The organism is Empedobacter sp. R750 (genome assembly GCF_030324345.1).
Classification (GTDB): domain Bacteria; phylum Bacteroidota; class Bacteroidia; order Flavobacteriales; family Weeksellaceae; genus Empedobacter; species Empedobacter falsenii_C.
Genome location: NZ_JACAGF010000009.1, coordinates 115,343 through 156,992 on the forward strand (window position 1 = coordinate 115,343; position 41,650 = coordinate 156,992).

The 41,650-nt window shown below is 31.1% G+C and carries 38 protein-coding genes and 1 riboswitch (1 of these 39 only partly in view); of the genes, 28 read left to right on the forward strand and 10 right to left on the reverse strand.

Going from position 1 to position 41,650, the window contains the following annotated elements:
* The 3 genes in view from HXZ74_RS10715 to HXZ74_RS10725 are tightly spaced (at most 60 nt apart) and all read right to left on the reverse strand, a layout consistent with a single transcriptional unit that may run on beyond the window.
* Positions 1 to 600 carry the 5' portion of a succinate dehydrogenase/fumarate reductase iron-sulfur subunit gene (locus tag HXZ74_RS10715; RefSeq protein ID WP_038337216.1) on the reverse strand. Its footprint begins 171 nt before the window's first position, so only the first 600 of its 771 coding nucleotides appear in the window; the start codon lies at positions 598 to 600; the stop codon falls past the left edge of the window.
* 60 nt (positions 601 to 660) lie between these two features.
* Positions 661 to 2,673 (reverse strand): fumarate reductase/succinate dehydrogenase flavoprotein subunit, encoded by a 2,013-nt coding sequence (locus HXZ74_RS10720; RefSeq protein ID WP_286475320.1) that lies wholly within the window; start codon positions 2,671 to 2,673, stop codon positions 661 to 663.
* A 17-nt stretch (positions 2,674 to 2,690) separates the two neighbouring features.
* Complete coding sequence (locus tag HXZ74_RS10725; RefSeq protein WP_280062652.1) at positions 2,691 to 3,383, reverse strand: succinate dehydrogenase cytochrome b subunit; 693 nt, start codon at positions 3,381 to 3,383, stop codon at positions 2,691 to 2,693.
* 325 nt (positions 3,384 to 3,708) lie between these two features.
* Between HXZ74_RS10725 and HXZ74_RS10730 the strand changes: the two genes are divergently transcribed.
* The 8 genes from HXZ74_RS10730 to HXZ74_RS10765 all read left to right on the forward strand — a co-directional run bounded on the left by HXZ74_RS10730 (position 3,709) and on the right by HXZ74_RS10765 (position 10,142).
* Positions 3,709 to 4,209, forward strand: a complete 501-nt coding sequence (locus tag HXZ74_RS10730; protein WP_180904711.1) for an RNA polymerase sigma factor — start codon at positions 3,709 to 3,711, stop codon at positions 4,207 to 4,209.
* Positions 4,209 to 4,850, forward strand: a complete 642-nt coding sequence (locus tag HXZ74_RS10735; RefSeq protein WP_180904712.1) for a DUF8845 family protein — start codon at positions 4,209 to 4,211, stop codon at positions 4,848 to 4,850. Before HXZ74_RS10730 ends, HXZ74_RS10735 begins: the two co-directional genes overlap by 1 nt.
* 66 nt (positions 4,851 to 4,916) lie before the next feature.
* Complete coding sequence (locus HXZ74_RS10740) at positions 4,917 to 5,183, forward strand: hypothetical protein (protein ID WP_286475322.1); 267 nt, start codon at positions 4,917 to 4,919, stop codon at positions 5,181 to 5,183.
* Positions 5,184 to 5,234: 51 nt separating this feature from the next.
* Positions 5,235 to 7,619 carry a TonB-dependent receptor gene (locus HXZ74_RS10745; RefSeq protein ID WP_286475324.1) on the forward strand — a complete coding sequence of 795 codons (2,385 nt, stop codon included), beginning with the start codon at positions 5,235 to 5,237 and terminating at the stop codon, positions 7,617 to 7,619.
* Positions 7,620 to 7,626: 7 nt separating this feature from the next.
* Positions 7,627 to 7,947 carry a hypothetical protein gene (locus HXZ74_RS10750; protein ID WP_286475327.1) on the forward strand — a complete coding sequence of 107 codons (321 nt, stop codon included), beginning with the start codon at positions 7,627 to 7,629 and terminating at the stop codon, positions 7,945 to 7,947.
* A gap of 49 nt (positions 7,948 to 7,996) precedes the next feature.
* Positions 7,997 to 8,479: a DUF4625 domain-containing protein gene (locus HXZ74_RS10755; protein ID WP_180904716.1), complete on the forward strand. Its 483-nt coding sequence runs from the start codon at positions 7,997 to 7,999 to the stop codon at positions 8,477 to 8,479.
* Positions 8,480 to 8,580: 101 nt separating this feature from the next.
* Positions 8,581 to 9,435, forward strand: coding sequence for a BadF/BadG/BcrA/BcrD ATPase family protein (locus tag HXZ74_RS10760; RefSeq protein WP_286475330.1), 855 nt, complete (start codon positions 8,581 to 8,583; stop codon positions 9,433 to 9,435).
* Positions 9,436 to 9,437: 2 nt separating this feature from the next.
* Positions 9,438 to 10,142 (forward strand): formyltransferase family protein, encoded by a 705-nt coding sequence (locus HXZ74_RS10765; RefSeq protein WP_286475332.1) that lies wholly within the window; start codon positions 9,438 to 9,440, stop codon positions 10,140 to 10,142.
* A gap of 74 nt (positions 10,143 to 10,216) precedes the next feature.
* Here the strand turns inward: HXZ74_RS10765 and HXZ74_RS10770 are convergent, their stop codons facing one another.
* Entirely contained in the window at positions 10,217 to 10,822 is a 606-nt protein-coding gene (locus tag HXZ74_RS10770; RefSeq protein WP_286475334.1) for a DUF4126 domain-containing protein, read from the reverse strand.
* Positions 10,823 to 11,161: 339 nt separating this feature from the next.
* On the opposite strand from HXZ74_RS10770, the gene udk reads away from it, so the two are divergent.
* From udk to HXZ74_RS10840, 14 genes are all read left to right on the forward strand, one after another.
* Positions 11,162 to 11,830 (forward strand): uridine kinase, encoded by a 669-nt coding sequence (gene udk, locus HXZ74_RS10775; protein WP_491047428.1) that lies wholly within the window; start codon positions 11,162 to 11,164, stop codon positions 11,828 to 11,830.
* On the forward strand, positions 11,830 to 12,219 hold the full coding sequence (locus HXZ74_RS10780) for an FtsB family cell division protein (RefSeq protein WP_286475336.1): 390 nt from the start codon (positions 11,830 to 11,832) through the stop codon (positions 12,217 to 12,219). Before udk ends, HXZ74_RS10780 begins: the two co-directional genes overlap by 1 nt.
* The gene (locus tag HXZ74_RS10785) at positions 12,212 to 13,486 is read left to right on the forward strand and encodes a methylmalonyl-CoA mutase family protein (protein WP_286475338.1); all 1,275 of its coding nucleotides are present in this window, start codon (positions 12,212 to 12,214) and stop codon (positions 13,484 to 13,486) included. Before HXZ74_RS10780 ends, HXZ74_RS10785 begins: the two co-directional genes overlap by 8 nt.
* Before the next feature lie 7 nt (positions 13,487 to 13,493).
* Positions 13,494 to 13,811 (forward strand): hypothetical protein, encoded by a 318-nt coding sequence (locus tag HXZ74_RS10790; protein ID WP_286475341.1) that lies wholly within the window; start codon positions 13,494 to 13,496, stop codon positions 13,809 to 13,811.
* The gene (locus HXZ74_RS10795) at positions 13,801 to 14,214 is read left to right on the forward strand and encodes an RDD family protein (protein WP_286475343.1); all 414 of its coding nucleotides are present in this window, start codon (positions 13,801 to 13,803) and stop codon (positions 14,212 to 14,214) included. Before HXZ74_RS10790 ends, HXZ74_RS10795 begins: the two co-directional genes overlap by 11 nt.
* A 4-nt stretch (positions 14,215 to 14,218) precedes the next feature.
* Complete coding sequence (locus HXZ74_RS10800; protein WP_286475345.1) at positions 14,219 to 15,385, forward strand: THUMP-like domain-containing protein; 1,167 nt, start codon at positions 14,219 to 14,221, stop codon at positions 15,383 to 15,385.
* Positions 15,386 to 15,447: 62 nt separating this feature from the next.
* Complete coding sequence (locus HXZ74_RS10805) at positions 15,448 to 17,625, forward strand: FUSC family membrane protein (protein ID WP_286475347.1); 2,178 nt, start codon at positions 15,448 to 15,450, stop codon at positions 17,623 to 17,625.
* Positions 17,626 to 17,628: 3 nt separating this feature from the next.
* Positions 17,629 to 19,428, forward strand: a complete 1,800-nt coding sequence (locus tag HXZ74_RS10810) for an ABC transporter ATP-binding protein (protein ID WP_286475349.1) — start codon at positions 17,629 to 17,631, stop codon at positions 19,426 to 19,428.
* Positions 19,429 to 19,488: 60 nt separating this feature from the next.
* Positions 19,489 to 20,163, forward strand: coding sequence for a hypothetical protein (locus HXZ74_RS10815; RefSeq protein WP_286475351.1), 675 nt, complete (start codon positions 19,489 to 19,491; stop codon positions 20,161 to 20,163).
* Between the two features lie 146 nt (positions 20,164 to 20,309).
* On the forward strand, positions 20,310 to 21,692 hold the full coding sequence (locus tag HXZ74_RS10820; RefSeq protein WP_286475353.1) for a TolC family protein: 1,383 nt from the start codon (positions 20,310 to 20,312) through the stop codon (positions 21,690 to 21,692).
* Between the two features lie 4 nt (positions 21,693 to 21,696).
* Complete coding sequence (locus HXZ74_RS10825) at positions 21,697 to 22,689, forward strand: HlyD family secretion protein (RefSeq protein WP_286475354.1); 993 nt, start codon at positions 21,697 to 21,699, stop codon at positions 22,687 to 22,689.
* A 6-nt stretch (positions 22,690 to 22,695) separates the two neighbouring features.
* Entirely contained in the window at positions 22,696 to 23,877 is a 1,182-nt protein-coding gene (locus tag HXZ74_RS10830; RefSeq protein ID WP_180904727.1) for an ABC transporter permease, read from the forward strand.
* 34 nt (positions 23,878 to 23,911) lie between these two features.
* A complete protein-coding gene (locus HXZ74_RS10835; protein WP_280062675.1) occupies positions 23,912 to 25,801 on the forward strand; it encodes an ABC-F family ATP-binding cassette domain-containing protein in 1,890 nt (629 codons plus the stop codon).
* Between the two features lie 69 nt (positions 25,802 to 25,870).
* Positions 25,871 to 25,970: riboswitch (SAM-I-IV-variant riboswitch) on the forward strand.
* A gap of 43 nt (positions 25,971 to 26,013) precedes the next feature.
* Positions 26,014 to 26,259 carry a hypothetical protein gene (locus HXZ74_RS10840; RefSeq protein ID WP_286475356.1) on the forward strand — a complete coding sequence of 82 codons (246 nt, stop codon included), beginning with the start codon at positions 26,014 to 26,016 and terminating at the stop codon, positions 26,257 to 26,259.
* Positions 26,260 to 26,313: 54 nt separating this feature from the next.
* On the opposite strand, the gene HXZ74_RS10845 is transcribed toward HXZ74_RS10840, so the two are convergent.
* Complete coding sequence (locus HXZ74_RS10845; RefSeq protein WP_038337038.1) at positions 26,314 to 27,801, reverse strand: helix-turn-helix domain-containing protein; 1,488 nt, start codon at positions 27,799 to 27,801, stop codon at positions 26,314 to 26,316.
* 117 nt (positions 27,802 to 27,918) lie between these two features.
* On the opposite strand from HXZ74_RS10845, the gene aceB reads away from it, so the two are divergent.
* The 3 genes from aceB (at position 27,919) to HXZ74_RS10860 (ending at position 31,499) form a co-directional block, all read left to right on the forward strand.
* Positions 27,919 to 29,505, forward strand: coding sequence for a malate synthase A (aceB, locus tag HXZ74_RS10850; RefSeq protein ID WP_286475358.1), 1,587 nt, complete (start codon positions 27,919 to 27,921; stop codon positions 29,503 to 29,505).
* Between the two features lie 77 nt (positions 29,506 to 29,582).
* The gene (gene aceA / locus HXZ74_RS10855) at positions 29,583 to 30,860 is read left to right on the forward strand and encodes an isocitrate lyase (protein WP_306490354.1); all 1,278 of its coding nucleotides are present in this window, start codon (positions 29,583 to 29,585) and stop codon (positions 30,858 to 30,860) included.
* A gap of 102 nt (positions 30,861 to 30,962) precedes the next feature.
* Complete coding sequence (locus HXZ74_RS10860) at positions 30,963 to 31,499, forward strand: hypothetical protein (protein WP_280062679.1); 537 nt, start codon at positions 30,963 to 30,965, stop codon at positions 31,497 to 31,499.
* Between the two features lie 8 nt (positions 31,500 to 31,507).
* On the opposite strand, the gene HXZ74_RS10865 is transcribed toward HXZ74_RS10860, so the two are convergent.
* On the reverse strand, positions 31,508 to 31,945 hold the full coding sequence (locus HXZ74_RS10865; protein WP_286475360.1) for a hypothetical protein: 438 nt from the start codon (positions 31,943 to 31,945) through the stop codon (positions 31,508 to 31,510).
* A 9-nt stretch (positions 31,946 to 31,954) separates the two neighbouring features.
* The gene (locus HXZ74_RS10870) at positions 31,955 to 33,145 is read right to left on the reverse strand and encodes an MFS transporter (RefSeq protein ID WP_286475362.1); all 1,191 of its coding nucleotides are present in this window, start codon (positions 33,143 to 33,145) and stop codon (positions 31,955 to 31,957) included.
* A 294-nt stretch (positions 33,146 to 33,439) separates the two neighbouring features.
* Here HXZ74_RS10870 and HXZ74_RS10875 point away from each other — a divergent pair, with 294 nt between their 5' ends.
* On the forward strand, positions 33,440 to 34,315 hold the full coding sequence (locus tag HXZ74_RS10875) for an AraC family transcriptional regulator (protein ID WP_286475365.1): 876 nt from the start codon (positions 33,440 to 33,442) through the stop codon (positions 34,313 to 34,315).
* A 93-nt stretch (positions 34,316 to 34,408) separates the two neighbouring features.
* Positions 34,409 to 36,358: an oleate hydratase gene (locus tag HXZ74_RS10880; protein WP_286475367.1), complete on the forward strand. Its 1,950-nt coding sequence runs from the start codon at positions 34,409 to 34,411 to the stop codon at positions 36,356 to 36,358.
* 142 nt (positions 36,359 to 36,500) lie between these two features.
* Here HXZ74_RS10880 and HXZ74_RS10885 read toward each other — a convergent pair whose 3' ends face one another.
* From HXZ74_RS10885 to HXZ74_RS10895, 3 genes are all read right to left on the reverse strand, one after another.
* Positions 36,501 to 36,950 (reverse strand): hypothetical protein, encoded by a 450-nt coding sequence (locus HXZ74_RS10885; protein WP_286475370.1) that lies wholly within the window; start codon positions 36,948 to 36,950, stop codon positions 36,501 to 36,503.
* Between the two features lie 146 nt (positions 36,951 to 37,096).
* Positions 37,097 to 37,351 (reverse strand): helix-turn-helix domain-containing protein, encoded by a 255-nt coding sequence (locus HXZ74_RS10890; RefSeq protein WP_314543829.1) that lies wholly within the window; start codon positions 37,349 to 37,351, stop codon positions 37,097 to 37,099.
* A gap of 509 nt (positions 37,352 to 37,860) precedes the next feature.
* Positions 37,861 to 38,502, reverse strand: a complete 642-nt coding sequence (locus tag HXZ74_RS10895; RefSeq protein WP_286475373.1) for a DUF6266 family protein — start codon at positions 38,500 to 38,502, stop codon at positions 37,861 to 37,863.
* Between the two features lie 582 nt (positions 38,503 to 39,084).
* On the opposite strand from HXZ74_RS10895, the gene HXZ74_RS10900 reads away from it, so the two are divergent.
* Entirely contained in the window at positions 39,085 to 41,556 is a 2,472-nt protein-coding gene (locus HXZ74_RS10900) for a TIR domain-containing protein (protein WP_286475375.1), read from the forward strand.
* The last annotated feature ends 94 nt before the right edge of the window (positions 41,557 to 41,650 follow it).

Genomic DNA, 41,650 nt, shown 5'->3' on the forward strand with positions numbered 1-41,650 from the left:
TACTTGTCCTTGTGGTAACAATGCGAATTGAGAAACTTTAGCTCCTACGAATAACATTGCAGATCCATTTTTACAAGTTGCAACACAAGCTCCACAACCAATACATGTTGCAGCATCAAACGCTTCATCTGCATGCATTTTGTTTACTGGAATGTTGTTTGCATCTACTGTACGTCCTGATGTGTTTACAGAAATGTAACCACCAGCTTGTTGGATACGGTCGAAAGATGAACGGTCTACAATTAAATCTTTGATTACTGGGAATGCAGCAGATCTCCATGGTTCGATGTAAATCGTTTCACCATCTTTGAACATACGCATATGTAATTGACAAGTTGTAACACCTCTATCTGGTCCGTGTGCTTCACCATTGATGAATAAAGAACACATACCACAAATACCTTCACGACAGTCGTGGTCGAATGCAACTGGCTCTTTTCCTTCCTCTATTAATTGCTCGTTTAATAAATCAAGCATTTCTAAGAAAGAAGAATCAGTAGAAACATCTTTTAAGGAATATGTTTCCATTTTTCCTTGAGCATTAGCGTTTTTTTGACGCCAAATTTTCAGCGTGATGCTGATTGTTTTTGATGATGCCATAATTCTATATGATATTTTGACATTTTGCTTGAAGGTTTGTTATCAAGCAAAATGATTTTATTATTTATAACTACGAGTTTTAAGCTCGATATATTTGTAATTTAATTCCTCTTTGTGTAAAACCTCTGTGTTGATGTCATCACCTTTATATTCCCAAGCGGCAACATAAGTATAGTTTGCATCATCACGCATTGCTTCACCTTCTTCTGTTTGGTACTCCTCACGGAAGTGACCACCACAAGACTCATTACGGTTAAGTGCATCAATTGCCATTAACTGTCCTAATTCTAAGAAGTCAGCTACACGTCCAGCTTTTTCTAACTCAGTATTCATTTCGTTAGCATCACCAGGAACTTTTACATCGCGGTAGAATTCTTCACGTAAAGCAGCAATTTCAGCAATCGCTTCTTTTAAACCTTCAGCGTTACGAGCCATACCTACTTTATTCCACATAATGATTCCTAAACGTTTGTGGAAACTATCTACAGTTTTAGTTCCTTTATTACTTAAGAAATGTTGAATTTGATCTTTAACAGCTTTTTCAGCTTCGTCAAATTCTGGAGTATTTGTAGGAATTTTACCTGTACGAATATCTGCTGATAAATAATCTGCAATTGTATAAGGCAATACGAAATAACCATCTGCTAAACCTTGCATTAATGCAGAAGCTCCTAAACGGTTAGCTCCGTGATCAGAGAAGTTAGCTTCTCCAGCTACGAAACATCCTGGAATTGTTGATTGTAAGTTGTAATCAACCCAAACACCACCCATTGTGTAGTGAATTGCAGGATAGATACGCATTGGATTTTCATATGGATTCTCATCTGTAATTTTCCAATACATTTGGAACAAGTTTCCATATTTCTCCTCAATCCATTTTTTACCTAATTTCTCGATTTCAGCATCTGATGGATTTTGATCTCCGTTTGCGAAAGCAACCTCACGACCTTTTTTCTTGATCTCATCTGTAAAATCTAAGTAAACTCCTTCTCCAGTTTCGTTAGCTTCAATACCATAACCAGAGTCACAACGCTCTTTTGCAGCACGAGATGCAACGTCACGAGGAACTAAGTTACCGAATGCAGGATAACGTCTTTCTAAGTAGTAATCTCTGTCTTCTTCTTTGATATCAACAGCTTTTTTCTTACCAGCACGGATTGCTTCAGCGTCTTCTTTCTTTTTAGGAACCCAAATACGACCAGAGTTACGTAAAGATTCAGACATTAAAGTCAATTTAGATTGATTTGTTCCGTGAATTGGAATACAAGTTGGGTGAATTTGTACATAACAAGGGTTAGCAAAATAAGCACCTTTTTTGTGAATTTTCCATGCAGAAGTTACGTTAGAACCCATTGCATTAGAAGATAAGAAATATACGTTTCCGTAACCACCAGTAGCAATAACTACTGCGTGAGCAGAATGTCTTTCGATTTCACCTGTAATTAAATTACGAGCGATAATACCACGAGCTTTACCATCTACAAGTACAATGTCTAACATTTCGTGACGATTGTACATTTGGATGTGCCCTAAGTGGATTTGCTGATTCATTGCTGAATAAGCTCCTAATAATAATTGTTGTCCTGTTTGACCTTTCGCATAGAAAGTACGAGATACTTGTACCCCACCAAAAGAACGGTTATCTAATAACCCACCGTAATCACGTGCAAAAGGAACCCCTTGCATTACACATTGGTCGATAATATTACCAGAAACCTCTGCTAAACGATAAACGTTAGACTCACGAGCGCGGTAATCACCACCTTTGATTGTATCGTAAAATAAACGGTAGATAGAGTCGTTATCTCCTTTATAATTTTTAGCAGCATTAATCCCCCCTTGTGCAGCAATAGAGTGCGCACGACGTGGTGAATCTTGGTAACAGAAAGCTTTTACTTTGTATCCTAACTCTGCTAAAGTAGCAGCTGCAGAACCACCAGCTAAACCAGTACCTACAACAATAACATCAATTTTATCACGGTTATTTGGAGCCACTAAGTTTAAGTGTGCTTTGTGTTCGCTCCATTGTTGTGCGATATCTCCTTGTGGAGATTTTGAATCTAATATACTCATTTCTTGATATTATTTAATTATTTAACAAAAAAATGGTAAACAGCGATGATAATGAAACCTGCTGGAATTAAAATTGAATACCATTTCCCGAAAGCAACAATTACTGGAGTGTATTTGTTGTGTCTTGCACCAATAGATTGGAATGCAGATGCAAATCCATGTTGTAAGTGTAATGATAAAAATACAAATGCAACAATGTAAATTACTAATCTTACAAAACCTAAAGCACCTTCTAATGTGAAAACGTGGTTTAAGTGATCCATAAAGTAATTTCCTTGAGCAAACTCAGGATTTGGAGCAATGTAGTGATCAGTAATTGTAGGAACCCAAAAGTCATACAAGTGTAATAATAAGAAAACTAAAATTACAGATCCAGAAACTAACATGTTTCTTGACATCCAAGAAGCATTTGCAGCACCATTATACTTTTGATAAGCAACTGGTCCACGCGCTTTCTTGTTTTGCGCTTCTAATACAAACCCCATTACAAAGTGGTATACAACACCAATTAATAAAATAGGTTGCATTAAATATTGGATAAAAGGGTTATCACTCATGAAAGCCGAAACTTCATTGAACCCATTCGGATTAATAACAGATAATGCATTAATCACGAAATGTTGTAACAAGAACACGATCAAAAATAACGCTGAAAGCGCCATCGCGAACTTCTTACCAATCGACGATTTTAGTAATGATTCATTTGCCATAAAGCAATTCGTTTAATTTTTTAGATATTTCCACAAATTTAATCATCCCGTTGCTCTAATCACAATGAATTATATCATTTCATTAACAGATTTTGATAGTTTAGAATCATTCTTAGTTATTTAAGACATTTTTAACAAATTTTCTAAATTTTTATTGCTTAATAAATATTTAATTTCTATACTTGCAATAGAAAAGTAGAACAACTTTTCATAGGTTTAAGTTAGTTAGGTTAATCCTCTTATAGTAATATAAGAGGGTTTTTTATTTTTTAGGTGTAACATTATTCTTTTTTTTACTACAAATAGAGAGCAACAGAATAATAGTTTGAATAATAAAGCAAAAATATTTACCGAATTAGTCGAGAAAAATCAGGGAATTATCCACAAGGTTTGTCGTATATATACGGACGACAAGGATTCTCATGACGATTTATTTCAGGAAATTGTTTTGCAATTATGGCGCTCTTACGATTCCTTCAAAGGAGATTCAAAATTTAGTACATGGATGTATCGTGTTAGCTTGAACACAGCGATTACATTAATCAGAAAAAAAACAAAATCGAGTGAAACTGATTTTAATGAAGCTCAATTTTTAAATTTAAAATCAGAAGATAAAGACGAATTTTTAGAGGAACGCATCACACTTTTATATGCTGCAATTAGATTATTAAATGACGTAGAACGTGCATTGGTACTGCTATTTTTAGAAGACTTACCTTACAAAGACATTGCCGAAACTTTAGGAATTTCTGAAGTAAATGCACGCGTTAAGATGAACAGAGTGAAGATAAAATTGAAAGAGATAATGTCTAAAATGGAACAGTAATGGAGTTAGATGACTTAAAATCAATTTGGGGTTCCATAAAGGAAGAAGAAAAGTTTGATCAAAATCAAATTTTTCAAATGTTGAAGAAAAAATCGTCAACGACAATAAAATGGTTATTTATATTCACTTTTTGCGAATTTATCCTTTTTCTTGTCTACAATTTATATGTTTTAATTTCAGGAAAAAACTTCTTTAATAATGAAGTCAAAACATTAGTCGAAGAAAAAACGATTAATAATTACGAAATCGCTTCCGTTTTTAGTATTGTGATTACGTTTGGATTTTTGGTAATGGCTTATCGTTATTTCAAGAAAATAGATCTTAATCAATCTGTTGTCGATTTGATGAAAAACATTATTTCATTTCGTCGATTGGTGAACTTGTTTATTCTTTTCACCGTTTTGAGTTTAATTGTTTCCTCTGCCCCATTCTATTACGAATTAGGTCAATCTATTTATTTAGCAAAACATGCCAATGATATACAACCAATTGCGAATAATGCTGCTGTTTATGGTTGGATTGCAATAATAACTGCTGTTGCTTTTATTGTGATTATAGGAACGGTTTATTATGGAATTATTTATTTTTTATTTTTAAGAAAACTTCAACAAAACATGAAAGAGTTGAAAGAAATGAAATAAAATCTTATTTTTGTAACCGAAATGAAAAAATTTATCCAATATATTATGCTTACAATTTCACTGTTTATGACAGTGTATCAGTCTGCGCATATATTGGATCATGCTCTAAGTAAAGAGCATAAAGAGTTGAAAGATAAATTCTCTAACGTACATGATCACAGCTGTACAATTTGTCATTTCAATCAACATTTTATCGAAAATGATTCAGAAATCGAGTTATTCGAATGGTCTCAATCATTTATCCAAAAAGATAAAACGCTTTACACAACTCGTGTAAAACAAGCAGTATTACTTACTCAAAAAAGTCTTCGAGCACCACCCTACGCAATTTAATTTCAAGAAAAAACCACCTTATTTTTTTAACGTTATTAAATTATTGTATTTATGTCAATCAACATAAAATGGAGCATTGCTGCTACATTATTGTGCGGAACTGTGTTTGCACAAAACATTTTCGAAGGTCAAATTATAGATAAAAATCAAAAACCAATTCCTTTCGCAACTGTATATTTCAACAACGAAGAATATCACACAAATGCCGAAGGAAAATTTAGAATCGAAAACTTAAACAAAGGAAATTATCAAATTCAAATTGATGAGCAAGGTTACGAACCTTTTTCTCAAAATATTACGTTTGATTCACAACAAAAATTTGTTTTTACACTTACTTTTCACAAATCGTACAATTTAGATGAAGTTACTGTTTTAGGCCATCATCACGATTTTTCAACAGCTAATGTAGAACGTGTCGATCAATCTTATATTCAAGAAAATTATGCAGGATCGTTAGCAAAATCGCTCGAAAATATTGCAGGTGTCAATGCTTCAGGAATTGGATCATCAGCTTCAAAACCAATTATTCGTGGACTTGGTTTCAATCGATTAATTGTTGCTGAAAATGGTGTAAAACAAGAAGGACAACAATGGGGAGCCGATCATGGCTTGGAGATTGATGCACTAAATGTTGAAGATATTGAAGTGATAAAAGGCCCTGCGGCTTTGGAGTACGGAAATGAGGCTATTGCTGGAGTTATCAAGATTAACAATAACAATTTACCAGCAAAACATTCACTTTCTGGAGAAGCAAAAGCTTTGTATCAATCGATTAATGATAATTACGGAATTGGATTTAATTTAAAATCTCGAAACGATCATTTTTTCTATAAAATAAAAGGTTCGTATTCTGATTATGCCGACTACAGAACGACTACAGATCGCATTTATTATCTGAATCGTTATTTGCCAATTTACAATAAACGTGTTAAAAATACGGCTGGACAAGATTTGAATGCTGAAATACAAACAGGTTATATTGGCGAAAAATTTCGTTCAATTTTAACGGTTTCTAATGTTAATCAAAAAATTGGTTTTTTTCCTGGTTCTCACGGAATTCCTTCTGTAGATAGGCTTCAAGATGATGGAAATTATAGAAATATCGAATTTCCTTATCAAAAAGTTAATCATTTTAAAGTGATTTCCGAAAATGAATTTCGTTTAAATTCAAAAGATGTTTTAAAATTTTTGGCAAGTTATCAAAACAATCGTCGCCAAGAAGTTAGTTCGTTTCACACTCATTATGCGAATCAACCCGCTCCAACAAAAAATCCTGATTTAGAATTAGATTTTAATCTTTCTACTTATGATTCTCAATTAAAATTTGAACATAATCATAGCAAAAATTTCAAAACAATTATCGGTGCACAAGCACAATTGCAAGCCAATAATATTGCGGGTTACAATTATTTATTGCCAAAATATGATCGAAATATTTTTAGTGGATTTTTGATTGAAGAATTCAAAAAAGGAAATAAGTGGAAAGTTACAGCTGGTTTACGTTACGATTATTCAACGTTCAAATCAGAAGGTTATTTTGATGATTTTCTGTACAATTATTTGATTGAAAAAGGAAATTCTGAAGGAATTGCAGATTATTATGCAAATCGTAGCAAATCTATTGATCGTAATTTCAGTAATTTAAACGGAATGATTGGTGCAACTTTTCAACCAAATGATTTATGGGATTTCAATTTAAATGTTGGAACAAACTTCCGTTTACCAACCGCTATAGAATTGGGTTCTAACGGAATTCATCACGGTAGTTTTAGACATGAACGAGGTGACGAAAATCTTGATGTAGAAAAAGGAATTGCAGTAGATTTCAAATCTGTTTTTCACAAAAATGATTGGGATATTTCGCTAAGTCCTTATTTATATTATTTCAGCAATTATATTTTCTTGAAACCTTCGGGACAATTTTCGATTCTTCCTCATGGTGGACAAATTTATCAATATACGCAAAGCAAAGCGTTGTTGACTGGTTTTGAATTTGAAGTTCGTAAGAAAATCAACGAAAATTTTGATGCAAATCTTGTTTACGAATATTTATATAATCGCCAAATCACGGAAAATAAAAAATTCGGAAATTATCTTCCTTTCACGCCTGCAAATAATTTATTTGGACAAATTAATTATAAAATCAATCAAAATATTGGATTTTTAGAAGGTTTGAGCTTTTTTGCAAATGGAAAATATACATTTGAGCAAGATAAAATTGCACAAAACGAAGATATTACACCAAGTTATTTCTTGGTTGGAATTGGAGGAAAAACGAAACTTAAATTCAATAATTTTAGTGCAAATTTAAGTGTTCAGGTTTCTAATTTATTCAATAAAAACTATTACAACCACACCAGTTTTTATCGTGCATTGCAATTACCAGAACAAGCTCGAAACATACAAGTTATGTTAGGAATTCCGTTCGGAAAATAGTTGATACATGAAAAAGAGACATCCTATTTTTGGACTTTTCTTTAGTATTATTCTTTTTTCGATTCCAATTTTTAATCAATTACATTTTTCTTTAATCGATCATTCACAAGATTTTTCGAATCAAAAGAAAGATATTATTCATCATCAATGTAATCACTTTACATTCTATTCTGTCTTTATTGACACGCATGATGATCCAAAAATTGAAGGAAAACAAAACGAAGAATTTTACAGAAAAGAAAGTTTTGAACAAGTAGAAAAAATTAAACTTTCTACAATTGAATATCATTTTACACGTGGTCCGCCACAAGATTTTGTTTATTCATAAATCAATCAAAATCTTAAAAAATAATATTCAATTCAAAAAAAAATAAACAATGAAAAATTCAATTTTAAAATATTCATTTATAACATTATCAGCATTATTTATTACATCTTGCTCATCAGATGATTCTTCATTAGATACAACAAAACCAGAAATTAATTTAATTTCACCAAAAGATGAAGCTCACCTACATTTAGGTGACGAGATTAATATTGAAGCTATCTTGAAAGATAATATTGAGTTGGGAGCTGTAAAAATTGATATTCATTATGCAGGAGATGGACATACTCATAACCATCGTTCTGCTAGTGTACAAGAAGCTTCAAGTTCTACAAATACTCAATGGGAATTTACCAAAGAAGAAGCAATTCCTTCAGGTAAAAAGGAATATGCATACAATTATAAAGTTGCAATTCCTCAAGAAGGTATTGTAGATGGTGCATATCATTTAGGATTAATTCTAATTGATAAAGCAGGAAATCAATCCGAAACATACATCGAAATCGATATAGTTGACCATAGCCACGATCATTAATTATTTTTTTATATAAAAAGCCTGAAATTTCAGGCTTTTTTTTATGCGCATTGTTAAAAGAATGTTATTTTAGCACTCCTCAATTATATCAAAACAAAAAAATGATTGCAATAGCAGATAGCGGTTCTACTAAAACGGATTGGGTAATTTTAGATAGCGACCTTAATGAAGTTTTTAGAACAAGTACAATCGGATTTAATCCGTATTTTGTAACATCAGAAGATATTACGACTGAATTACAAAAAAATGAAGATTTTGCACCTGTTGCAAATGATTTTACAAAAGTCTTTTTTTATGGTGCAGGAACTTCCAGCGAAGCAATGCATGCTGTTGTTAAAGAAGGTTTAGAGAATTTCTTTACAAATGCAGAATTTGTCGTAGACCATGATTTATTAGCTGCTTGTTACGCAACTTATATGGGAAAACCTGCAATGGTTTGTATCTTAGGAACAGGGTCTAATTCTTGTTATTTCGATGGAACAACAATGCGCGAAGAAACAAAATCTTTAGCTTATATCTTAGGTGACGAAGGTTCTGGAAATGACTTAGGAAAACGTGTATTACGCGCTTTTTACACAAAAAAAATGCCTCCACATTTAGCCAAAGCTTTTGATGATTATTATAAATTATCAGTAGATGAGTTAAATAAAAATGTGTACCAAAATAAATTTGCAAACACATATTTAGCATCTTTCAATAAATTTGTTGTCGAACATAAAAATGATCCATTTATTCAGAAAATTATTTATGATGCAATGTCTTCTTTTGTCGAATATCAAATTATGCCTTACGAAGAAGCTCGTCATTCTGAATTAAATTTCATTGGCTCAATTGCTCATATTTACGAAGATGTTATTCGTTCGGTTGCGGCAGAATATCACTTGACAGTTGGTCATATTATTAGAAAACCAATTGATAATGTTGTTGATTATCACAAAAAATATTTGATTAAATAATCATGGCAACTCAACCAAAAATAGCGGTAATCTCTTACAATACTCCTCATCGCAAAACACAAGATGTTTTACACGGATTAAAAGCTAAAGGTTACCAAAATGTAAAAATATTTGCATTGCCTTTTATACAAAGGGAAAATCCGTTCAAACCAATTTATCAACATCGTCCAAGTAAGGCGATTCAAGTAAATTTAGATGATTACTGTAATAATTTTGGTTATGATTTTGATTTGACAACTGCTGAAACGTTGAACAATCAATTAAACGATTATAAAGCTGAATATGTGATTATTGCAGGAGCAGGATTATTACCAGATGAATTGGTTGAAAATCATAAAATTATCAATACGCATCCAGGTTTTTTACCTTTGACGAGAGGTTTAGATTCATTAAAATGGGCAATCACAAAAGGAGTCGAAATTGGTGTTACAACTCATTTTGTAGACACAGAAGCTGACGCTGGCTTTTTGATTGAACAACAATATGTTCCTGTTTATGGGAATGATACGTTTCATTCATTGGCTAATCGTCAATATGAAACAGAAATTGAAATGTTAGTTAATTCGATTGAATTGATTCCAACACTTTCAGAATTCAAATCACTTTCATCAAATGAATTTGAGGCTACGCGCAGAATGCCAAAAGCTATCGAAGAAAATTTGATGCAAGCATTTGAAACATACAAAGAAAAATATAAAAGGGATTAAATATTTTTAGATAAAAAAACAAAAAAGCTAACCAATTGGTTAGCTTTTTTTTTAAATATAATCCTTCACTCTTTTCACAATTCTTCCGCCAATAGCTGATCACCTTTTTTTCTAACACTTTTATATGCTCTATAACACACATATAAAATAACCAGTACAAAAATAAATGCCAAAGGAGCCAATACAATTGCCGTAATACTTAATACAATAGAACTAAACGTTTCTCCTGTATTAACCAAAAAATTTCCCGCTCCCGCAGTTGTCGTGGTCGAAACAGCTCTTGCAGCAGCAGTTGTACCGCTAATCGCAGCCGCAGTTCCTCCTCCGGCTATAATCGCCAAAGCCCAAGTTGCGACTTCGTTCATTTCTGGCATCGTAATTCCAACCGCTATTGTTCCTGCAATTCCAGCTAAGGGAACCGCAATCGTATCCAACAAATTATCAATAATTGGAATATAATAAGCTCCAATTTCTACTAACATCGCTACACCAAGTGTTATAAGAGCCGGTGTACTCCCAACCCACATCCAACTTTCGTCGAGATTAATAAAACTTCCTCCAAATTTGACAGCTAAACTTAATACAAATAAGGGAAGAAAAATCCGAAAACCAGCAGCAGCGGCTAATCCTATTCCGAGAAATAACGAAAAAATAGTAGACATTGAGATTAAATCGTTCATAGTTTAGTATTTTATAATAGTTCTGATTTTATAAATATAATGATAAAAAAGATAAAGTTTTTATAATTTTTTCTTTCCTTTGCATCCGATTAAGAGAAACCAAGTACTGCAAAGTACTTTTTTTGTGTAAATAAACCTAAATGTTTGAGCTACATCTAAATAATCGAATAATAAATCAATCATTTTTTAAATGCATTGATAATTATTTCTTTTCTCAAAATCAATCAACCAAAACTTCTTCACGACAACATTTAAAATTTTGCAAGAATCAATTTCTTTTTATTTTAATTTCTGATAGGAAAATTTTATCTTTAAGGAAATTTTACGAGAACTCTTGCAATGGAAACATCAAACGAAATTAAAAAAATTAATAAAACAAAAATGCTGGTAATAGGAATTGCAGGAGGAACAGGTTCGGGAAAAACAACTGTTGTAAATAATATTTTAAGAGATCTTAATGCGGAAAGCGTTATCGTTATTTCTCAAGATAATTATTATAAAGATCATCCTGAATTATCTTTTGATGAACGTTCTAAAATCAATTTTGATCATCCAAGATCAATTGATTTCGAATTACTAAAAGAACATGTCGCTTTATTGAAAAATGGCGTATCAATCGAACAACCTGTCTACTCGTTTATTACGCATAGTCGCAAGGAAGAAACGATTTTAACGCATCCACAATCGGTTATTATTGTAGAAGGAATTTTAGTATTGACTGATGCAGATTTACGCGATTTATTTGATGTAAAAATCTTTGTTCATGCCGATTCTGATGAGCGTTTAATTCGTCGTGTGCGCCGTGATATCCAAGAACGTGGACGCGATTTGGATGAAGTTTTAACACGTTACCAAAAAACGTTAAAACCTATGCATCAGCAATTTATAGAACCATCTAAAAATTACGCAGACATTATTATTCCGAATATGAAAAAGAAAAATTCTGTCGCAATCAAAGTTTTATCAACTGTAATTAAAGAAAAACTCAACTCGAAAACTACTGTATAATGAAAGAAAAATCGGAAGAAATCTTTGACGAAGAACTTACACCAGAAGTACCGAAAAGAAAAATTAAGGATACACGTGTATTCAAATTTGTTTGGAATCGTTACTTTGTTCTAACGGTTGCGTTTGCTGTTTGGATGATTTTTTTCGATCAAAATTCTTTTTTCGTACATCGCGAGTTGGATAAACAAATCAAATTATTAGAAGTTGATGAACAATATTACCAAGAACACTTGGATACTGAATCTGAAAAATTAAATCAACTAAATAGTAATCCTGCTGAAATTGAAAGAATTGCAAGAGAAAAGCATTTCTTGAAAAAAGATGATGAAGATATTTTTATCATTCAGCAAGAAAAAGTTACGAAGCCACAAAATAAAGAAAATGAGTAAGTTATTTGAAAATTTTGATTCTATTTCTGAAAAAGAATGGAAAAATAAAGTTCAAGTCGAGCTAAAAGGTTTAGAATATAATGAAACCTTGGTTTGGGGAACGAACGATCAAATAAATGTAAAACCATTATATACAAAGGATGACGTCGATTATTCGGCTGTGCAACCTTTGCCAAAATCGTCAAAAGATTGGAAAATTATTTCGAAATATACAGGAAATAAAAACCAAGATTACAGCTTTTTGTATGGATATTTGATTGATCAAAATCAAGTTAATCCTTCATTAGAACTTCCTAATTATTTGGATTTATTCATTAAATATGATGGAACTTCTGATTTAAAATCGCTTGAAAATCTTCCAAATCTGAAATATTTAGATTTAGATATTTATGGATATTTGGCTCAGAATGGACTTTGGCAAAATGATTCAGAAAAAGCATCAAAAGAATTGGTGAAAGAAGCATTAGAGTTGAAAAATTTTGAGAAAGTAATTTCAATTCAAGGAGATATTTATCAAAATGCTGGTGCAAATCATGTTCAACAAATTGCAATTACACTTGCGCATGCTGTAGAATATTTAGAAAATTTTGGAGCTGATATTGCAGATAAAATCTATTTTAAATTCGCTGTAGGAAGTAATTATTTCTTCGAAGTAGCGAAATTAAGAGCGTTCCGTTTCTTATGGAAAATGATTTTGGAGCAGTATAATAAAGAAAGTGAAGCATTTATTTTCACTTCAACATCAGATCGAAATAAATCTAAATTAGATATTTACAACAACGTTATTCGTTCTACAATAGAGGCTTCTTCGGCTATCTTTGGATCAAGTGATGCTGTTTTTGTTGGATCATATGACGAAGTAAATAAAGAGTCTGATTTTGGATTAGAATTAGCCGCAAAACAACAATTATTGTTGCAAAAAGAATCTTATTTAAACCAATTTGCTGATCCTGCTGCTGGTTCTTTCTACATCGAAAGTTTGACAAATCAAATGGCTGAAAATGCGTTAGAATTGTTCAAAACAATACAAAATGTTGGTGGTTTTGTGAATGCTTTACAAAATGAAACTATTCAAGATTTTGTTTACACAAGCGCGAAAAAAGAGCAAAAAGATTTCGATGAGCAAACCATTAAATTAATTGGTGTAAACAAGTTTAGAAATCCTGCGGATGTGATTGAAAAATCGCCAAAAGAAAAAGTGGTAAAACAAGCACTTTTTGTTCCAATTGTTCCAACTCGTTTGGCAGAAAAAGAAGAAAAAAAATAGTTTTTACATGAATTGGATACCAATTTCATTAAAAGAACTCGACAATATAATCGAAACTTCAGTAACTGTGATGGATGCTGAAGTTTTGTGTTTTTGGAATTCTATAAAAATAGTTCCAGAAAAAAGACTAGTTCCTTCTTATAGTAATGAAGATTATTTTTGGATTGTAGGAAAAATCAAAAATTATATTATTTATTACAACGATATTGAAGAAGGTTTTAATATTTCTTTAGAAAATAATTTATCGTATATCGAAGTGATTTCTGCTGAACAAGATGAGCTTCATTTCGCATTGATGAAACTTCTTAAAAACTATGAAATCTAATAAATACATTTTTCAACGACTTATAGCCGGATTTATTGATTATGCAGTATTTATAATCATTGCAGCGCTTTATATTTATAATTTTGGAACTTTAGCGAGTGATGGAAGTTATAATGTAAACGGAATAAATGCTTTACCTATTTTTATCTTTTGGTTCATTTATTTTGTTATGATTGAAGTTATTTTTCATGGAACTTTAGGTCATTTAATCCTAAATTTGCAACCTGTAAATGCTAAAACAGAAAAACCAATTAGTTTTTCGCAATCTTTTATTCGTCATCTTTTCGATCCTATAGATTATTTTATTTTCAGTGGATTAATTGGAATTTTAATTATAAATAACTCAAAAGAAAGTCAACGTTTAGGCGATATTGTAGCAAATACTAAAATGATTAAAAAATAACAATTTGAATCCAACTATTTTAACAAAAGAATTTCAAGAATATCTAAAAACAATCGAACATGAAGACATCAAATCTATAGGTTTGAAAAAATCGTTATTTGATGAAATTTCTTCTGCTGAAATCGCTCAACAATTGAAAGGAATTCAAGTTTCAAAACATAAATTTCCAACACTTTATTCGACAGAAAATATTTATTTTCCGCCTTCAATTAATTTGGAACAAGCAAGTTCAGAAGCCACAGCAAATTATAAATCAACTTTAGTTAAAGGAAAAAATTTGATTGATTTAACCGCAGGTTTTGGAATTGATACCATGGCTTTTGCAAAGAATTTTGACAAAGTATATCACATCGAACAAAATCCTGAATTGAGTGAGATTGTACAACATAATGCTAAAATTTTAGCGCCAAATTTAGAAACCTATACAGGAACTTTTCAGTCTTTTTTTGAAGAAAATCCTACATTAAAATTTGATGTTATTTATCTCGATCCAGCAAGAAGAAATTCGAGCGGAAGAAAATTTATTTTGGAAGATTTAGAGCCAAATATTTTAGAATGGATTCCAACTTTTTCCGAAAAAACAGAGAAAATTATCATCAAGCTTTCGCCTTTATTAGACATCACTTCTACCCTACAACAAATTGATTCAATTTTTGAAATACACATTGTTGCATTAAAAAATGAAGTGAAAGATTTTCTAATCATTTTAGATAAAAATTCTTCAACAAAAAACCCTTTGATAAAAGCTGTTAATTTAGAAAATAATCAATCCGAATTTTCTTTTCATTTTGAAGAAGAATATAGTGCGAATGCAAGTTTTGGAGGAATTCAACGTTATATTTACGAACCAAATGTTGCGATTCTAAAAACTGGTGCTTTCAAATTATTGAGCGAAAAATTCAATCTTCATAAACTTCATCAGAATACTCATTTGTATACTTCGAATGAACTTTTAGAGAATTTTCCTGGAAAAATTTACTTGATTGAAGAAGAAATTAAAAATCAAAAAAAAGAAATTCTAAAAACAAAAGCGAATTTATTAGTCAAAAATTACAATCAGCCAATAGACGTTATCAAGAAAAAATTCAAAATTATTGATGGTGGTACAACAACTTTAATTTTTACTCAAAGCATTGATGGTTTTCATATTCTAAAAACTTCACGAGTTTAGTTGGGTTTCGAAAAAAGTTGTGTTAATTTTATACAACAATTTTCAACCTTAAAAAATTACACTTGAAAATCATCAATAAAATTGAAAACTTTATCTACGGAGAAGCGCTTTCAGATGGCTTAAAAACTTCTTTAGCGATTATCATTCCGCCTATCGTAGCCAGCTTGTTTGGCGATTTATATGCCGGTGTAACGATAAGTCTTGGTGCAGTTTTAGCACACATGACGGATACACCTGGTCCATTTAAAGAACGCCGAAACCTGATGTGGCTTTCCGTGCTCTTGATTTTCCTTGTTTCATATTTCACCAAAACGATTAACAGTTACCCAATATTTCTAGGTATTTGTTTAACACTTATCGTATTCTTTTCTAACATGTTAACCGTTTGGGGACAACGTACAAGTGCGCTTGGAATGGTCATTATGATGTCAATGGTAATGAATATGAATGATTTACGACATGAGTTAAGTCCTCTTCATATTGCACTTTTTGTGACTGCTGGAGCAGCTTGGTACACTATTTTTAGCCTAGCTATTAGTACCTTTCGTCCTTATCGTATGGCGCAGCAAAACTTAGCTGATACAATGATTCATATTTCTGAATACATTCGAATCAAGGCTTCTATGTTTGATAAAGACTCTAATTACGATGATATTATCAAAAAATTAATCGATGAACATGTTGTAATTAACGAAAAACAAAGTTTAGTTCGTGAATTAGTTTTTTCGAACAAAAAATTGGTAAAAGACCTGACACCAATTGGGCGTTCGATTGTGTTTATTTTTTCTGATTTGGTGGATATATTTGAAAATGTAACAGCAAATCAATACGATTATGTGAAAATTCGAGAAGTTTACGGTGATACAAAAGCAATGCGCAAAATCTATAATTTAATGAATAAATTAGCGCATGAGCTTAAAATGATTGCTTATCATATTAACTCGAACAAACGTCCTAAACAACCTACTTTTGACTTTGAAGTTGAGTTGAAAAAGATTGATGATGCTATCAAAGAATTATATGCAGAAGGACAAAAACCAATCGTTTTATCTAAAATTTACATCAATTTAAAGCAAATTGTTTATAAAATAGAGTTTATCCATAAATTTTTCTATGATGATTCATTCACAGAAAAAAAGAAAAATCCACTGGATCATGCCGAACATTTTGAACCTACAGTTGATTATTCTTTACGAAAATTAAAAGATCATCTGAATCTAAAATCTTCAATTTTTAGACATGCAATTCGTGCATCAATTGTAATGTTATTAGCTTATGGTGTCACGTTTATTATTCCGATGACTTACCATAGTTACTGGATTTTGATGACAGTTTTAGTGATTTTAAAACCTGGTTTTAGCGTAACAAAAAAGCGAAACTTTCAGCGTTTGAAAGGAACAATTGGCGGTGGATTAGTTGGGGTTTTAATATTATTGATTATTCCTCAACACAGTATCCGATTTGCTTTAATGCTTATTTTCATGTTGATGGCTTACACTTTTATTCGTCATAAATATGCAATTGGTACATTTTATTTAACCGCATATATTCTTATTTCGTTTAGTTTTTATTCGCAAAAAGATTCATTGTATATTATTCAAGAACGTTTTATTGACACACTTGTTGGAGGATTTATGGCGTTTATTTCGAGTTACTTGATTTTACCAACTTGGGAAAAAAATAATATGAACGAATATATTCAAAAAGCATTGATTGCAAATTATGAGTTTATTTATTTGGTTTTTAAAAAATTAGCAGACAACGAAGTTTCTACAACTGATTATAAGTTAGCTAGAAAAGATGTTTTTATTGCAATGGCAAATATTAATTCAGTTTTTCAACGTGTAATTTCTGAACCGAAAGGAAAACAAGAAAATGCTAACGTACTGAATAAATTCACCATTTTCAACCAGTCATTTGTTTCATATTCAGTTGGTTTAGTTAAAATTTTAAAGAAAAATAATTCTGTTATTTTAACTTCAGAACACATTCGATTGATGAAGAAAATTTTGCAATTATTGTTACAAAACATTCGGCTTTATGGCGAATATGAAACAGAAAATTTACCTAAAACAATAGAATTTGGAGAAAAAACTGTTGCATATACTGAAATTGAAACAGAGGCTTTGCAAAATGATTCTGAACTGATTGAAGATCTATTAGAGTATTTATACGAGATTGCTTACGATTTCACAAAAGTTGGTCACGTTTTTGTGAAAGAACAACCGTTAAAAGAATAATAAATGACAATCATTCAACTGTTTAAAAATCTACGTCCATTTGTAAAACCTTATCGTTCTTTGGTTGTCGCAACTTTGCTCCTAACCTTAGTTGGATCTTTTACGTCACAGGTAAACGCCCTTATTTTACAGTATACCGTAGATTCTATAAATGGTTTGGTTGAAGCTGGAAAAGGATTAAAAGAAGGTCTGAAAATCATTTCGTTTATTTCAATTGTTTTGATGACAAAAGAAATCTTGAATGCTTTTATCACATTTGGTCAAAAATATTATGGTGAAAAGCTTAGAATCTTAGTTTCACAAGATTTAGCACAAACCATTATCGAAAAGATTTTGACGTATAGAATGGCATTTTATACAAATCAAGATAATCAAGCAGGAAAACTTCAAACCCGTATTGACAGAGGAATTGAAAGTTTGACACGTTTAGTTCAAAACTTTTTTATCGATATTCTTCCACTTTTTGCCAATTCAATTGTTGCTTTAATTTTAATGTTCAATGCTAATTTTTATGTTGGATTGGTTGGACTTTGTATCGTTCCGATTTATTTCATTATCACGCAACAGCAAGCGAAAAAGCTGAGTGGTTGGCGACGAAACTTAAGAGGTTATCGTGAACAAAAATCACAAGGAATTATCAGCATAATTGATTCAATTACAGTAATTAAATCATTTAACCGAGAAGATATAGAAGGTAAAAAACAACTTGATTTGCAAAAAGAATTGACGAATAATCAAATGCAAACACGCAAAACAAGCTTCTTTTTTGATGGTTTAAAATCTTTTATCGAGCAGTTTGGCGTAGTGATTATCATTATTTTAACTTCGTATTTGGTTCTTGACGGACAAATGACAATTGGTGCAATTATGTTTCATATTTTGTTGTTTAACAACGTTTCTGCGCCTATTCGTCAACTGCATCGTATTTACGATGAAATGAATGATGCTATGATTTATTCCGAAAGTTTCTTTGGAATTTTGAAAGCAGACAATGAAAAAGAATCATCTGGGAATTATCTTCCAACAAATCTAAAAGGAAAATTCGAAATCCAAAATGTTGACTTTTCTTATCCAAATGGTTACAAAGCCTTGAAAAATATCAACATGACAATTCAACCCAATAAAATTACTGCTTTAGTTGGTTTGTCTGGTGCTGGAAAAAGTACAGTGATTAATTTGTTAGATAAATTTTATCAACCTGATTCTGGAAAAATTCTACTTGATGGAATTGATTTAGAAGAATATGACACGCAATTTTTACGTGATAATATTGGGTTGGTTTTACAAAAAAATCACATTTTTAATGGAACAATTGAAGAAAATATTCGTTATGGAAATGTAAACGCAACTTTCGGAGAAATAGAAGATGCTGCAAAACGCGCTTATATTCATGAACAAATTATGGACTTGCCAGAAGCTTATCAATCCAAAGCCTTATTGTTATCTGGCGGTCAACAACAACGCATCGCCATAGCACGTATGTTTCTCAAAAATCCACCAATTATTTTTCTAGACGAACCTACTGCAAGTTTGGATGCAATTGCGACAGAACAGATTAAAAATAGTTTGGATGCCATCAAAAAAGATCGAACAGTTATCATTATTTCGCATAGTATTTCTCAAATTATCGATGCCGATTATACATACGTGATGAAACAAGGCGAAGTTGTAGAACACGGGATTCATGAAGATGTCTACAAAATGAACGGCACTTATAAAGAGATTTTTGATGCGATGGCAAAAAGCTTAAACATTGAAAAAATTGCCAAAACTTTTGACGATGAAGAAGAAGAAAATTATTAGCAATAATTTTATTATAAAACATTATAAATCACTACCTTTAAAGAGGTAATAGGATAGTGTATGAAAAAATTAGTTTATTTTATTGTTGGGGTATTGTTTTTTACCCAATCTTGCGAGCAAAAAAAAGAAGCTCCAAAAGAATTAGCACTTAATACGGTAACTTACGAAAATGCTTTAGACGTTCCTGTAAACAAAGTTGGTGTTCTCATTAACATAGATTCTCTTGGTTTTTTTGATCATAATTCTCAAAATTTAGATCAAAACATTGATTCAAAATCAATTGAAAATCAGCTTAAACAAATAAATTCTAAATTTGATATTGTAAAAATAATTCGTGATAAATCTGAGAAAATATTAAACGATAACAAGTATACTTATCAAATGATTGATAAATTTGATAAAAAACTAATTCCGAATGAATTAATCACAAAGGAAAATGTAAATCAAGTTAAATTTAATGATTTAAAAAAAGCGATTAATCAAGATGATTTAGTTTTGATTAATGTAAAATCGGGTCTTGATTATGATCCTGCCAACAAACAGAAATACATCGCAAAAACATATGTCTATATTAATATTTTAGACCTTAAAAATAATGCTTTAAAATATAGCGAAACAATTGGTGGAACTAAATATATAGACGAAACAATCAATAAAAGTACGACGGATTATTTAGAGAAAATGATGAAAGAATCATTAAACGAAACGTTGGATATTATTGATAATAAATATTAAATACATTGAACTATGCGCCATTTTTTTGGCAACTTTTGGAAGTCCTGAACCCTTAAAAAGTTTCAGGATTTTTATTTTTAATGACATTCTAATATTGACTTTTATTCATGGTATATTTTTTGTTAATTTTATGCTAAAATTATAGGATGCCTATTATACGATATTTATCTTTTATTCCATTATTGACTTCTATTTCGGGATTTGCACAACAATTGATTGATCCGCAACTTCGATTGCCTGTTGAAAAAGCGATTGAGTCGAGTTACGAATTAAAAAATAAACAATTGGAAGTCGAGAAAAACAATTACCAATATAACGAAGTAAAAGGTAAACAACAACCAAGTTTATCTGCAATTGCGCTGGGTGGTTATCTAAACTCGAACGGAATTATCGATATTCCAACCAAATCAATCGATATTTTGTCCACAGAATTGTTTTCGGGTAATCAAAAATTCAATACCTCTGCAGGATTATTTACTGTTGGAGTTAACGCCACTCAAATTATATTTTCGGGATTACAAATTCCAAATGCGTTGAATGCTATTCAGGAAAAAAGTACTGCTTTAGATTATTTGAAAGAAGCCGAAAAAGAAACTATAACCAAAGATATTTTACAAACTTATGATCAATTGATGTTATTGGTCAAAGTAGAAGAATTAATTTCAAATTCTGCAAAACGATTGGATAAAGAACATCTTAAAGTGCAGAAAGCAATTCAAAATGGTTTAGCTATTCCATACGATCGGGAAAAAATAAAATTAGCAATTCTAGAGTTAGAAGCCCGACAAGTAGAATTGAACGGTAATCGACAATTGCTATACAAAAAATTAGAAATGTTGACGCATCTATCTGAACAAGATCTTCAACAAATTCAATACGAACTTACACCTATTGATATTCTTGCTTCAAGCTATACTTTAGAAAATAAAAAAGAATTGAAAGCACTTGAACACTCTGTAAAAGCTTACGAATTTCTGTATCAAAAGGAAAAAGGTTCACATTTACCGCAAGTTTTTGCATTCGCGAATACCAATTACACCTCAATTTTTGGAAGTCATTTCAAATTAAAAGATGGTGATGTATTAGGTGATGTTAATTTAAAAATGAACCAATTTTCGATGTTCCCTAATATTTTGATTGGTATTGGCGCAAAGTGGGAATTGTTGGATGGCGGACAACACAAAAATAAATTAGTACAAGCGAAAACTGACATTTTAATAAATGAAAACAAGTTGAAAGATTCCCAAGAAAAACTGAATTTATTATTAAGTAAAAACAAAATTGATTACGAAACTTCTACTGAAAAATTGAAAGTAAATAATCAACAAAATACCATTGCAACAAATAATTTAGAAATTGCTTCAAGACGATTTCAAGAAGGATTAATAGATGTAACCGAGCGTTTGGCTGCTGAAAATGATTATTACAAAGCCAATCTAGGTTATTATGCTCAAATCTTAGATCAACGCTCTAAAACCTACGAATTACTTCAAACATCTGGAGAATTATTTAATCAATTATCAAATTAGAATCATGAAAAATACATTATCCTATATTTTTGCTTTAAGCGGATTAATTCTTTTTACAAATTGTAAATCATCTAACAAAGAAAATAAAAAAGAAGAGCAAACTATTTTTCAAGGTAAAATTGAGCGCGATCAAATTAGTGTTGTAACAAAAATCCCAGGAAAAATAGATCAAATATTAGTTCACGAAGGCGATGAAGTAAAAAAAGGACAAACGCTTTTTGTTTTACAATTACCAGAAGTTGACGCGAAGAAAAGTCAAGCTGAAGGCGCAGTAAATTCTGCCGAAGCTCAATATGAAATGGCTAAAAAAGGTGCAACAGATAATCAATTGAAACAATTGCGTGCAAAAGTTGCTGGCTTGAAAGAACAATTAGATTATGCAGAAAAATCAAATCATAGATTAAAAAATATGCTTCGAGATAGTCTTGTTCCGCAACAAAGTTATGATGAAGTTTATGCTAAATATCAAGGTGCTAAAAATCAATATTTAGCTGCAAAAGCGGAATTAGCTGATGCCGAAAATGGAGCGCGTGTAGAACAACAACAAATGGCTTTGGGACAAAAAGAGCGTGCTTTGGGAGCTTTGCAAGAAGTAGATGTTGCTGAGGCGGAAAGACACATCAAAGCACCACAAGACATGACGGTTGAAACAATTAATCTAAAAGTTGGAGAATTAGCTTTGGCTGGATATTCTATTGCAAACGGAATTTTGGAAGAAACTACATTTTTTAGATTTACAATTCCTGAGAATAAAATCGGGCAATTGCAAAAAAATCAAATCGTCAATTTAAAAGTTCCTTATAAAAATAATATGGTTTTGAAAGGTAAAATTGTTTCGATAAAAGTTCTTAATTCGTATGCAAATATTTCGACTGCTTATCCTGATATCGATCAACAACAATCGCAATATGAAGTGAAAGTTGTTCCTGTTGACTATAAACAAGCTGCTCAACTATTGACAAAAGCAAATGTAGTTTTAGATCTTAATGCTAAATAAATTCTGATGAAAACGATTTTTCATTTAATTATACGAGAATTCAAACTTTTCTTCAAGAATCCTGTTTTACCTATTTTATTCTTGGGAGCACCTATTATGTATGGTGTTCTGATCGGAAATGTTTATAAAAAAGGGAATGTAACCGATTTACCAATTATTGTTGTAGATGAAGATCATACAACGACAAGTCAGAAAATTATTCAGATGTTAGATGAAAATGAATCGGTTAAAGTTGCTGAAGTTTTACCTTCAACATTTGATTCTAAGAATAAAGCTTTAGCAATCGGAGCTGAAGTTGTGGTTGTTATTCCTCGAAACTTTCAATCTGATGTACAACAAAAAAAATTACCCGAAATCGCTTATTTTGTAGATGCTTCAAACACGTTAACTTCTAATACAGCAGCAATCGCAATTACGACAGTTTTAACAACAATGAAAGCTGGAATTTCGATAGAAACAGCTCGAAAACAAGGCGTTCCTGAATATATTGCAACACAAAGCTACGAACCATTCAAATCAACGATGATTCGCCAAAATATCAGAAGTGGAAACTACTTATATTTTATGCTTCCAGGTGTTTTATTAACCGTATTACAACAAGTTTTATTATTAGGTTTAGCACTTTCATTTGCTTCAGAATTTGAGAATAGAACATTTAATGAATTGATCTCAAAATCATCCAATCCGTTTACCATTTTATTCGTAAAAACTTTCCCTTATTTATTTATGTCAGTATTTATATATATGCTGTATTATTGGTTCGGAATGTTTTATGACATGAAATTAGAAACCGAATTTTGGCCATTCTTCACTTCTTCTCTTGCATTTATTTTAGCCGTTTGCTTTTTAGGATTTTTAGTCAGCATTCTCCTTCCAAGCCAACTAAAAGCAACCGAAGTTTTGATGGTTGTTGCAACACCAAGTTTCATTTTAAGTGGATTTACATGGCCTTTAAGTCAAATGCCAAAATGGATTCAAGCAATTGCAGATTGCATTCCGTTAACACATTATTTGAAAATATTCCGAATACTTTTCATCGAAAAAGGCGATCCTGCGTTAATTCAACCACATTTAAATAATCTAATTGTAATAGGAAGTATTTGCTTTGTCTTATCTTTGGCCATTCTAATCGTTAAAATAAGAAAAGCTAAACAATCGATGAAACAAATCGAAACAGAAAAGATTTAGCATCTTTTTTAACTTACAAAACAGATAATAAACTATGAATTTTCTTACAGTTGAAAATCTAACCAAATCATATGGAATCCGAACTTTATTTGAAGATGTAAATTTTCATGTAAATGAAGGAGACCAAATCGCATTCGTAGCAAAAAATGGAAGTGGAAAATCTACTTTACTTAAAATTTTAGCTGGATTAGAAACGGCCGATTCTGGCGAAGTTCGTCCAAATAAAGGTGTTAAAATCTTAATGTTGGATCAAAGTGATGATTTTGACGAAAATTTGAAAAGTGAAGAATATATTTTCAATCATTCGAATGAAGTTTTAGATGTTGTTCGACAATATGAAAACATGATCGAAAATGATCCAACAAATCCTGATTTAATTGATTTAATGGGAAAAATGGATGTTTTAGATGCATGGAAAGTTGAACCAACAATCAAGGAAATTTTATCAAAATTGAAAATTGATTTCTTGGATCAAAAAATTGGAAAACTTTCTGGTGGTCAGCGCAAACGTATTTCTTTAGCAAAATTTTTGATTGATTTAAGTTTCGAAACTGGATATGTTCTTTTAATTTTAGATGAGCCTACCAACCATTTGGATATCGAAATGGTAGAATGGCTTGAATATTTCTTGAACAAAGAAAACAAAACATTGATTTTGGTTACGCACGATCGTTATTTCTTAGATGCAATTTGTACCAAAATTCTCGAAATGGAGGACAAAACATTGTATGTACATTCGGGAAATTACGAAACTTATATTACGAATAAAGCATTGCGTATCGAAAATCAAAATGCGACAATTGACAAAGCGAAAAACCTTTATCGTAAAGAGATTGAATGGATGCGTCGTCAACCGCAAGCGCGTACAACAAAGTCTAAATCTCGTATTGATGCGTTTTATGATACTGAAAAAGTGGCTAAACATAAAATTGTCGATCAACAAGTAAAATTAGAAATGGTGATGACGCGTTTGGGTCAAAAAATCATTGAGATGGAACATGTTTCGAAAGCATTTGGTCAAAAGAAAATTTTAGATGATTTCTCTTATATCTTCGCTCGTGGTGGAAAAATTGGTTTAGTCGGAAAAAATGGTGTTGGAAAAACCACTTTCTTGAAAATGTTAGAAGGAATTGAAACGATGGATTCTGGAACAATTGAACGTGGAGAAACCTTAAATATTGGACACTTTAAACAAGATGGAATAGAATTTAAAGGCGACGAACGTGTCATTGAGTTTGTGAAAGATATTGCAGATTTTTTCCCTCTTTCTAATGGAAAAGAAATGCGTGCAGAACAGTTCTTAGAAATGTTTTTATTTACACCAGAACAACAACATACTTTTATCTCAAAGTTGAGTGGTGGAGAGAAAAAACGTCTGCAATTATTAGCAATTTTGTACAAAAATCCTAACTTTTTGATTCTTGATGAGCCAACAAACGATTTAGATTTACCTACTTTAACGGTTCTTGAAAGTTTCTTAGAAGAATATCAAGGTTGTTTATTAGTTGTTTCCCACGATAGATATTTTATGGATAAAGTGGTCGATGAATTGATGATTTTTGAAGGCGAAGGAAAAATTTCTCGTTATATGGGAACATATACAGAATATCACATCGAGAATAAAAACAAGCCTGTAACTGACGATAAAAAGGTTGAAAAAGAAATCGTTATTCAGGAAAAAGTTGAATCGAAAGAGAAGATTGTAGAGACAAAACCAAAAAAATTATCGTTTAAAGAACAACGAGAATTAGAAGAAATTAATAAATCTTTACCAATTCTTGAAGCCAAAAAAGAAGAATTAACGAATTTACTTTCCGACCCAAATTTAGGTTATGACAAAATCGCAACTATTGGAGATGAACTACAAAAAATTGTAGACGAATTAGAAGAAAAAGAATTTCGTTGGTTAGAATTAAGCGAATAAAAATATTGAAAAGGAACTTTTTTTGAGTTCCTTTTTTTTGTTTTAAAAATTTATTTCTATATTTACTCTATCAATCATCAGGAGTTTCTGAAAAATCAGAACACCAACCGAGCCAAAACCGCGCTACGGTGGTATAGAATGAGGGCAAACGCCAAAATAAAAGGTTATTCTCCACTCTATCCTGTTGTTTTTATCATTAAAAAATTAAAACAATGGAAAATCTAAAAAATGAATTTGTCGTATTATTCCGTGAATTAACTGACAACGAATTAGTCGATCGCTTTAATCAAAATGTAGGAAACAGTTCCTGGAATTCTGCAAGAAGATGTTATGTCAAAACATTATTTGACGAATTACAATACCGTAATTTTGATTGCACAACCATAGAAAGAGGAAACACATTTTCGCTTCAACATTATGTAGTATTAATTGAAAATAGATTAGAATATTTAGATTAAACATAAAAAAAGGAAAACTTGAAACAAGTTTTCCTTTTTTTATGGTAGACAATATTACTTACTCTGCTCTTTTATAAAATCATTAATCGTAACATTTAATCGTTTATTTCGGATATCTTTTTCAAAACGAATTGGTTCTGCAACACGTTCTGCACAATCTTTCATGCCGCAATTTTCGCACGTAACTGCAACTTCTTTTACAGGAATTGATGGGTCATTCATAAATTTAACTTTACGTTGTGCTGATTTATACAACACACCTATCGTTACGCTTCTTAAATAATTTGGATTGAATGGATCTTTCGTTGCTGAAGAAATCACATAATATTTTTGATTATTATTGAACGGATACAATGAAATTTGTGCAGAAATCTCATGATGATCATCTTGATGTTTTTCCAATTCTTTCAAAACATTTAACGAAACCCAACGACGACAATAATGCTCATCCGTTTCATTTGCTTGTGGCGATTGTTGTTGATTAAGGTGAAGTTCTTTCGTTAATTTATATGAATTTGAGCCAACTTTTGCTGACAAACGCAAGAAAAACAAATCACGAATATTAAAATGTTTGGGTAACAAATTTGTCATTCGTTGATAAACCGTCTCAGGAGATTCGGTATATTTTCCAAGAATTTCTTGAAATTTAGACAAATCATGATGCTCTATAGCAAACAAATTCTGCATATCCTTTAACAATTTTTCTTCTGGTAACAACAACGCTCCAGCAAAATAAGATGCATAAAAATTGTTTAACAATTGATCAAAATTATCAAAACTTGCCCACGAAAATGTATACAAACGTTCCTTCAAATCAAGGTAATTATAGCCTAATTCTTTCGCTAAAATAAATCGTTTTTGATCATTGTCAGAATTGATATTGATATACAACAATTTTTTTTCTTTGATAAAAATAGAACGCAATTTCGCTAAATCCTTCCCTCCTAAAGAAGTGAAATCTTCATAAAGAATGGTATAATTATATTCTTCTTTCAGAATTTCTTCCATCGTTTCATTTTTTACAAAATCTTCTGATTCAATCAAATATTCTTGTAAAAAACTTTTTGCTGATTTTTCAATTTCAGGAAAATAATTATCATTTGCTTCCTGAAAAGACCTCAACGAAGCCAAGAAAAAACTTTCGCGTGTAAGATTATAATTATTACCTATTTCAATCAACGTAGAAATAAACGCATTTACCTTCATTGGTGCGTTAGAAATGATCTCAATTAAATCTCTTTCTTCAATTCCGAAGAGTTCCAAAGGAATTTCTTGCAATAAATTTGATTGTAGAATCTCAGCGACTGGTGCTAAATTTTTATCCAATTTTAGTGAAACTATCTCATCGTAAGGAATTTCCAACGCTTCGGCAAGAGCAACAATTTTATCAGTTTTTGGATATTTTTTACCTTTTTCGATCTCATTCAAATACGATTTCGAAAGTCCAGTTAACTTAGATAACTTAAACAATGACAAATCCTTAGCTGTTCTTACTTGTTTTAGTTTCAACCCAAAAATTAATTTAATGTATTCTTCTTGCATAATTTTTTCAAAAATATTTGGTAAATGTAAACGAATTTTTATAATTTAGCGAACGTTCGCTGGAAGTAAAATTCCGCTCGAATAATCAAAACCAAAATTACAACAAAAACACAAAAAATGGATACTATTACAAGTGAATTAAAATTATCGCAGAATAAGCTGGATAGTTATCCAGATGTTTTGACAACCGAAGCGGTTAATTTTTTAACAGCTTTACACAAAAATTTCAACGAAAGACGTTTAGAACTTTTGGCGAATCGACAAGAAAGACAAATCTTTTTTGATTTGGGTAATTTTCCAACTTTTTTGTCAGAAACAAAAGAAATCAGAAATGGGGATTGGACAGCAGCTCCTATTCCAGCTGATTTACAAGACAGACGCGTTGAAATAACTGGTCCAGTTGACCGTAAAATGGTAATTAACGCGTTAAATTCTAGCGCTAAAACATTTATGGCCGATTTTGAAGATAGTAATTCTCCAACGTGGGATAACAATCTTCAAGGACAACAAAATTTAAGAGATGCAGTAAATGGTACTATTTCATTCGAAAATAATGGAAAAAAGTATCAATTAAACGAAAAAACTGCTGTCTTGCTTGTAAGACCGAGAGGTTTACATTTGAATGAAAAGAATATCATAATAGATAAACAAGAAATATCAGGCTCACTATTTGACTTTGGTTTATATTTTTTCCATAATGCACACACGTTACTTTCCAAGCAAAGTGGGCCTTATTTCTACCTTCCTAAATTAGAACATCACCTAGAAGCACGCTGGTGGAACGATGTTTTTGTTTTTGCGCAAAATTATTTAAACATTCCGCAAGCTACGATTAAAGCTACAGTTTTGATCGAAACTATAACAGCTTCTTTTCAGTTAGATGAAATTATTTACGAATTAAAAGACCACATCGCAGGCCTTAACTGCGGTCGTTGGGATTATATATTTTCTTATATCAAAAAATTTAAGAAACACCCAAATTTTATTGTTCCAGATCGTTCACAAGTTACGATGACTTCGCCTTTTATGGCTGCATATTCACAAGCAGTTATTCAACGTTGTCATAAACGAAACATACATGCAATTGGTGGAATGGCTGCTCAAATTCCGATTAAGAATGATGAAAAAGCCAATGAAATTGCCTTTGAAAAAGTGAAGAATGATAAACTTCGCGAAGTAAAAAATGGACACGATGGAACGTGGGTTGCGCATCCTGCTTTGGTAAAAGTCGCAAAAGATATTTTTGACGAATATATGCCACAAGCTAATCAAATTGACAATAAGCGAGAAGATGTTGTAACAACTGCCGAGGCTTTGTTAGAATTGCCAAAAGGAACAGTTACAGAACAAGGAATTCGAGACAATATTAATGTCGGAATTTTATACATCGAAAGTTGGTTATCTGGAAAAGGAGCCGCAGCTTTATATAACTTAATGGAAGACGCAGCAACAGCAGAAATCTCTCGTACGCAGGTTTGGCAATGGTTAAGCCAGTCGATTACGTTAGAAAACGGATGCGAATTTAACAGTGACAAATACAAAAAATTAAGAGCCGAAGAGGTTCAAAAAATAAAAAAATTAGTTGGTGAGGAAAACTATTTGAACGGAAGATTTGAAGAAGCCATTTCAATCTTTGACGAATTAGTTTTATCGCACAAGTTTACCGAATTTTTAACATTAGAAGCCTATAAGTATATTGATTAAGCCCTTATAACCAGACACACACAAAAAGAAATACACACACAACACACATTCATAAACAAAACACAAAAAACACAATTATGAGCAATCAAGAAAGAATTCAGAAGATTCGGCAGGATTGGGAAACTAATCCACGCTGGACAGACATTGTTCGTCCTTATTCAGCAGAAGATGTAATTCGATTAAGAGGTTCTTTGGACATCGATTACACTTTAGCAAGATTAGGTGCTAAGAAACTTTGGGAAGGCTTAAATTCGAAGCCATTTATGGCGGGTTTAGGCGCTTTGAATGGTAATCAAGCCATACAAGAAGTACAAGCTGGTTTGGATGCAATTTATCTTTCGGGATGGCAAGTTGCTGCAGATGCAAATCTTTCGGCAGAAATGTACCCAGATCAATCATTGTATCCAGCCAATTCGGTTCCGATGGTTATAAAACGTATTAACAATGCGTTGCGTCGTCGCGATGAAATACAATCTGTTACCGAACAGGGAAACATTGATTATATGGTACCGATTGTTGCCGATGCAGAAGCTGGATTTGGAGGAAACTTGAATGCTTATGAATTGATGAAACAAATGATAGAAGCTGGTGCTGCTGGCGTTCATTTCGAAGATCAATTGTCATCAGCCAAAAAATGTGGTCATCTTGGAGGAAAAGTTTTAGTTCCGACACAAGAAGCAATTAACAAATTGGTTGCAGCTCGTTTAGCAGCAGATGTTTGCGGCGTTCCTACTCTATTGGTTGCAAGAACTGACGCAGAAGCTGCGAATTTGATTACTTCGGATATTGATGAAAGAGATCAACCTTTTATTATACAAGGAAGTAGAACTTCTGAAGGTTTTTACAACGTGAGAAATGGCTTGGAACAAGGAATTAATCGAGGTTTAAGCTATGCGCCTTATGCTGATTTAATTTGGATGGAAACATCTAATCCAGATCTTGGAATGGCAAGAGAATTTGCACAAGCGATTCGAGAAAAATATCCAAATCAGATGTTAGCTTATAATTGTTCGCCTTCATTTAATTGGGCAAAACATTTAACAGAAGCTCAAATGGAAACATTTCGCGAAGATTTAGCTGAAATGGGGTACAAATTCCAATTCATCACTTTAGCAGGTTTCCATGCGATGAATACCTCTATGTTCGAGTTATCGAGAGCTTACAAAGCAAAAGGAATGGCGGGATACTCGGCATTACAAGAAAGAGAGTTTGCGTTACAAGAAGAAGGTTTTGCAGCTGTAAAACACCAATCTTTTGTAGGAACACAATATTTCGATTACGTACAAAACACAGTGCAACAAGGCATTTCGTCTACTACGGCTATGGCCGAAAGTACAGAAGCCGCACAATTCTAATACATACTTTTCAATTAAAAAAAGGACGTACCGCAACTACGTCCTTTTTTCGTTTTATGTATATTAAAAATAATAATTATATTCGTTCATTATAACACTACAATGAAGTATATCTATTATTTTTTATTATTAATATTACCTATTTCAATCTATTCTCAGCGTACTGAAAAAATTACCATTCCAGATGGTATAAAATACAAATATGCTGATCAAGAAATTATTGAAAAAACTAAGGATATGATTCTTTCTAATCTAAAGGATTCTTTAAACTATTCAATGATTGATAAAAAAGTTTTTGTAGGTCCTCATTTATGGTATAAAATTCAAGATAAAAAAGGTTTCAAAAACATTCAAGATGGTAACGTTTACTTAATCATCAATAACAAGCCTTACTTAGGTAAATTATTGCAAAGAGAAAGAGATAGTAAAAAAATGCTTAATCTTTTAAAATCTGAGAGTAAAAATAACACAATTACTATTCGAAAACTTAATGAAATAGAGTTAAAATACTTTTGGGCTACAATTTCAACAGAGATCACAGAACCTATTCTACTAGTAGAAATTGCTAATAAAAAGTATATAATGCATTTCTCTGAAAAGGATAATAAATTAATTTGGATTGATCAATTTCCTTATTAAGCCAAGCTTTATCTTATTTTCGTAATCTGAAACGACTTTCCATTCATTTCGAACGTATCTTTTTCCGATTTTCCAACCAAGATTTTAGCCAAAGGGGTTTGAGTTGATAGAACAAAAATCTTTTTATTCTCGAAAATAATTTCACCAAAACTACACGCCATACAGAAATTCCCCATCGTAGTTTCAACATAACTTCCTAAACCAATGGTTTTGTTTTCCACAATTTTTATTTTAGAAAAGATGTCTTGCTTAATCAAAACTTCATTCAATTGGTTTTGAATTCGAGTAATTTCTTGTTGCATCATTTCGCGCGATGTTTCATATTTATCGCCCATACTACTTTTGGTATCGTTGTTAGAGGCGCGTAAATCGTCAATCAAACCATTCAAATACGCTATTTTATCGTCGATTTGTTGTGCTATAAATTGATATAATTCTGCTTTCATTTCTTTCAATTAAATTGTTTGAGGCTTATTCTTAAATTTCAGCATGTAAATGGTTCCCAAAAGACAGATAAATGCCGAAACATAAATCACCATCGGAATGCGATCCAAATAATCCTGAAAATACCAACCCGCACACAATGCTCCAAGCCCTATCCCCGCTTCCATCGCAATATACATCGTTGCCATTGCCTTTCCACGCTCATCAGGTTTACTAAAATCTATCGTCCAAGCATTTAGTGCAGGTGAAAGAATTCCGGTTGAAATTCCATACATCAAACCACCTAAAATCAATCCTATTTTTGCATCAATAGAAGCTAAAAGGACCAATGCAACAATCAATAAAACCAATCCTAATTTTATCACCAACACACGCCCTTTTTGGTCAGATATCTTACCTGCAAAGAAACGAACCATCATCGATGATATTGTAAATACAATAAAGAAAACGCCTTTATTTTGAAAACCTAAATGTTCGGTCCAATCTGGAATTAACGTCAATATAGAACCATAAGCGACATAAGAAAGAAACGTAATCAACGCCGCTGGTAAAGCTTCTTTTGCAAAAACATCTTGTTTCGAAATCTTTAGTAATCCGAACGAAAACTTCTGTTTATTTCGTAAGGTTTCTTTCATATTGAATAAAATCAATATTGACAATAATGCAAAAAACGAAGAAGTAAAAAACATCACATTAATCGATGAATATAATGTAATTGTACTTCCCAATGCAGGTCCAATTGCCATTCCGATACTGAAACAAATTCCGTGCAAGCCCAATGCTTCGCCCCAACGTTCGCGCGGAATAATATCTGCAATGTAAGCTGCTGTTGCAGTAGGTTTGAAACCTGTCGAAAAGCCGTGTACCAATCTCAAAAATAAAAAGCCTGAAACGGTTGTTAAAACAGGATACAAAATTCCGCATACAAAACAGACAATAGAACCAACTGCCATAATAGGTACACGCCCCACTTTATCTGTTAATTTCCCACTAAAAGGTCTCGAAATTCCCGCAGTCAGTGTAAATAATGCAATAATAAATCCTTTGTATTCTGCCCCTCCCATGCTGCTTAAATAAGCTGGTAACTCGGGAATCATCATATTGAAACTCGCTGAAAACAACAACGAACTCAAACACATTAAAATAAAATGGAGATTATAAACGGGATCTGAATTTAATTTTTTCTTGATGGCAGAAAACATAACGGATTTTTTGCAAAGGTAATTTATCTCAACCGAAACAAACTACACAATCCAAAAAGTATTACTTGTTACAAAAAAACGCTTACATCATTCAACATTGTTAGTCGATATTTCACTGATTATATTAATGAAATTTCTTATTTAAGAGTTACTTAGTTGATGTGAAAATAACTTCTACATTAGAATACAGTTAAAATACCTTATTGTATTTAATTACTTACTAAACAATTCATATTTTAGCTTTATCAATTCTACTACCCTAAAAAACGATCTAACCAACTATTATTTTCAAGCATGAAAAACTATGAAAATCTAAAAGAGACCTTGTCTTTTTATGGCGTAAATTGTAATAAACTATATTATATCTCATCAGGAAATCCAATTTTTGCGTTTCCTGAAAGATCATTTCGAATCGACTTTTATGCATTTTGTATTTGTTTATCTGGCTCAATAGAAGTTGAGATAGATTCTCAGAAATATTGTATTACTCAAAATGAATTCTTAATTTCTGCTCCTTCTACTGTTTTGAAAATTCTAGATACCAGCTCTAATTTCAGAATGAAATTGTTATTTTTTGAGAAAAATTTTCTCCTTAAAAACATTTCTAATCCTTTCTTTATTGATAAACTTAATTTGTTTACACATCAAAACTTTACAGTTTGTAAGGCAAATAAAAAAGAAGCGAATCATCTTTTTATGCTAATCAATTATCTTCAAGAGCAACGAGAAAGAAATGTTTTGTTCTTAGAAGATATTATTCGATCGATTATTTTCACATTACTACTTGAATCTGCCTCTATAATTGCTGAACAATATTCAAAAGAAAATAAAAATCATTCTCGCGAAATCAACATTCTATTTTGTAAGTTTACACAACTTGTACAAGAAAATGTTATCGCTCACAAAGACGTACAGTTTTATGCAGATCAATTATTTATTACAAATAAATATTTAATTCACCTTGTAAAAAAAGCAACTAAGAAAACTCCACATGTTATTATTGACGAATATTTATTAAAAGAAGCGTATGTTTTGCTTGGTTATTCTGAGAAAACAATTGTCCAAATAGCATTAGATCTAGGTTTCAACTCTTCTTCATCTTTTGGTCGTTTTTTTAAAAAATACACTTCTATTTCACCTCAACAATATAGAAAACAACAACATATATAAAAAAAGAAATTTGGGATACAAATGACGAATTTCGGGATACTTTAGAAAAACAATAAAGCGTAATTTTATTCTAGAATCTTAAAATAAATAATTATGAATAAAATTACTTCAAAATTTGACAACGTTTTAAATCATTCTACTATCTACGGAAATATTGATCATCAACCAGATGCGAGTAAAGAAACACCAAGAAACACTCCAGAAAAATCTTATCCTTTCTCTGATCAAATAGGAAATTACCAACGCTATAAAGGAATTCCTACAAAATCTTATAAGGACTGTAAGGTATATATTGTAGGAAGTGGTATTGCAGGTTTAGCTACTGCTTATTATTTTATTAGAGACGGACATTTCACTCCAGAGAACATCACATTTATAGAACAACTTCAGGTCGAAGGAGGTTCGTTAGATGGAGCTGGAAATGCAAAAGATGGTTACATAATTCGAGGAGGTCGAGAAATGGATTGTACCTACGAGAATTTATGGGACATCTTCCAAGACATTCCTGCATTAGAGTTGCCTGAACCTTATAGTGTTTTAGACGAATATAGATTAGTAAATGATAATGATTCTAATTATTCTATTGCACGTTTAATTCATGAAAAAGGGAAAGTAAAAGACTTTAGTAAATTTGGTTTGAATAAGAAAGATCAATTAGCTATTATCAAACTTTTGTTGAAGAAAAAAGAAGAATTGGACGACATAACGATTGAAGATTATTTTAATCAATCATTCTTAGAAAGTAATTTCTGGACATTTTGGCGTACAATGTTTGCCTTTGAGAATTGGCATAGTTTACTAGAATTCAAATTATATATGCATCGCTTTTTACATGCGATTGATGGTTTAAATGATCTTTCTTCATTGGTATTTCCTAAATACAATCAATACGACACTTTTGTTACGCCATTAGGTAAATGGTTAAAAGAAAAAGGAGTAAAAATTCAGTTAAATACACTAGTTAAAGATTTAGATTTATTAATTAATACAGAAGGAAAAGTAGTCAAAGGAATTATAACAGAACAAGATGGACAAGATGTAATTATTCCTGTCACACCAAATGATTATGTTATTGTAACTACTGGTTCCATGACAGAAGATACTGCGTATGGAGATAATACAACAGCTCCAGTCTTAGCGATAGATAATAATACAAGTGGTCAAAGTGCAGGATGGAAACTATGGAAAAACCTTTCTGCCAAATCTCCTATTTTTGGTCGTCCAGAAAAATTTTGTGGGAATATTGAAAAATCTTCATGGGAATCTGTTACTTTAACTTGTAAACCTTCTGCGTTAGTAGAAAAACTAAAAGAATATTCTGTTAATGATCCATATTCAGGTCAAACTGTTACAGGCGGAATTATTACCATTACAGATTCTAATTGGTTAATGAGTTTTACGTGTAATCGTCAACCACATTTTCCTACACAACCAGATGATATTTTAGTTCTTTGGGTTTATGCATTATTTATGGATAAAGAAGGAAACTACATCAAGAAAACAATGCCTACTTGTACAGGAAACGAAATCCTAACAGAATTATGTTATCATTTAGGAATTGAAGACCAAATAGACGATGTTATAGAGAATACAATCACTCGTTCTGCTTATATGCCTTACATCACATCTATGTTTATGCCTAGAGCAAAAGGAGACCGCCCACAAGTAGTTCCAGATGAGTGTAAGAATCTAGGTTTAGTTGGTCAATTTGTAGAAACCAATAACGATGTAGTTTTCACAATGGAAAGTTCTGTTCGTACCGCACGTATTGCAGTTTATGAATTACTTAATTTAAATAAGCAAGTTCCAGACATTAATCCATTACAATACGACATTCGTCATTTATTAAAAGCAACTAAAACGTTGAACGATGATAAACCATTTATGGGTGAAGGTTTATTAAATAAAGTTTTAAAAGGAACTTATTTTGAACATATTCTACCTATTGGATCAGATTCTCCTCAAGAGGAAGAAGAAAAAGAATCTTTTCTATTAGAACAATTTGGTAAATTCAAAGAATGGGTAGGACATTTTAGAGGTTAAAATCACCCTCAATTCAATCCTGAATACCAATACTATAAAACCAATAAAAGCTTCTAAATCTTTAGTCATTTAGAAGCTTTTTGAGTATTATTATATTTTTTTCTATTTAAAAACTATAACAGCTTTTATTAGTAAATATTAGTTATAGTGATATTATTAAAGGTTTTATTTCAAATTCTGATTCAATATTTTCCTTTAATTTTAGAAATTCTGTTGTATTCATAATATGCAAATCAACATCAGTTAATCCAAATGGTCCATTTTTCTCAGTAATATATAGTCCATTTTCAAGCTCAATTATTGCTTTCTCCATTTCATCAAGTTCATTTTCGAAATATTTAAAATGATAATTAATGATTTTTAAATTTAAAATTAATTCTATTGCTTTAGATTCAACTTTCCTTGCTAATTCAAACTTTTTTAAAGTTTCACTTTCATTCCATTCTTCTGTTGGAAAGTAAGGAATTTGAATTACTTTATCATTATCAATTTTTATAAAAGACTCAAACTCCTGTAATCCATACTCATTTTCTGGGTTATAGCAATATTTTATTTCGGTTATAATTTTTCCAATACTATCAGTCAGGGTCATTTTACAAAATTAAACTTAACAATATTTCTTTACAAGAATAAACAAAACCTGTTTACAAAAAAGTTGTCATTCCTATATTTCATTCAAAAATCCCCCAAATATACATAACATTAACCACTCCCAACACCCCACAAAAAAAGCCCTTATCAAAGAGCCATTTGGTTAAAAAACTGTTTTGGATAATAAAATTTATTTCCAAACTTAATATAAGGAATCTTATTCGTTTTCCTCATCCGATACAACGTTTTGTCACTCACGTTAAGCAAACTTTTCAGGTCTGCATTATCATAGAATTTCTGACTTTCTTCTAACAGTAGAAAAGTTTTTTGGAATTCTAGTAGTAGGAGTTTCATATCCTTCAATGCCTCTCCATCATTTTGTAAAAATAAATCATTTTTCATATATTTAGTTAGGGTTAGGACTAACCAATTTACAACATAAACATATAATAACCAAATATTTACAAAACAATAAACATTCCTCTACGCATAATCAAGCTATCTCTCTTCCTATTCTAGAGTACTCAAATTGATTGTGTTAGATAATGAACTAGTGTAAAGTTGGATAGTTTTAGGATTAAAACCATTAATATAAACGAGGTTCTGTCAGAATTTTACACCAAGCATAAAGCTTAAAAGATAATATACATCCACTTCCCAAAAAAATAACCACATAGAAACATAGAACCAAATGATTTTGTGTTGAAATTAGCTGTTTACTTATTCGTATTTTCAACTAATCTTTACAAGCCATCACAACTAAAACTATGTCTCTATGTGGTTAAAATAAATTTGAACAACATCTATAAAATTCTATTTTCGATACAATTTTTCTTCACTTTTCTACGTCGTTAATCAGAGCATTGTACCGAAAAATCCCTCCAATTAACAAACTAAATTTCACGACACATTTACACAACCGTATGCTCGCCAAGATAGATACTGGTACTTGCCATTGTCTTCGTTTCACTATTCAGAAACGCCCAAAAGTTAACTTTTTTACCATTGTAATAGGTTGGTAATGGAATATGTGCTACCAAAACATCACGTGACTCGATACTTTGCAAGACTTCGAACGAATTTAATTCTTCGCAATAGCAAATAACATTCACAAGATCTGTTGGAAGCGCATTACCTTGTCCAGAATTATCTTCCCAATTCATTTGGAAGCTATCCCCGCCAGTCGAGTCTATCGTAGGTTGTAAAAAACCAACTAAGTCACCTTTCGAAACCAACACACGCTCCAACACAATAACAGGCAAATCATTTACCATTTCTAACACATTGTTCAGCGTGTAAGATGTCGCAATGTTGTAACGCGATTTTAGTCCAACTCTATTCCCAAAATACAGATTAAGAACTGGACGAATTGGTTGCAAGAAACCAATCACTTGCTTGAATTTGATTTGTTGCATCAATTGCAAATCAGTTGGTCGCCTTTTTGTTTTTTTTGGTAAACTGCGAATAATGTCTTTGCCGCGCCAATTAACGCCTACTACAGTTCCCACTTTTCCTGAGAATCCACCAAGGATTCCTTTTTTAATTTCTGCCATAACTGGAAGTTTTTATAGTTAATATTCATAAAGTTAGCAACAGAAACAACACCATTTACAAAAACGCCATTTTGTGTCCGCATTTGTCCGCTTCTGTCCACATTTGTCCACTTTTGTCCGGTTGCTTTTTATTCAATAATAGTATTGTAGCAAAATAAAATCCTCGCTAAACCTCTATTCATCATAGATAGATAAGATTCGTGTTTTTGGTCGATTTTTAGCTTGTTCGACCATCGTTCGACCATTGTTCGACGAAACTTCGGAAAAACGGCATTCTCGTCGAAGAACGGTCGAAGAAAACACGAACAAAAGTGGGAGGAAATTGAAATTGTAAAAATAAAATGATGCAAGAATACTTTGTTTCGCTATCCATACATTCATTATTACATTCTACAATAAATTATTTCGTGATACATGAATATTTTTTTTATAAGTATCTTATTTACAAAAAAATAATTATATTTGCTTCTAATTTTACGAAATACAGATATAGGTGATTTTTTACGAAACAAAAGCTAGATCAGTTTCGTGAAAAAACAATGTTAGGTGCAATATTAAACCAATATAACTACACAAAAAAATATGAATAAAGTATTCCTTTCTCATAGTTCAAATCAAAAAGGATTTGTTTCTGTAATTGCAAATAAGCTAGGTAAAAACAATATAATATATGATGAATATACTTTTGAAGCTGCAGAAATTACATTAGATGAAATTTATAAAGGAATTGATCAAACAGGAATATTTGTATTTTTCATTTCTAAACAATCTTTAGAAAGTGATTGGGTAAAAAAAGAAATTCTTAAAGCTGAAGAGTATTTAAAAAATGGTAAATTGAAAAAATTCTTACCAATAATTATTGACCCCGAAATTACCTATAAAAATGAAAATATTCCTAATTGGATTAGAGATAATTATAATTTAAAATATTTTTCTAAACCATCAAAAGTATATGATTTAATAAAACAAGCTTTAATTATCGTAAATTGGGAGTTATATCCTAAAAGAAAGGAACTTGACCAATTATTTATTGGTAGAACTAATCAAATTAAAGAATTTGAGCAGCGTATATTTGATTATACTTTAGATACTCCCTCTAATTTATTTATATGCGGATTATCAAGTATTGGAAGAAGAAAATTTTTAAAACATACTTTAACCAATTCCAATATCATAAAATCAAATTATGACTTTCCTTCAATAATATTAGATAATAGAAATTCTATTGAAGATTTTATTTATAAAGTATATGGTCTTGGCTATTCAGAAAAACAATCTGAAGAAATTGAAAATTTGACAACTAAAACAATTGATGAAAAAGTTGTCTTAGCTTTTGATTTAATTCTAGAGCTGCAAAAAAACAAAGATATTTTATTAATAATTGACAATTATTCTATTGTAAACTCAACAGGATTGATTTCTGATTGGTACTCACTATTAATAGAGAAAATGAAGGAGATAAATAATGTTTGTGTTTGTATAATTTCATCTGCAAAAATAAGATCACAAATAGTTAGAAATAATAACAATTCTATTTTTGCATTAAACATACCAGAACTTGAACCTTATGAAAGAGCTAGTTATTTTCAAGCAATTCTAAAAATTGAAGAACTTGAGATGAAAAAAGAAAATTACAGAATTATAAATGACATATTTACGGGATTTCCTGAACAAATTTCATATGCAAGTTCAATATTAAAGAGTGAAGGAGAACCATATCTAATGGATAACTTAAATGAAGTTGTAGACTTTAATTTTGAAAAAGTAAGTAAAGTATTAACAAAATATAACGAAAACCCATTAGCACTACAAATTTTAAAGTTACTTTCTGATAGTGAATGTATTAGCTTAATCTTTTTAAAAGATATTTTAGCAGATGATTTTGATGAATCAAAGGAAATACTTAGCGCATTAAGTAATTCATTTATTATAGAGTATGTAGGTGCATCAAAAGAATTTATTAGACTAAATGATTCGATAAAAGATTACGTACAGAGGATTAATTATTCGTTAGAAGAAAAATTTAAAACAAATATAAAGGAGCACATAACCAAGTCATTCGATGAAAACTCATTGTTGGAAAGAGATACATCTGAATTCTATATTACTATCAAAGAAGCATTAAAAAATAATCTAGAAATTCCCCAAAAGTATTTAATACCCTCTCATTATATAAATGCAATGAGAGAACTATATAATAACGAAAACAAATACAATGAAGTTATTGAGTTAGCTGATAGAATTTTACTGAATGAAAATTATTTAGATAAGAAAATAGTAAAAGAAATTAGATATTGGCTATGTCTGGCACTTTGCAGAAAAAGAAATGAAAGGCTTCTTATAGAAGTACAAAAAATAGATGGTATTGATCATAACTTCTTACTAGGTTTTTATTATAGATTAAAAGGTAGAAATCTTGAAGCAATAGATAAATTCAATGATGTTTTAGCACAAAATCCTAAATTTTATAGAGCTAAACGTGAACTAGTTCAAGTTTATATAAACATTGAAAGATTCAAAGATGCTTTACAATTAGCTAAAGATAGTTACATACAGGACAAGTCTAATCCATTTAATTTACAAAGTTATTTTAGATGTCTTATTAAAACAGAAATAAATACAAGCAAGGAAGAGCTTAAAAGACTAGTTAACGAATTGCAAAAAAATCCTCACCAAAAGGCTCAGGAAATGTTTCTCACTGCAAAAGCGCAATATGAATGTTTTGTAGAAAACAATAAAGTAACTGCATTAAATTTTGTAAATGATGCAATTGCGACCTATCCAAAGAACATCTACCCATATTTAACAAAGCTAGATATATTAAAAAAGTATGAGGATATAAATGAATTAGAAAAATGTTTGACAGATATTGAACAAAAATTTGATAGAGAAAATGAAATTTTTAAAAGATTAATGTATTTAAAAGCTGTAGTTTTCTTAAAAGTGAAAAATCAAGATTATACAGGGGCAAAAGATTTCTTTTATAGAAATATTGAAAATAAATTTGGTCAAACTGTTAATGAGCTTATTTTACAAGAAATTGAACAAAAATAATACTGCACCTAACATCGGTAACTGTTGCACAACTCCAATTTACAGTAAAAAACAGAATATATGACCTCGTTTAAGCCTTTTTAAGCGAGGTTTA

Excerpts from the sequence above, each read along its gene's own strand:
- HXZ74_RS10825 (WP_286475354.1), top strand. The coding sequence starts at position 21,697 with ATGAAAAATACATTATCCTATATTTTTGCTTTAAGCGGATTAATTCTT.
- HXZ74_RS10740 (WP_286475322.1), top strand. The coding sequence starts at position 4,917 with ATGACAGTGTATCAGTCTGCGCATATATTGGATCATGCTCTAAGTAAA.
- HXZ74_RS10830 (WP_180904727.1), top strand. The coding sequence starts at position 22,696 with ATGAAAACGATTTTTCATTTAATTATACGAGAATTCAAACTTTTCTTC.
- HXZ74_RS10790 (WP_286475341.1), top strand. The coding sequence starts at position 13,494 with ATGAATTGGATACCAATTTCATTAAAAGAACTCGACAATATAATCGAA.
- HXZ74_RS10750 (WP_286475327.1), top strand. The coding sequence starts at position 7,627 with ATGAAAAAGAGACATCCTATTTTTGGACTTTTCTTTAGTATTATTCTT.
- HXZ74_RS10885 (WP_286475370.1), bottom strand. The coding sequence starts at position 36,950 with ATGACCCTGACTGATAGTATTGGAAAAATTATAACCGAAATAAAATAT.
- HXZ74_RS10755 (WP_180904716.1), top strand. The coding sequence starts at position 7,997 with ATGAAAAATTCAATTTTAAAATATTCATTTATAACATTATCAGCATTA.
- aceA (WP_306490354.1), top strand. The coding sequence starts at position 29,583 with ATGAGCAATCAAGAAAGAATTCAGAAGATTCGGCAGGATTGGGAAACT.
- HXZ74_RS10835 (WP_280062675.1), top strand. The coding sequence starts at position 23,912 with ATGAATTTTCTTACAGTTGAAAATCTAACCAAATCATATGGAATCCGA.
- HXZ74_RS10820 (WP_286475353.1), top strand. The coding sequence starts at position 20,310 with ATGCCTATTATACGATATTTATCTTTTATTCCATTATTGACTTCTATT.
- HXZ74_RS10735 (WP_180904712.1), top strand. The coding sequence starts at position 4,209 with ATGGAGTTAGATGACTTAAAATCAATTTGGGGTTCCATAAAGGAAGAA.
- HXZ74_RS10810 (WP_286475349.1), top strand. The coding sequence starts at position 17,629 with ATGACAATCATTCAACTGTTTAAAAATCTACGTCCATTTGTAAAACCT.
- HXZ74_RS10785 (WP_286475338.1), top strand. The coding sequence starts at position 12,212 with ATGAGTAAGTTATTTGAAAATTTTGATTCTATTTCTGAAAAAGAATGG.
- HXZ74_RS10720 (WP_286475320.1), bottom strand. The coding sequence starts at position 2,673 with ATGAGTATATTAGATTCAAAATCTCCACAAGGAGATATCGCACAACAA.
- HXZ74_RS10845 (WP_038337038.1), bottom strand. The coding sequence starts at position 27,801 with ATGCAAGAAGAATACATTAAATTAATTTTTGGGTTGAAACTAAAACAA.
- HXZ74_RS10770 (WP_286475334.1), bottom strand. The coding sequence starts at position 10,822 with ATGAACGATTTAATCTCAATGTCTACTATTTTTTCGTTATTTCTCGGA.
- HXZ74_RS10780 (WP_286475336.1), top strand. The coding sequence starts at position 11,830 with ATGAAAGAAAAATCGGAAGAAATCTTTGACGAAGAACTTACACCAGAA.
- HXZ74_RS10745 (WP_286475324.1), top strand. The coding sequence starts at position 5,235 with ATGTCAATCAACATAAAATGGAGCATTGCTGCTACATTATTGTGCGGA.
- HXZ74_RS10760 (WP_286475330.1), top strand. The coding sequence starts at position 8,581 with ATGATTGCAATAGCAGATAGCGGTTCTACTAAAACGGATTGGGTAATT.
- HXZ74_RS10795 (WP_286475343.1), top strand. The coding sequence starts at position 13,801 with ATGAAATCTAATAAATACATTTTTCAACGACTTATAGCCGGATTTATT.
- HXZ74_RS10900 (WP_286475375.1), top strand. The coding sequence starts at position 39,085 with ATGAATAAAGTATTCCTTTCTCATAGTTCAAATCAAAAAGGATTTGTT.
- HXZ74_RS10875 (WP_286475365.1), top strand. The coding sequence starts at position 33,440 with ATGAAAAACTATGAAAATCTAAAAGAGACCTTGTCTTTTTATGGCGTA.
- HXZ74_RS10880 (WP_286475367.1), top strand. The coding sequence starts at position 34,409 with ATGAATAAAATTACTTCAAAATTTGACAACGTTTTAAATCATTCTACT.
- HXZ74_RS10865 (WP_286475360.1), bottom strand. The coding sequence starts at position 31,945 with ATGAAAGCAGAATTATATCAATTTATAGCACAACAAATCGACGATAAA.
- HXZ74_RS10765 (WP_286475332.1), top strand. The coding sequence starts at position 9,438 with ATGGCAACTCAACCAAAAATAGCGGTAATCTCTTACAATACTCCTCAT.
- HXZ74_RS10890 (WP_314543829.1), bottom strand. The coding sequence starts at position 37,351 with ATGAAAAATGATTTATTTTTACAAAATGATGGAGAGGCATTGAAGGAT.
- HXZ74_RS10725 (WP_280062652.1), bottom strand. The coding sequence starts at position 3,383 with ATGGCAAATGAATCATTACTAAAATCGTCGATTGGTAAGAAGTTCGCG.
- HXZ74_RS10815 (WP_286475351.1), top strand. The coding sequence starts at position 19,489 with ATGAAAAAATTAGTTTATTTTATTGTTGGGGTATTGTTTTTTACCCAA.
- udk (WP_491047428.1), top strand. The coding sequence starts at position 11,162 with ATGGAAACATCAAACGAAATTAAAAAAATTAATAAAACAAAAATGCTG.
- HXZ74_RS10840 (WP_286475356.1), top strand. The coding sequence starts at position 26,014 with ATGGAAAATCTAAAAAATGAATTTGTCGTATTATTCCGTGAATTAACT.
- HXZ74_RS10870 (WP_286475362.1), bottom strand. The coding sequence starts at position 33,145 with ATGTTTTCTGCCATCAAGAAAAAATTAAATTCAGATCCCGTTTATAAT.
- HXZ74_RS10860 (WP_280062679.1), top strand. The coding sequence starts at position 30,963 with ATGAAGTATATCTATTATTTTTTATTATTAATATTACCTATTTCAATC.
- aceB (WP_286475358.1), top strand. The coding sequence starts at position 27,919 with ATGGATACTATTACAAGTGAATTAAAATTATCGCAGAATAAGCTGGAT.
- HXZ74_RS10895 (WP_286475373.1), bottom strand. The coding sequence starts at position 38,502 with ATGGCAGAAATTAAAAAAGGAATCCTTGGTGGATTCTCAGGAAAAGTG.